Origin of the sequence: Streptomyces sp. NPDC097619 (assembly GCF_040302735.1) — a bacterium.
Taxonomy (GTDB): domain Bacteria; phylum Actinomycetota; class Actinomycetes; order Streptomycetales; family Streptomycetaceae; genus Streptomyces.
On sequence record NZ_JBEOSD010000011.1, the window covers coordinates 1 to 55862 of the forward strand.

General features: G+C 72.5%; 51 protein-coding genes and 2 pseudogenes (1 of these 53 running past the window's edge). 31 read left to right on the top strand and 22 right to left on the bottom strand.

The genetic code is table 11. The features are described from left to right. Positions 1 to 144: 144 nt before the first annotated feature. The 3 genes from ABTZ17_RS05055 to ilvA form a co-directional block, all read right to left on the bottom strand. Positions 145 to 1023, bottom strand: coding sequence for an ABC transporter permease (locus tag ABTZ17_RS05055; protein WP_502994597.1), 879 nt, complete (start codon positions 1021 to 1023; stop codon positions 145 to 147). Next, positions 1020 to 2027, bottom strand: coding sequence for an ATP-binding cassette domain-containing protein (locus ABTZ17_RS05060; protein WP_352194100.1), 1008 nt, complete (start codon positions 2025 to 2027; stop codon positions 1020 to 1022). Before ABTZ17_RS05060 ends, ABTZ17_RS05055 begins: the two co-directional genes overlap by 4 nt. A gap of 374 nt (positions 2028 to 2401) precedes the next feature. Beyond that, positions 2402 to 3655: a threonine ammonia-lyase gene (gene ilvA / locus ABTZ17_RS05065; RefSeq protein ID WP_352194101.1), complete on the bottom strand. Its 1254-nt coding sequence runs from the start codon at positions 3653 to 3655 to the stop codon at positions 2402 to 2404. A gap of 184 nt (positions 3656 to 3839) precedes the next feature. Between ilvA and ABTZ17_RS05070 the strand changes: the two genes are divergently transcribed. The 3 genes from ABTZ17_RS05070 to ABTZ17_RS05080 all read left to right on the top strand — a co-directional run bounded on the left by ABTZ17_RS05070 (position 3840) and on the right by ABTZ17_RS05080 (position 5341). Continuing rightward, complete coding sequence (locus ABTZ17_RS05070; protein ID WP_352194102.1) at positions 3840 to 4367, top strand: MarR family winged helix-turn-helix transcriptional regulator; 528 nt, start codon at positions 3840 to 3842, stop codon at positions 4365 to 4367. 270 nt (positions 4368 to 4637) lie between these two features. Beyond that, positions 4638 to 5099: a sigma factor-like helix-turn-helix DNA-binding protein gene (locus ABTZ17_RS05075; protein WP_502994598.1), complete on the top strand. Its 462-nt coding sequence runs from the start codon at positions 4638 to 4640 to the stop codon at positions 5097 to 5099. Next, a complete protein-coding gene (locus ABTZ17_RS05080) occupies positions 5096 to 5341 on the top strand; it encodes a hypothetical protein (protein WP_352194104.1) in 246 nt (81 codons plus the stop codon). The genes ABTZ17_RS05075 and ABTZ17_RS05080 overlap by 4 nt, the downstream gene beginning before the upstream one ends. Positions 5342 to 5392: 51 nt before the next feature. On the opposite strand, the gene ABTZ17_RS05085 is transcribed toward ABTZ17_RS05080, so the two are convergent. Beyond that, positions 5393 to 5797, bottom strand: coding sequence for a DUF4307 domain-containing protein (locus ABTZ17_RS05085; RefSeq protein WP_352194105.1), 405 nt, complete (start codon positions 5795 to 5797; stop codon positions 5393 to 5395). A gap of 123 nt (positions 5798 to 5920) precedes the next feature. Here ABTZ17_RS05085 and mca point away from each other — a divergent pair, with 123 nt between their 5' ends. Further along, positions 5921 to 6802: a mycothiol conjugate amidase Mca gene (gene mca, locus ABTZ17_RS05090; protein WP_352194106.1), complete on the top strand. Its 882-nt coding sequence runs from the start codon at positions 5921 to 5923 to the stop codon at positions 6800 to 6802. Beyond that, complete coding sequence (locus ABTZ17_RS05095) at positions 6795 to 7019, top strand: hypothetical protein (protein ID WP_352194107.1); 225 nt, start codon at positions 6795 to 6797, stop codon at positions 7017 to 7019. Before mca ends, ABTZ17_RS05095 begins: the two co-directional genes overlap by 8 nt. A gap of 258 nt (positions 7020 to 7277) precedes the next feature. On the opposite strand, the gene ABTZ17_RS05100 is transcribed toward ABTZ17_RS05095, so the two are convergent. From ABTZ17_RS05100 to ABTZ17_RS05115, 4 genes are all read right to left on the bottom strand, one after another. Next, entirely contained in the window at positions 7278 to 10685 is a 3408-nt protein-coding gene (locus ABTZ17_RS05100) for a tetratricopeptide repeat protein (protein WP_352194108.1), read from the bottom strand. A 149-nt stretch (positions 10686 to 10834) separates the two neighbouring features. Further along, positions 10835 to 11935 (bottom strand): hypothetical protein, encoded by a 1101-nt coding sequence (locus tag ABTZ17_RS05105; RefSeq protein WP_352194109.1) that lies wholly within the window; start codon positions 11933 to 11935, stop codon positions 10835 to 10837. After that, positions 11932 to 12519 carry a hypothetical protein gene (locus ABTZ17_RS05110; protein WP_352194110.1) on the bottom strand — a complete coding sequence of 196 codons (588 nt, stop codon included), beginning with the start codon at positions 12517 to 12519 and terminating at the stop codon, positions 11932 to 11934. Before ABTZ17_RS05110 ends, ABTZ17_RS05105 begins: the two co-directional genes overlap by 4 nt. 11 nt (positions 12520 to 12530) lie before the next feature. After that, positions 12531 to 13232, bottom strand: a complete 702-nt coding sequence (locus tag ABTZ17_RS05115; protein WP_352194111.1) for a hypothetical protein — start codon at positions 13230 to 13232, stop codon at positions 12531 to 12533. Positions 13233 to 14075: 843 nt separating this feature from the next. Between ABTZ17_RS05115 and ABTZ17_RS05120 the strand changes: the two genes are divergently transcribed. Further along, the gene (locus ABTZ17_RS05120) at positions 14076 to 14261 is read left to right on the top strand and encodes a hypothetical protein (RefSeq protein ID WP_352194112.1); all 186 of its coding nucleotides are present in this window, start codon (positions 14076 to 14078) and stop codon (positions 14259 to 14261) included. Positions 14262 to 14406: 145 nt separating this feature from the next. Beyond that, positions 14407 to 14565, top strand: a pseudogene (locus ABTZ17_RS05125) (DUF255 domain-containing protein); the annotation flags it as partial. A gap of 33 nt (positions 14566 to 14598) precedes the next feature. Here ABTZ17_RS05125 and ABTZ17_RS05130 read toward each other — a convergent pair. Both ABTZ17_RS05130 and ABTZ17_RS05135 read right to left on the bottom strand, forming a co-directional pair. Beyond that, positions 14599 to 15006: a type II toxin-antitoxin system VapC family toxin gene (locus ABTZ17_RS05130; RefSeq protein WP_352194113.1), complete on the bottom strand. Its 408-nt coding sequence runs from the start codon at positions 15004 to 15006 to the stop codon at positions 14599 to 14601. Then, positions 15003 to 15275 (bottom strand): hypothetical protein, encoded by a 273-nt coding sequence (locus tag ABTZ17_RS05135; protein WP_352194114.1) that lies wholly within the window; start codon positions 15273 to 15275, stop codon positions 15003 to 15005. Before ABTZ17_RS05135 ends, ABTZ17_RS05130 begins: the two co-directional genes overlap by 4 nt. 319 nt (positions 15276 to 15594) lie before the next feature. Between ABTZ17_RS05135 and ABTZ17_RS05140 the strand changes: the two genes are divergently transcribed. Both ABTZ17_RS05140 and ABTZ17_RS05145 read left to right on the top strand, forming a co-directional pair. Beyond that, positions 15595 to 17346 carry an AIPR family protein gene (locus ABTZ17_RS05140; RefSeq protein ID WP_352194115.1) on the top strand — a complete coding sequence of 584 codons (1752 nt, stop codon included), beginning with the start codon at positions 15595 to 15597 and terminating at the stop codon, positions 17344 to 17346. A gap of 216 nt (positions 17347 to 17562) precedes the next feature. Beyond that, entirely contained in the window at positions 17563 to 19635 is a 2073-nt protein-coding gene (locus ABTZ17_RS05145) for a thioredoxin domain-containing protein (protein WP_352194116.1), read from the top strand. Positions 19636 to 19773: 138 nt separating this feature from the next. Here ABTZ17_RS05145 and trhA read toward each other — a convergent pair whose 3' ends face one another. After that, positions 19774 to 20433 (bottom strand): PAQR family membrane homeostasis protein TrhA, encoded by a 660-nt coding sequence (gene trhA / locus ABTZ17_RS05150; RefSeq protein ID WP_352194117.1) that lies wholly within the window; start codon positions 20431 to 20433, stop codon positions 19774 to 19776. Positions 20434 to 20680: 247 nt separating this feature from the next. Here trhA and ABTZ17_RS05155 point away from each other — a divergent pair, with 247 nt between their 5' ends. After that, entirely contained in the window at positions 20681 to 22522 is a 1842-nt protein-coding gene (locus ABTZ17_RS05155) for a phosphoenolpyruvate carboxykinase (GTP) (RefSeq protein ID WP_352194118.1), read from the top strand. A gap of 137 nt (positions 22523 to 22659) precedes the next feature. Here ABTZ17_RS05155 and ABTZ17_RS05160 read toward each other — a convergent pair whose 3' ends face one another. From ABTZ17_RS05160 to ABTZ17_RS05170, 3 genes are read right to left on the bottom strand one after another with little or no spacing between them, the layout of a single operon-like run. Next, on the bottom strand, positions 22660 to 23352 hold the full coding sequence (locus ABTZ17_RS05160; protein WP_352194119.1) for a hypothetical protein: 693 nt from the start codon (positions 23350 to 23352) through the stop codon (positions 22660 to 22662). Then, the gene (locus ABTZ17_RS05165) at positions 23339 to 24961 is read right to left on the bottom strand and encodes a vWA domain-containing protein (protein ID WP_352194120.1); all 1623 of its coding nucleotides are present in this window, start codon (positions 24959 to 24961) and stop codon (positions 23339 to 23341) included. Before ABTZ17_RS05165 ends, ABTZ17_RS05160 begins: the two co-directional genes overlap by 14 nt. After that, on the bottom strand, positions 24958 to 26070 hold the full coding sequence (locus tag ABTZ17_RS05170; protein WP_352194121.1) for a substrate-binding domain-containing protein: 1113 nt from the start codon (positions 26068 to 26070) through the stop codon (positions 24958 to 24960). The genes ABTZ17_RS05165 and ABTZ17_RS05170 overlap by 4 nt, the downstream gene beginning before the upstream one ends. 122 nt (positions 26071 to 26192) lie before the next feature. Here ABTZ17_RS05170 and ABTZ17_RS05175 point away from each other — a divergent pair, with 122 nt between their 5' ends. After that, entirely contained in the window at positions 26193 to 26660 is a 468-nt protein-coding gene (locus ABTZ17_RS05175) for a hypothetical protein (RefSeq protein ID WP_352194122.1), read from the top strand. Positions 26661 to 26796: 136 nt separating this feature from the next. Here the strand turns inward: ABTZ17_RS05175 and ABTZ17_RS05180 are convergent, their stop codons facing one another. Further along, a complete protein-coding gene (locus ABTZ17_RS05180; RefSeq protein WP_352194123.1) occupies positions 26797 to 27174 on the bottom strand; it encodes an SCO4983 family protein in 378 nt (125 codons plus the stop codon). Between the two features lie 259 nt (positions 27175 to 27433). Then, entirely contained in the window at positions 27434 to 28645 is a 1212-nt protein-coding gene (locus tag ABTZ17_RS05185; protein WP_352194124.1) for a pyridoxal phosphate-dependent aminotransferase, read from the bottom strand. Between the two features lie 294 nt (positions 28646 to 28939). On the opposite strand from ABTZ17_RS05185, the gene ABTZ17_RS05190 reads away from it, so the two are divergent. Further along, positions 28940 to 29176 carry a type II toxin-antitoxin system VapB family antitoxin gene (locus tag ABTZ17_RS05190; RefSeq protein WP_352194125.1) on the top strand — a complete coding sequence of 79 codons (237 nt, stop codon included), beginning with the start codon at positions 28940 to 28942 and terminating at the stop codon, positions 29174 to 29176. Then, entirely contained in the window at positions 29173 to 29589 is a 417-nt protein-coding gene (locus tag ABTZ17_RS05195; RefSeq protein WP_352194126.1) for a PIN domain nuclease, read from the top strand. Before ABTZ17_RS05190 ends, ABTZ17_RS05195 begins: the two co-directional genes overlap by 4 nt. A 60-nt stretch (positions 29590 to 29649) precedes the next feature. Here the strand turns inward: ABTZ17_RS05195 and ABTZ17_RS05200 are convergent. After that, positions 29650 to 30095 (bottom strand): annotated as a pseudogene (locus tag ABTZ17_RS05200) (nitroreductase family deazaflavin-dependent oxidoreductase). A gap of 264 nt (positions 30096 to 30359) precedes the next feature. Here ABTZ17_RS05200 and ABTZ17_RS05205 point away from each other — a divergent pair. Together ABTZ17_RS05205 and ABTZ17_RS05210 are read left to right on the top strand one after the other, a co-directional pair. Beyond that, positions 30360 to 31292 carry a LysR family transcriptional regulator gene (locus ABTZ17_RS05205; RefSeq protein ID WP_352194127.1) on the top strand — a complete coding sequence of 311 codons (933 nt, stop codon included), beginning with the start codon at positions 30360 to 30362 and terminating at the stop codon, positions 31290 to 31292. A 165-nt stretch (positions 31293 to 31457) separates the two neighbouring features. Beyond that, positions 31458 to 32810, top strand: a complete 1353-nt coding sequence (locus ABTZ17_RS05210; protein WP_352194128.1) for a carbohydrate-binding protein — start codon at positions 31458 to 31460, stop codon at positions 32808 to 32810. Positions 32811 to 32991: 181 nt separating this feature from the next. On the opposite strand, the gene ABTZ17_RS05215 is transcribed toward ABTZ17_RS05210, so the two are convergent. Together ABTZ17_RS05215 and ABTZ17_RS05220 are read right to left on the bottom strand one after the other, a co-directional pair. Next, positions 32992 to 34002: a YdcF family protein gene (locus ABTZ17_RS05215; protein WP_352194129.1), complete on the bottom strand. Its 1011-nt coding sequence runs from the start codon at positions 34000 to 34002 to the stop codon at positions 32992 to 32994. Between the two features lie 84 nt (positions 34003 to 34086). Then, entirely contained in the window at positions 34087 to 35436 is a 1350-nt protein-coding gene (locus ABTZ17_RS05220) for an amino acid deaminase (RefSeq protein ID WP_352194130.1), read from the bottom strand. 121 nt (positions 35437 to 35557) lie between these two features. Here ABTZ17_RS05220 and ABTZ17_RS05225 point away from each other — a divergent pair, with 121 nt between their 5' ends. Then, a complete protein-coding gene (locus ABTZ17_RS05225) occupies positions 35558 to 36391 on the top strand; it encodes an IclR family transcriptional regulator (RefSeq protein WP_352194131.1) in 834 nt (277 codons plus the stop codon). Between the two features lie 106 nt (positions 36392 to 36497). On the opposite strand, the gene ABTZ17_RS05230 is transcribed toward ABTZ17_RS05225, so the two are convergent. Then, on the bottom strand, positions 36498 to 37844 hold the full coding sequence (locus tag ABTZ17_RS05230) for a M14 family metallopeptidase (protein ID WP_352194132.1): 1347 nt from the start codon (positions 37842 to 37844) through the stop codon (positions 36498 to 36500). A gap of 159 nt (positions 37845 to 38003) precedes the next feature. After that, on the bottom strand, positions 38004 to 39698 hold the full coding sequence (locus ABTZ17_RS05235; RefSeq protein ID WP_352194133.1) for a chitinase: 1695 nt from the start codon (positions 39696 to 39698) through the stop codon (positions 38004 to 38006). Positions 39699 to 40088: 390 nt separating this feature from the next. Between ABTZ17_RS05235 and ABTZ17_RS05240 the strand changes: the two genes are divergently transcribed. From ABTZ17_RS05240 to ABTZ17_RS05305, 14 genes are all read left to right on the top strand, one after another. Next, entirely contained in the window at positions 40089 to 40937 is an 849-nt protein-coding gene (locus tag ABTZ17_RS05240; protein WP_352194134.1) for a hypothetical protein, read from the top strand. An 82-nt stretch (positions 40938 to 41019) separates the two neighbouring features. Then, positions 41020 to 41712: a Flp pilus assembly protein CpaB gene (gene cpaB, locus ABTZ17_RS05245; protein ID WP_352194135.1), complete on the top strand. Its 693-nt coding sequence runs from the start codon at positions 41020 to 41022 to the stop codon at positions 41710 to 41712. A gap of 7 nt (positions 41713 to 41719) precedes the next feature. Further along, a complete protein-coding gene (locus ABTZ17_RS05250) occupies positions 41720 to 43030 on the top strand; it encodes a CpaE/TadZ family protein (protein ID WP_352194136.1) in 1311 nt (436 codons plus the stop codon). Next, the gene (locus tag ABTZ17_RS05255) at positions 43030 to 43572 is read left to right on the top strand and encodes a TadE/TadG family type IV pilus assembly protein (RefSeq protein ID WP_352194137.1); all 543 of its coding nucleotides are present in this window, start codon (positions 43030 to 43032) and stop codon (positions 43570 to 43572) included. The genes ABTZ17_RS05250 and ABTZ17_RS05255 overlap by 1 nt, the downstream gene beginning before the upstream one ends. Before the next feature lie 3 nt (positions 43573 to 43575). Beyond that, entirely contained in the window at positions 43576 to 44058 is a 483-nt protein-coding gene (locus tag ABTZ17_RS05260) for a TadE/TadG family type IV pilus assembly protein (RefSeq protein ID WP_352194138.1), read from the top strand. After that, positions 44055 to 45395: a TadA family conjugal transfer-associated ATPase gene (locus ABTZ17_RS05265; RefSeq protein ID WP_352194139.1), complete on the top strand. Its 1341-nt coding sequence runs from the start codon at positions 44055 to 44057 to the stop codon at positions 45393 to 45395. The genes ABTZ17_RS05260 and ABTZ17_RS05265 overlap by 4 nt, the downstream gene beginning before the upstream one ends. A gap of 163 nt (positions 45396 to 45558) precedes the next feature. Continuing rightward, positions 45559 to 46497, top strand: a complete 939-nt coding sequence (locus tag ABTZ17_RS05270) for a type II secretion system F family protein (protein ID WP_352194140.1) — start codon at positions 45559 to 45561, stop codon at positions 46495 to 46497. Positions 46498 to 46567: 70 nt separating this feature from the next. After that, positions 46568 to 47458 (top strand): DUF5936 domain-containing protein, encoded by an 891-nt coding sequence (locus ABTZ17_RS05275; RefSeq protein ID WP_352194141.1) that lies wholly within the window; start codon positions 46568 to 46570, stop codon positions 47456 to 47458. A 341-nt stretch (positions 47459 to 47799) separates the two neighbouring features. Then, entirely contained in the window at positions 47800 to 49146 is a 1347-nt protein-coding gene (locus ABTZ17_RS05280; protein WP_352194142.1) for a sensor histidine kinase, read from the top strand. Further along, positions 49143 to 49910 (top strand): response regulator, encoded by a 768-nt coding sequence (locus tag ABTZ17_RS05285; RefSeq protein WP_352194143.1) that lies wholly within the window; start codon positions 49143 to 49145, stop codon positions 49908 to 49910. Before ABTZ17_RS05280 ends, ABTZ17_RS05285 begins: the two co-directional genes overlap by 4 nt. Before the next feature lie 110 nt (positions 49911 to 50020). Next, positions 50021 to 50239, top strand: a complete 219-nt coding sequence (locus ABTZ17_RS05290) for a hypothetical protein (protein ID WP_352194144.1) — start codon at positions 50021 to 50023, stop codon at positions 50237 to 50239. A gap of 53 nt (positions 50240 to 50292) precedes the next feature. Next, entirely contained in the window at positions 50293 to 50871 is a 579-nt protein-coding gene (locus ABTZ17_RS05295) for a pilus assembly protein TadG-related protein (RefSeq protein WP_502994599.1), read from the top strand. A gap of 30 nt (positions 50872 to 50901) precedes the next feature. Then, positions 50902 to 51504, top strand: coding sequence for a hypothetical protein (locus tag ABTZ17_RS05300; protein ID WP_352194146.1), 603 nt, complete (start codon positions 50902 to 50904; stop codon positions 51502 to 51504). 4 nt (positions 51505 to 51508) lie between these two features. Then, positions 51509 to 52141 (top strand): OmpA family protein, encoded by a 633-nt coding sequence (locus ABTZ17_RS05305; protein WP_352194147.1) that lies wholly within the window; start codon positions 51509 to 51511, stop codon positions 52139 to 52141. Positions 52142 to 52302: 161 nt separating this feature from the next. Here the strand turns inward: ABTZ17_RS05305 and ABTZ17_RS05310 are convergent, their stop codons facing one another. After that, positions 52303 to 55176 carry a tetratricopeptide repeat protein gene (locus ABTZ17_RS05310; protein ID WP_352194148.1) on the bottom strand — a complete coding sequence of 958 codons (2874 nt, stop codon included), beginning with the start codon at positions 55174 to 55176 and terminating at the stop codon, positions 52303 to 52305. A gap of 283 nt (positions 55177 to 55459) precedes the next feature. On the opposite strand from ABTZ17_RS05310, the gene ABTZ17_RS05315 reads away from it, so the two are divergent. Continuing rightward, positions 55460 to 55862 carry the 5' portion of a hypothetical protein gene (locus ABTZ17_RS05315; RefSeq protein ID WP_352194149.1) on the top strand. The gene runs 44 nt beyond the window's last position, so the window shows 403 of its 447 coding nt (coding positions 1–403); it begins with the start codon at positions 55460 to 55462; its stop codon lies off the right edge, out of view.

Below are 55862 nucleotides of genomic sequence, written 5' to 3' on the forward strand. Positions count from 1 at the left end.
CCACAACCCCCCCAACCGGGCTCCCCCCCCGGCCCCCCCCCCGGGGGGGGGGCCCCCCCCGGGGGGGGCCCCCCCCCCCCTTCGTTCGCGTTCCGCTTCGGCTTCCGGTTTCCGACTGCCGGCCACCGGCCACCGGCTACGGCTTCAGACCGTGGCCGAGCGGTACTTGCGGACGGCCAGGGTGCGGAAGACCACGATGATCAGGACGGACCAGATCACCGAGGCCCACACCGGGTGCTGCATGGGCCAGGCGTCCGGGGTGGGGTAGCCCTCGGGGAGATTGCCGAACAGCTCGCGGGCCGCCTGCACGGTGGCGCTGAACGGGTTCCACTCGGCGATGTGCCGCAGGAACGTCGGCATGTTCTGCGAGGGCACGAAGGCGTTCGAGATGAAGGTCAGCGGGAAGAGCCAGATCAGCCCGCCCGAGGTGGCCGCCTCCGGGGTGCGCACGGACAGGCCGATCAGGGCGCCGATCCAGGAGAAGGCGTATCCGAGGAGCAGCAGCAGGGCGAAGCCGCCCAGGACCTTGAGGATGTTCTCGTGGGTCCGCCAGCCCACCAGCAGGGCGACCACGGCCAGCACGATCAGGGTGAGCGTCGTCTGCACCAGGTCGGCGAGGGTGCGGCCGGTGAGCACCGCCCCGCGCGCCATGGGGAGGGAGCGGAAGCGGTCGATCAGGCCCTTGTGCATGTCGTCCGCGATGCCGGCGCCGGCTCCGGCGGTGGCGAAGGTGACGGTCTGCGCGAAGATGCCCGCCATCAGGAACTCGCGGTAGGCGTCGGGGGAGGTGTTCCCGCCCACGCTGATCGAACCGCCGAAGACGTAGCTGAAGAGCACCACGAACATCACCGGCTGGATCACGCCGAAGATGATCATTTCCGGGATCCGGGACATCCGGATCAGGTTCCGCTTGGCGATCACCAGCGAGTCCTGGACGGACTGGACGATGCCGCCGCGGGGGGCCGGGGCGATGGTCCCGGCGCCCGGTCCGCCCGTTCCGGGGCTGAGTTCGGTACCGGTCACCGGTCGGTCTCCTTCCCGGCCGTGTCGGCCGCTCCGGCCGTCCCCTCGTCGGTGTCCTCGGCCTGTTCCGCCGCGTGGCCGGTGAGGGAGATGAACACGTCGTCCAGGGTGGGCCTGCGCAGCCCGATGTCGTCGATCTCGATGCCGCGGGCGTCGAGGTCCCGGATGACCTCGGCGAGGAGCTTGGCCCCGCCGGTGACCGGGACGGTCAGCTTGCGGGTGTGCTCCTCCACGGTGGGGGAGCCCTTGCCGTAGAGGCCGAGCACCTCGCGGGCGCCGGGGATCTGCCCGCGCTCGTGCACGACCACCTCCACGCGCTCGCCGCCGGTGCGGGCCTTCAGTTCGTCGGAGGTGCCGCGGGCGATCACCTTGCCGTGGTCCACCACGCAGATGTCGTGCGCGAGGTGGTCGGCCTCCTCCAGGTACTGGGTGGTCAGCAGCAGGGTGGTGCCGCCGGAGACCAGTTCCTGGATCACGTCCCACAGGGCCTGCCGGTTGCGGGGGTCGAGGCCGGTGGTCGGCTCGTCCATGAACATCACGGGGGGCCGCACCACGAGGGCGGCGGCCAGGTCGAGGCGGCGGCGCATGCCGCCGGAGTACGTCTTGGCCGTGCGGTCCGCGGCCTCGGCGAGGCCGAATCGTTCCAGCAGCTCGTCCGCGCGGGTCTTCGCGGCCTTGGCGCCCATCTGGTAGAGCCGGCCGACCATCTGGAGGTTCTCGCGGCCGGTGAGGTACTCGTCCACGGCCGCGAACTGCCCGGACAGACCGATGGAACGGCGGACCTCGTTGGGGTGCTTCAGTACGTCGATCCCGGCGACGAGAGCGCGGCCGCTGTCGGGCTGGAGCAGGGTGGTCAGGACGCGTACGGTCGTGGTCTTGCCCGCGCCGTTCGGGCCGAGCAGGCCGAGGACGGTTCCCTCGGGCACGTCGAGGTCCACGCCGTCCAGTGCACGTACGTCGCCGAAGGTCTTCACGAGGCCCTCGGCGTAGATGGCGCCTGGCATAGGGATTCTCCCAGTGGGAATCGGGTGTTTCCTAGGCAAATCGTATGGGTGTGCGCGGGGCTCCGCCCTTGGGGTGGGCGGGGGCGATGGGGCTGGGGCGGTCACCGTAACGCGTCATATCGCGTCGCGCGAGGGAATTACCCGGAATCCCCCCGGGAGTGGGCCTCGGCCTCAAGCGCCGGCCGGGCTTCAGGGCAAGCCGCTACCGCGGCCCTATGCGGGGGCGCCGCCCCCGCGCCTCAAACGCCGCCGGGGCTGGATCGGGCCTCCGTCGTGGTCCCCGCGCCTCGAACGCCGGCGGGGCTCGATCGTGGCCGCCGGTGCCCTGAGCGCCGGCGGGGCTGGATCGTGGTCGCCGTCGTGGCCGCCGTGCCCTAGGGGTTGCTCAGGGGGTAGCCGGCCCGGTGGAGGGCTCGGGCGACCTCCGTGCAGTGGTCGGGGCCCTTGGTCTCCAGGTGGAGCTCCACCTCGACCTCCGTCAGGCCCAGCCGCGGATCCGTCCGGACGTGCCCCACGTCCAGGACGTTGGCGTCGACCGTGGACAGCACGCCCAGCAGCCCGGCCAGGGCCCCCGGCCGGTCCGTGACCCGGACCCGGAGGGAGAGGTACCGGCCCGCCGCGGCCATCCCGTGCCGCAGGATCCGCTGGAGCAGCAGCGGGTCCACGTTGCCGCCGGACAGCACCGCCACCACCGGGCCGCGCCCGTACCGCTCCGGCTCGCTCAGCAGGGCCGCGACCGGGCTGCACCCGGCCGGTTCCACCACCAGCTTGGCCCGCTCCAGGCAGAGCAGCAGGGCACTGGAGAGGGCGTCCTCCGAGACCGTGACCACGTCGTCCAGCAGGTCGGCGATGATCGAGAAGGGCAGGTCCCCGGGCCGTCCCACTTTGATGCCGTCGGCCATCGTGCTCGGCGCCTCCACGGGGACGGGGTGGCCGGCCGCCAGCGAGGGCGGGTACGCGGCCGCGCCGGCGGCCTGCACGCCCACGATCCGCACGTCGGGGCGGACCGCCTTCACGGCCACCGCGATCCCCGCGGCCAGTCCGCCGCCGCCGATCCCGACCAGGATCGTCGAGACCTCCGGGCACTGCTCCAGGACCTCCAGGCCCACCGTGCCCTGCCCGGCGATGACGTCCGGGTGGTCGAAGGGGTGGATGAACACCGCCCCGGTCCGGTCCGCGTGCTCCTGGGCGGCGGCGAGGGTCTCGTCCACCACCTGCCCGGAGAGGATCACCTCGGCCCCGTACTCGCGGGTCGCCGCCACCTTCGGCAGCGGGGCCCCGACCGGCATGAACACGGTGGAGCGCACCCCGAGCAGCGAGGAGGCCAGGGCCACGCCCTGGGCGTGGTTCCCGGCGCTGGCCGCGACCACCCCGGCGGCCCGCTGCACGGGGGTCAGGCAGGCGATCCGCACGTACGCGCCGCGCAGCTTGAAGGAGCCGGTCCGCTGGAGGTTCTCGCACTTCAGGTGCACCGGGGCGCCGACGAGCGAGGACAGGTACCGGCTGCCCTCCATCGGGGTCACCCGGGAGACCCCGGACAGCATCTTCTGCGCTCCCCGCACATCGTCGAGGATCACCTGGGGGAGGGGCGCGGGCAGTCCGTAGCCGGAGGAACCGATGGTGCTCATGCGGCCAGTCTCGCAGCCGGCGCGGACCGCGGCCCGGGCCCGCCACCTGCCGGGACGCCCGCGGGCCCGCGGGGGCCGCCGGGATCGGCCGTACCGGATTGCGCAGCAGCGGTACGCGCCGCACCCGCTCCGCGTACTCTGTCCCCCATCCTGCTCGCCCCCGTGTCTGAAGAGAGCTCTCGTCATGCCCTCCACCCCGGCCCATCCCGACGTGCCGGCCGCTCCCGACGCCGGCCTCCTCGACGCCCTCCAGCACCAGGTGGCGGTCTTCGCGCGCCGCGCGGAGCAGACCCGGCTGGGCGGCGTCGGACAGGCCCGCAACTCCATGGACCGCGCCGCGTACCTGCTGCTCAACAGGCTCGACCTGGAAGGGCCGATGGGGGTCAAGGCACTGGCCGCGGGCATGGGCATCGACTCCTCCACCGTCACCCGGCAGGTGGCCCCGCTGGTGGACACCGGGCTGGTCAAGCGGACCTCGCACCCGGAGGACGGCCGCGCCGTGGTCCTCGCGCTGTCCCCCCGCGGACTGTCCCGGCTGGAGGAGGTACGGTCCTCCCGCCGCGAGCTGATGGCCCTGGTGACGGAGGACTGGACGGAGGAGGAACGGGACTCCTTCACGGCCCTGTTGACCCGCTTCAACCTCGCCCTCGCCGACCGCATGGCCGCCGCCCCCGGCCTGGAGCGCCAGGAGACCGGCACCGCCGCCTCCTGAACCCCGCCGCGCTGCGGGTGGGGTGCGCCGGGGCACGCGAGCCGGCCCCGGCGGCCCCGGCGACCCACGACCATCGGGGCCGTGGTGCCCCGGCGAACTCCACCGGGGACGCGGGCGGCCCGGCGAGGGTCGGGGTGGCATGCCGGCGGGTCCGGGGTCCGGCCCCGAGGTCCGGGCCCCGCCCCCAGGTCCTCGCCCGGCGCCCACTGCCCACCGCCCCGCGCCCCAGGGCCCGCCGACCCCTTGACCAACCCTCCCGCCTCCCGCCCAATGGAAGGCGTGGGTGCACGGGGGTCCGTACAACACGCTTCCGGGGACGGTGAGTTCGAGGCGTTCGTCGCCGGAGCCGCGGCCCGGCTGCTGCACGCCGCCACCCTGCTCACCGCCGAACCCACCGGCGCGAACCCGACCGCCCGCGCCCTGCTCCGCGAGGCCCTGGCCCGTACCTACGCCCGCTGGGACCGGCTCCGCGACGACGACCCGTACGCCCACGCCCGCCGCGAACTCTGCGCCGCCTACGCCCGCACCGCCTGGCGCCGGCACCACGCGGGCGAGGGCCCCCTCGGCGGTCTCCCGCCCCGACTCCGCCTGGTGCTCGTGCTGCGCCTGTATGAAGGGGTCGCCGAGGAGACGGTGGCCGCCCAGCTCGGCCTCTCCCCGGAACGGGTCCGCGCCCGCTACGCCCGCGCCCTCGCCGCACTCACCGCGCCCCGACCCCGGCGGGCCTCGTGAGCGCCCGCCACGAATCCGAGGTCAGGGCCCTCCTCGACGGCCCGCACCCACCCGTGCCCCCGGACCTGGCCGCACTCGCCGCCGGCCGCGGCCACCACCTGCTGCGCCGCCGCCGCGCGCTCCGGCGCACGGCCTGGTTCCTGCTGGCGGTGGCCGTCACAGCCTTCACGGTCTGGGCCGCCCTCACCGAACCGTGGGTCCTGCCCCCCTCCACCTACGCCCCGCCCTTCGAGGGCCCGTGACACGACCCGGCCCCAGTGGCCCGGGTGGACTCGGGAACTCGACCGGGGGTGTCAGTCGGACTGGCAGCCGATGAGTTCGACCGTGGTGGCGCGGGCCGTGGTCTTGAGGGTGATCAGTTCGTCGATGCGCTTGCTGGTCGCGTCGAAGCGGAAGTCGGCGCGGCCCACGTCGGCGTGGTCCACGTCCTGGGCGTTGACCGTGCAGACGCCCTTGGCGGCCGGGTCGGACTTGCGGACCTCCAGGTGCAGCCGCACCTCGCTGTCCGAGACCACCTGGAACTTGATCACTTCACCGCTCACCGTCTGGCCACCGACGTAGTCGTAGCCGAACCAGGCGACCAGCCCGAGCATGCCCGCGCCCAGCACCGAGCCGATGATCTTCAGGTTGCGGTCCGCGCGCTGGTCCGCGGAGCGGCCGTACCGGCCCTCGGGGAGGCTCTCGCGTACCGCGTTCATCGACCGGATCCTTTCGGCAGGGCTCTTCTGTCGTGCGGACCCGAGGGCCCGCGGAATTTTCCGTCCCCCGGTTCGGTCACTATAGAAGCCGTCCACCCCGCCCCATCACCGAGGGATCGAGTCTTGACTGAGCAGCTTCGACTGATGGCCGTCCACGCCCACCCCGACGACGAGTCGAGCAAGGGCGCAGCGACCATGGCCAAGTACGTGTCCGAGGGAGTGGACGTCCTGGTCGTCACCTGCACCGGTGGTGAGCGCGGCTCCGTCCTCAATCCCAAGCTCCAGGGCGACAAGTACATCGAGGAGAACATCCACGAGGTCCGCCGCAAGGAGATGGACGAGGCCCGCGAGATCCTCGGCGTCCGCCAGGAGTGGCTGGGCTACGTGGACTCCGGCCTGCCGGAGGGCGACCCGCTGCCCCCGCTCCCCGAGGGCTGTTTCGCCCTGGAGGACGTGGACGCGGCCGCCGGGCGCCTGGTGGCGCAGATCCGCTCCTTCCGCCCGCAGGTGATCACCACCTACGACGAGAACGGCGGCTACCCGCACCCCGACCACATCATGACCCACAAGATCACGATGGTGGCCTTCGAGGGCGCGGGCGACCCCGCCGCCTACCCGGAGGAGGAGTTCGGGCCGGTCTGGCAGCCGCTGAAGCTCTACTACAACCAGGGCTTCAACAAGCCGCGGACCCTCGCCCTGCACAACGGGCTGCTGGAGCGCGGCATGGAGTCCCCCTACGGCGAGTGGATCAAGCGCTGGGACGAGTTCGGGCGCAACGAGCGGACCCTGACCACCTACGTTCCGTGCGGCGAGTTCTTCGAGATCCGTGACAAGGCCCTCATCGCGCACGCCACGCAGATCGACCCCGACGGCGGCTGGTTCCGCGTGCCGCTGGACGTCCAGCGGGAGATCTGGCCCACCGAGGAGTACGAGCTCGTGAAGGCGCTCGTGCCGACCTCCCTCCCCGAGGACGACCTCTTCGCGGGCATCCGCGACAATGCCTGACATGAGCGCTTTCGAGCTGATCCCCCTGGCGGCCGACACCTTCGACAAGAACAAGGTGACGCCCGGCATCCTCGGCTTCATCGTCTTCGCCGTCCTCGCGGTCGGCGTGTGGGGCCTGATGAAGTCCATGAACCGGCACATGGGCAAGGTGAACTTCGAGGAGGCGCCCGAGCCGGGCGCCACCGAGAAGGGCGCCGAGGCCGCCAAGACGGCGTAGGCGGCGACCCGGGCCGCGGGGCCCCCGGAGCCGGTCTCCGTGGTCCCGCCGGTCTCCGCGGTCCTGCCGTGGCCCCGCCGCACACCGCGGTCCCGCCGCGATCCCGAGCCCGTCGTCCCCGTCCGGGGCGGCGGGCCCCTCGCGTTGTCCGTGCCAGTGCCAGTGCCAGTGCCAGTGCCAGTGACCGTCGTGCCGTCCGAGGCCGTCGTGCCGCCCCCGACGGCCTCGCCGCCCGTGCCCGGCGCCGTGTGACCCCGGTCAGGCCGGGACGCCCATCACCTCCCGCGAGTGCCGGTTCGGGGTCAGGCCCAACCGCCACGCCTGCCAGCCCGCGCCCGGGTCCACCCCGCGGTCCAGGGCCACCCGGTAGGCGTCGAGGGCGTCCGCGAGGGCCCCGTCCCGGGCCGGATGGGCCGCCGCGGCCAGCGCCGCCAGCTCCTCCCGGGCCCGGGCCGCACCCTCCCCGGACTCCCGGGCCGTGTACGGCAGCAGCGTGCAGCGCAGGAACCGGGCCCAGTCCCCGCCCCGCGCGTCCCCGTACGAGGCGAACAGCTCCGCCGCCTCCTCGCACAGCCCGAGGGCCTGCCCCAGCCGGGCGTTGCCCGCGTCGACCACCGCCAGCTCCAGGCAGGTCCACGCCTCCCCGTGCGCCAGCCCGATCCGCCGGAAGTCCGCCCGCGCGTCCGCGAGCAACTGCCGCGCGAACCCCGAATTGCGCAGCCCGCCGGTCTGGGCCGCCCGCAGGTCCCGGGTCAGCCGCCCCGAGTGATGCCGGGCGCAGGCCAGCCCGTACACGTCCCGCATCCGCGAGAACATCGTCCGGGCCCGCTCCAGCTCCCGGACCGCCCGGTCCGGGTCCCCGCCCTCCTCCAGCGCTTGGCCCAGGTAGTACAGGGTCCACGCCTCGCCGCGCGCGTCCTCCGCCTCCCGGTGCCGGGCCAGCGCCGTGACCAGCCCCTCCACGGCCGGCGCCGGATCCCCGGCCACCAGTCGGGTCCGGGCCAGCTCGGTCAGCGCCCAGGCCTCGGCGCGGCCGTCGCGGGTGCGCCCCGCCAGCTCCAGGGCCCGGCGCAGCTCCGTCTCGGCGCCCGCGGTGTCCCCGCGGCGCACGTACACCTGGCCCAGCTGGAAGTGCGCCCAGCCCTGGCCGTGCAGGGACTCGCTCTCCCGGTGCCCGGCCAGCGCCGCCGCGAGCAGCTCGGCGGCCTCCGCGAGGCGGGCCCGGTCCCGCTCCACGGCCGCCAGGGCGTGTCGGGTCCAGGCCAGGTCGGCCGCCAGCTCCGGGACGGACTGCAGCTCCGCCGCCTCCCGGAGCTTGGCCGCGGCCTCCGCGAGCTGCCCCTGGTGGTGCAGCGTGATGCCCAGGGAACACAGCGCCCGCGCCGTCCCCGCCCCGTGTTGCGCCTCCCGGTACGAGTCCACCACCGAGGTCAGTGTGGAGCGGGCCGTGTCCAGGTCGCCGAGCTGCCGGGCCGCGATGCCGGTGCGCCACTGCACCGAGCGGGTCAGGAGCCCCTGGTCCACGGCCCGGGCGAGCTCGTTGATCTCGCCGAGCCGGTACAGGTCCCCGCGCAGCAGGCAGTGGTCGCAGAGCGCGCCGAGCAGGTCCAGGACGGCCCGCTGGTCCACGCCCTGCGCGTGCCGCAGCGTGGCCGTGATGAAGCTGGACTCCTCGTCCAGCCAGCGCAGGGCCGCGTCCAGCGAGGGGAATCCGTGGTCCCCGAAGTGGTCCGCGCGCGTGGAGGTCTTCCCGTCGACCATCCTGATCACCGCGTCCGCGAGCCGCGCGTACGTCCGGATCAGCCGCTCCTGCGCCGCCGTGATCGCCGCCACGTCCTCTTCGGCCCGCAGCTTCACGGCGGCGAAGGCGCGCACCGAGTCGTGCAGCCGGTACCGCTGCCCGCGCACGTGGTCCACCAGCCCGGCCCGGGCCAGCTCCCCGAGCAGGCGCAGCGCCTCCGCGTCCCCGTCCTCGGACAGGGCGGCCGCCGCGGCGCCGCCCACCGAGACCCGGCCCGCCAGCGACAGCCGGCGCAGCAGCCGTCGCCCGGCCTCCGACTGGTGCGCGTACGACAGCTCCAGCACCCGCTCCGTCACGGCGGCCGGGACCGCGCCCGGGCTCCCCTCCGCTCCCGCGATCCCTCGTGGTCCCGCGCTTTCCCGCGGGTCCGGTCCCGTGCTTCCCGCTGTGCCCGGAGCCGTGACCAGATGCCCCTCGAAGTCACGGGCGGTGTGCGTGCCCAGCAGCGGGCCCGTCAGCCGCAGGGCCAGTGGCAGGCCGCCGGTGAAGCGGACCACCGCGGCGAGGGCCCGCCCGTCGTAGACGCCGCCGTCCCGGTCGTCCGCCAGGCCGTCGGCCCGGTCGCCGTACCGGCCCCCGGTGCTGTCCGTCGCGCCGCCGTGTGCACCGCCCGCGCCCCCGTGCGCACCCGCGCCCCCGCCGGCGGGGACCGCCGCCCGGAGGACCGCCTCCGCCTCGGCCTCCGGCAGGGGGGTCACCGGCAGCTGGTGCACCCAGGCCGCCATGTCCGCGGGCAGCGTCAGCGGCTCGCGCGCGGTCACCAGCACCAGGCTGTCCGAGCGTTCCGGCACCAACAGCCGCACCTGCTCGGCGTCCACGGCGTCGTCCAGGACCACCGTGACCGGCAGCCCGCGCAGGTGCTGGAGGTACAGCTCCGACAGTCGCCGCACCTGCTGTTGCGGCGAGGTCCGCTCCCGGAACAACAACTGCTCGCGCGGGGCGCCCAGGCGGTTCAGCAGGTGCAGCAGCGCCTCCCGGGTCGGCAGCGGGGCGTCCCCGCTCAGCGAACCGCCCCGCAGGTCCACCACGCAGGCGCCCCGGTACTGGTCCCGCAGCCCGTGCGCCGCCCGCACCGCCAGCGAGGTCCGGCCCGAACCGGGCTCGCCGTGCAGCACCACGACCACCGGGCGGGTCTCCGTACTGGCCCGGGCCGCCTGCACCCACTGCGCGATCCGGTTCAGCTCCGTGCGCCGCCCCGCGAACGGGCCCGCCGGCTCCGGGAGCCGGCCGAAGGACTGCTCCAGGGCGCTGCGCCGCAGTGCGGCCGCGCTGCGGTCCGTACCGCGCAGCCGGGGCGCCGCCTTCGCGGACTCCGCCGGCCCGGACCGGCGCTCCGGCCGGGCCGAGGCCACCGCCCGCTGCTCGTCGAGGAACGGCCGGATCCCGCGGACCTCCACGGCCGACAGCCACTGCAGGCGCAGTTGCTCGCTGCCGCCGGGGCGGCCCAGCTCGCCGGCCCGGCGGTGGGCGGCGGGCCAGTGCGTGGCGGTCACCTTCAGCACGGTGGCGGCGGCCCCGGCGGCGGCCACCACGGCCCCCGCGGCCAGCGCGGACCCGGTGTCCAGGCCGAAGGCCAGGTCCGTTCCGGTGGCGGCGACCGCCGCGACCGCGGTGACCAGCGCGGCGGTGGCGGTGTTCCCGCGCCGGAAGGCCTCGCCCAGCGACTGCTCGGAGGCCGCGGCCTCGTCCAGCGCCCGCGTCCACGCCTCGTACTCCGTCTGCCCGCCCGCCGCGATGGCGTCCAGTGCCGTCCGCGCCCGGGCCAGCAACTGCCCCTGCTCCACGCGCCCCCCGGAGCGGCGCACCTCCTCCTCCACGGCCCGCACCACGAGCCGGTCCACCTCACCCCGATGTACGTCGCGCATCCCTGGGCCCCCTCCTCGGCGCCGGGTCCGACCGGCCCCCGGTGTCACCGGGATACCCGCCCGCGCGCGCGGATCATGCGCCGCGGGACAGGAGTTGAGGGAGTTCAGAGCTTTCGGCACCGCGGGCTTCCGGGTCGGAGCGGCGGCGCTCAGGCGTTCAGGAGCCTCCGGAACTCCTGCGCGAGGTTCTGCTGCGCCCGCGTGCCGGAGGACAGCCCGTGGAGCAGTTCTTCCAGGACCACCTGTGCCGTCGCGGGGTCCAGGGTGCGGAGGACGCGAAGGACCTGCGAGGCGAAGGCGAGGCGGCCCGAGAGCTCCGTGCCCGGGGCGTCAGGGTCGAGCGCCAGCGAGGCGCTCGAAGCGAGGACGTGCCGGAGCGCTTCCCCGGCGTTGGCGTGGAGCCCCAGTTGTCGGTACATGACCATCAGCCGGATCCACTCCAGGAGGACCTGGGGGTGACCGCCGTGCCAGGCCCCGGCGGCCTTCCCCACGAGGCGCTGCTGCTCGTTCAGGGCTTCCTGGTGGAAGCCCTGCCGCCAGAGCGCCATCGTCCTCGCGGACGCGGCGAGCACGTCCTGCGGACGGGAACGGGGCGCGACCGCACCGGTGAGCAGGAGAAGGACGGCCCCGACCGTCACCAGGTACAGTCCCGCCCCGGCGTCGAGACGGAGCGGAACGCCGTCGGTCCGCGGGACCGTGCCGAGCTCCACGAGGTCGACCACCGCCCAGCCGGTGGCCAGGGCCCCCGCGGCCAGCAGGGTCGGTTGCTGCGCGGTCCGGTACCGTCCGAACAGGTAGAGCGCCCCCGGCACCAGGGCGATCAGTCCGATGAGCAGGGTGACGTATCCGTCGCCGCCCGCCGTGCCCAGCCGGGAGCCGAGGGCGAGCCCGCCGCGTGCCGTCTCGTGGTAGCCGTAGACGACGGCGCCGGCGTCCGGGCCCACCACCCAGGGCAGCAGCGAGCCGACGCTGAGCAGCGCGACGGCCAGCAGGGCCGCCGCTCCCGTCAGCCGGGAGCGGCTGGGACGGGCGGCCCGGTCCAGGAGGCGTCGTCCCGGGCCGGGCGGGGCCGCGGGCCCGAGGTCCGGGCGCACCGCCGGTGGCGCGCCGGGCTCCTCGGCCGGCTCCGGCGCGGCAGCGGACCGGAACTCCGGCCCGTCCTCGGTGCTCGCGCGCGGGCGAGGGGGCAGTGGGGCGGCGGTGGGGGGCGGGGCGGGGGTGCGTGGTGGCGTGGGCTCGGGTTCCGTCATGATCCGGTCCTCAGCACCAGGGTGTCGGAGGCGTCCACCACGATCCAGATCAGGACCGGGACGCTGAGCACGGCCAGTGCCCTGAAGAGCCGGTGGGTCCGGTGGAGTCCCACCCGCCGGAAGCGGCCCCCCGCGAGGGCGAGTCCACCGGTGAGCAGGGTCAGGAGGGTCACGCTGCCGAGCAAGGCACGTGCCGTGCTGTCGCCCCGGGCGGGGACCAGCGCGGTCGTGAGGGCGTCCCGGGTGGCCGTGCCCCCGCCGCGGACGGCGGCGAGGACCGTGACGGTGAGCGCGGCCAGGGAGACGAGGACCACCAGGGCCAGGAGGACGTACTCCTTGGCCCGGGGACCGGCGTCGGCGTCGGTGCCGGTGTCGTCCGGTGTGGCGGGACCGTCCGGTGCGGTGGGTTCGTCCGGGACCGGACGTTCCCGCCCGGCCGGGTCGCCGGACCGCACGGTGCGGTCGCGCCCTGGTTCCTCACCGAAGCGTCGGGGGCGGGCCGGGCCCGGGGTGCCGACCGGTCCGGCGGTCGGCTCCGGGCCGGTCGGCGGCTCCGAGCCGGTGGAGGACGGGGGTCCGCCCATCGGTGTTCTCCTCACGTGGGGTGGATGCCGAGGGTCCGCAGGAACTTCCGGGCGGCCGCGCGGCGTCGCCAGGCGCAGATCGCGGAGGTCGCGGCGGCGATCGCGGCCGGGGCGAGGAAGGCCGAGGCGGTCAGGTAGGTGGCGAAACCGGTCGTTCCGTCGCCGATGACGAGTTCCTCGGCCTCCGGCTCGGGGCCGAAGGCCAGCGGGCCGTGGCCGGGACGGGCGCCCTCGCCGCGGTGCACGGTGATCCGGTAGGTGCCGGCGCCCATGAGGCCGACGGCGATGGGCGTTCCGATCGTCTGCCGGCCGTCCAGCCGCACCTGGTAGGGGGTGTGGGAGCCAGGGCCGCCGAACAGTCCGATCGGCCCCTTCCGCAGTGCCTTCGCCCCCACGGTGGTCCCGAACTCCGTCGCCGGCGGGGGTGGTCCGGTCGCGGGGGTCTCCTCCCAGAGGGCGTACCAGCCCTCGGTGGGGACGGTCACCTCGATGGTGGTCGTGCTCCCGCTGCGCTGGTAGTCGACCGGCGAACTGTCGCGCCAGGACTGGTCGAAGTGGAACGTGAGCATGATCATCAGGGCCGCGCAGCAGGCGGCGATCCCGGCGACGGTGTGACCGGCCCTGGTCGGGCCGAGCTCGAGGAACGCCTTCTCGCCCGCTTGCCGCGCGTAGGCCCACCCCTTGCGGGCGCCGCGCCGCCGCGTGTCCGACACGAGCGCGGCCAGTGGGGACGGTTCGGGAGGGGGCGGGGGTGGCGCGGCGGCGGGGAAGGGCGGCGCGGGGGACGCGGGCGGCGGGTCCGGCTCCCCCGGTGGGGGGCTCACCACGTGACGGTCCCGGACACCGCGGGCCGCACGCCCCGGCGGGAGAGTTCGTTCCCACCGGGCTCGACCACGATGCGACCGGGCACGTGGTGAGGGCTGTTCGTCACGCCATCCGCCCCGTCGTCCGGCGTGGTGAGGCGCGCCGGCACGTGAGCGCCGTCGATGGTGCTCGCGGCGTCGTCGGGGGGTAAGGGCACGTTGTCTCCTCTGCGCCGCGGGAGGTGCCTCAGGGGACTTGCCTCCGTCATGTGGCGTCACCGTAGGGCGGGCGGCGGGGGCCCGTCCCGGGGAGGACGGATCGGTTATGGAAACTTCACTCAACGTGAGAGGCGTGTTGCGGAGGGGGCTGTGGTGACCCGGTTCGTGTCCCGCTCTCGCCCCCCCCGGCGCGGCGTCCTCGCGGAGCTAGGCGCAACCGACCCCGTCGTTCTGACGGATCATCCGACTGACTGTGACTCAGGTCACATGAGCGGAGGCGTGGTTGCGGGAACATCCTTCCCTTGCGGGCCGTTGGTGCCAGTGGTTCCCGCTGGTGCACCGATGGGGACCGGTCTTCCTGGTTGGTCTGAGGCACCGGTACAGGTTCGTATGCGGGCGATGACACAGGCAGCCAAGCCGCACGGGGCGCGATCACCGGCAGCGCTCGGATGGATCGACCTGTCGTCAACGGCAGGGTGGTCGGGCTGGGCTGCCTCCGTGGCATCGGTCTGACCCCCTGTGGGGAGGAACCCGGTGCAGTTCAAGGTCATGACCGTCATCATCGTCGTGCTCATCGCGCTCGTCGTCGCGCTGACCGCCGTCCTGTGCAGCCTGATCGGGGGCAGCTCGCGCCCCGCCGCGGTGAAGACGGGCGGCGTCGCCTTCGTCTCCGTGGCGGGACTCGGCATGGCGATCACCACCTACCTGAGTCCGGCCTGACCCCTGGCCGTGCGGGACGCCTCGGCGTCGTCCCGCACGGCAGGGTCCGGCACGCGGCTTCCGTGTTCGTCGCCTCGGGTCACCCCCGCCTTCCCGGGTCGTGCCGGGGCCGTGGTGGGGCGGGGACACGGCATAGATTGGCCGCATGCCGAATCGCCTTGCTGATGAGACCTCGCCGTACCTGCTCCAGCACGCCGAGAACCCGGTCGACTGGTGGCCCTGGTCGCCGGAGGCGTTCGCGGAGGCCCGGGAGCGGGGGGTGCCGGTGCTGTTGAGCGTCGGGTACAGCTCCTGCCACCGCTGTAAGTGAACTCACAGACCCAATAGTCGACGGTGCTTACACGTCTCTGATGATCACGCGCTTCCCGCAGAGCTTCGACCAGTCGTCACGGTCTGAGGTCAGAACGATCACGGGAGCCGGGACGCGGAGCGCGAGCGCGGCGACGAGGGCATCGATCGCGTACTTGTGTCCGTGCAGTCCACCGGCGTCCTGAAGCAGCTCCACGGCAGTCAGGGAGTCCTCCTGGCTGACCGGCTCCACTCGAAGTCGGGAGAGCACCCACTTCAACCGTGCCAGTTCGGTCTTCCCGTGTACGGCTTCAACAATGGTCAGCGCGGACACGAGGACGGGAACCCCGGCCTGCCGGGATGCCTCGATGCGAGCCGCCATACCGCGGTCGTTGCGCAGGAGCAGAGAGAGCGCCTCGGAGTCGAGCACAAGCGAGCGGGCCGCCTGCTCCTTCACGCGGCGCCTCGCTCGACGTCCTCGGCATTCACGTCCCCGAACAGCTCACGGCGAGCGGCTTCGATCTCCTGCTCCGTGAGCGCGCCGTGCTCCTCTTCGTGGGACGCGACGATCTCGGCGAGGCCGTCCATGGCGAGCTGATGCCTGACGGCTTCGGTGATGTAGTTGGACAGGCCGCGGCGGCCGGTTCGAGAGCGGAGTTCACTGACCAGCTCGGTGGGCATGGACACGGAGATGTTCTCAGTGGTTCCGGCGCGGGTCGGCTTCATGTCCGAAGTGTACGACAAGGTCTATTACATTGAGAGGATCATGGACACTCACGGACTCCGATGGGCGCACCTACACCCTCTGCCTGGACGAGCTGCCCCGGCCTGAGGTCGACGCCCGATGGCGGGGAGGCGCTCTCTCCGTTGCCTGGGACGGACGAGCCGGCGAGCGTAGTGTGCCGCTGGCCCAGTTGCGCGGAGAGCGCACGGCCGAGCAGCCGGACCGTCCTCGCCGAAGCCGAGCAGGAGAATGATCAAGTGGGTGGTGGTATTGCCAGTAAGTGAGGCCCGAAGTATGGCAGTTGGAGGGTAGCCTGGCGAGGTGACAGACAGCCTCGAAGTTGCGCTTGAGAAGCGAGTTGACCTCGACCAGTACGACTCCAACAAGCGACTGCTGTTCGCGTTGCAGTTGGCGTTCGATATCGAGGACATCGGTGCGGTAGCCGCCACCGCGCTGACTGATTCGTCAAACGACAAGGCGTGTGACCTTCTGTATATTGACCGCGATGCTGGGCGTGTCGTCTTGGCCCAGGGGTACGAGTCCCAGAACGCGGCCAAGTTGCAAGCGCCCTCCAGCAAGGCAGCGAGCCTTCATCAGGCAGTGAACTGGCTGTTCAGTAAAAACGAGCCGCTGGGTGTGCCTGACGTTCTGCTGGGAGCGTGGAGGGAACTGCACGATGCACTGGCGGACGATTCTGTCGGCGACGTCGAGATTTGGTACGTCCATAACCTTCCAGAATCTCAGCAGATTGCCCAGGAAATCAATGTCGCTGCAGGGGCTGCATTTGATCTCTTGCGCCAAGGGTATCCTGGCGGCGATATTAATGTCTCCAGTATCGAACTTGGTCGCGAGACTCTGACGCTTCGATACGAGAACTCGCAGACCCCGATTCTAGTGTCGGATACTCTTCAAATTTCTATTCCTGGCGCTTTCGAGGAGCGCGGCGCGAAATGGACGGCGCTGTGCACGAGCGTGCCGGTCCGCTGGCTCCACGGTCGATACCAGGAGTATGGGGCCAAGCTCTTCTCGGCGAATGTTCGTGACTATCTTGGTAGTCGTCGGTCGCAGAGTAATATCAATAACGGAATTCAGGACACGGCGCGCAACGAGCCGACGAATCTTTGGGCCTACAATAACGGCATCACCGCGTTGGTTCACGATTTTCAAGTCGCTGACAGTGAAACCTTGGTGATCACCGGTCTGGGTATCGTCAACGGCGCCCAGACGACCGGCGCAATCGGATCTATTCCGGCTAATGAGATCGGCGAGGAGAGTCACGTGCTCGCCCGATTTATCCGTTGTGACGACCCGGAGACCGTCAAGAGCATTGTCCGCTTCAATAACCGGCAGAACCCCACTCAGGCTTCGGACTTCCGTAGCAACGATGGCATCCAGCGGCGTCTGGTCGAAGATTTCATCAAACTGGGTGTCGTCGGATATAACGGCGGCCGTCGGGGTGGAGCAGAGGATGTAATTCGACGGCCGGGGGAAAATCAGCTGTCCGCCGAGACCGCTGCTCAGGCGCTTTCGGCCTTTCGTGGAGCGGCCGATGTCGCCTACCATCAGAAGAGTAAGATCTGGGAGCAAGACGACATCTACAGTCGGGTCTTTCCGGAACGCGTGACGGCGAAGCATATTCTCTTCGTGTCCAGCTTGATGCGCGCTGTTGAGCTGGAGAAGACGAAGCTTGGCCGTATTGACCCCGAGGATAGGCTCCAGGATCAGGCCGATTTGCTCGACTGGCTGAGCCTTCGCGGATCGATTGTGCTGGCCGTCGAGGCGATTGGCAGTGTTATTGAGATCCTCGTGAGCGCTGCCGTAACCGACTCCTATACCCTCATGTTCAAGAGGAACCTTGCCATGCCCAAGGCTTCTGAGACGTGGCAGCCAGTGGTTGAGTCGCTGCTGGCTTTCGCTCCGGACCAACTGCGCGACCCTTTGGTCACATCTAGTCCCCTCCGGAACCGAAGTGTCGTCGATAAGGCGGTGAGTAACTTCCGAGCCCAGGTGAATGCGGCGCGTAGGCACAACAGGGAAACGTTTGAAGAATTCGCCAAGCATGTCACGCACTAATCGCTCGTACTAGGAGTCCGATGATTATCCGTGCCCGCGCTGAGGGGGTAGCGGTCCCAGCTATTCGGTGTGGGCGGCTCACTAATTTAAATACTCGGACGGTAGTCAGTGGTCCTTCGTGCCCAGGGGTGCAGAGGTCGAGAACTGGATAGTTGCTACTCGGCGTGTTGGCCGGCCGCTCCGCGCGGTAGGTCTGGTGGCTGGAATACTGCGAGCATGCCGAATCGCCTTGCTGATGAGACCTCGCCGTACCTGCTCCAGCACGCCGAGAACCCGGTCGACTGGTGGCCCTGGTCGCCGGAGGCGTTCGCGGAGGCCCGGGAGCGGGGGGTGCCGGTGCTGTTGAGCGTCGGGTACAGCTCCTGCCACTGGTGCCACGTCATGGCGCACGAGTCCTTCGAGGACGACGGGGTCGCCGCGTACCTCAACGAGCACTTCGTCAGCGTGAAGGTGGACCGCGAGGAGCGGCCCGACGTGGACGCCGTCTACATGGAGGCGGTGCAGGCCGCGACCGGGCAGGGTGGTTGGCCGATGACGGTGTTCCTGACCGCCGAGGGCGAACCCTTCTACTTCGGGACCTACTTCCCGCCCGAACCCCGGCACGGGATGCCGTCCTTCCTTCAGGTGCTCGAAGGGGTGCGGACCGCGTGGGAGGGGCGCCGGGACGAGGTGGCCGAGGTCGCCGGGCGGATCGTGCGGGACCTGTCCGAGCGGCAGTTGGACTACGGGCGGGCCGAGGTGCCCGGGCCGGAGGAGCTGGGCAAGGCCCTGCTCGCGCTCACCCGCGACTACGACCCGACCCGCGGCGGGTTCGGCGGGGCGCCCAAGTTCCCGCCGTCGATGGTGCTGGAGTTCCTGCTGCGCCACCACGCCCGGACCGGCTCCGAGGGCGCCCTCCAGATGGCCGCCGACACCTGCGAGGCGATGGCCCGCGGCGGGATCTACGACCAGCTCGGCGGCGGCTTCGCCCGCTACTCGGTGGACCGCGAGTGGGTCGTGCCGCACTTCGAGAAGATGCTGTACGACAACGCCCTGCTCTGCCGGGTGTACGCGCACCTGTGGCGCAGCACCGGGTCGGCCCTGGCCCGCCGGGTGGCGCTGGAGACCGCCGACTTCATGGTGCGGGAACTGCGCACCGCGGAGGGCGGGTTCGCCTCCGCGCTCGACGCGGACAGCGAGGATCCGGACACCGGGAAGCACGAGGAGGGCGCGTACTACGCCTGGACCCCGGGGCAGCTGCGGGAGGTCCTCGGCGAGGCCGACGGGGAGCTGGCCGCGGAGTACTTCGGGGTCACCGAGGAAGGCACCTTCGAGCACGGCCGGTCGGTGCTCCAGCTCCCGCAGGACGGGCCGGCGGCGGAGGCCGGGCGGATCGCGGACATCCGGGAGCGGCTGCTGCGGGCGCGCGCGGAGCGGCCCGCGCCGGGCCGCGACGACAAGGTGGTGGCGGCCTGGAACGGTCTGGCCATCGCCGCGCTCGCCGAGTGCGGGGCCTACTTCGACCGGCCCGACCTGGTGGAGCGGGCCACGGAGGCCGCCGACCTGCTGGTGCGGGTGCACTTCGACGCCTCCTCCGGGCGGGCCCGGCTGGCCCGCACCAGCCGGGACGGGCGGGCCGGGGCCAACGCGGGCGTGCTGGAGGACTACGGGGACGTGGCCGAGGGCTTCCTCGCGCTGGCGGCGGTCACCGGCGAGGGCGTGTGGCTGGAGTTCGCCGGCTTCCTGACCGACCTGGTCCTGGACCGGTTCACGGCCGAGGACGGCACCCTCTACGACACCGCGCACGACGCGGAGCAGCTGATCCGGCGCCCGCAGGACCCCACCGACAACGCCGCCCCTTCCGGGTGGACGGCGGCGGCCGGCGCCCTGCTCTCGTACGCGGCGCACACCGGTTCCGAGGCGCACCGGACGGCGGCGGAGCGGGCCCTGGGCGTGGTGCAGGCGCTCGGCCCGCGGGTGCCGCGCTTCATCGGCTGGGGGCTGGCGGTGGCGGAGGCGCTGGTGGACGGGCCGCGGGAGGTGGCGGTGGTCGGCGACCCGGTGGAGCCGGCCACGGCGGCCCTGCACCGGACGGCACTGCTGGGCACGGCCCCGGGGGCCGTGGTCGCGGTCGGCACCGGCACGGACCCGGAGGGCGAGCAGACGGCCGAGGCGGAGTTCCCGCTGCTGGACGGGCGGGGTCCGGTGGACGGCCGGCCCGCCGCCTACGTGTGCCGCCACTTCGTGTGCGCCCGCCCGACCACCGACCCGGCCGAGCTCGCCGCCGACCTGGCCCCGGCCCGTCCCTGACACGGGGGTACCGACCCCGATACGGGCCCTCACCACGCCGAAGGGGCCCCGGCCGTCGTCACGGCCGGGGCCCCTTCGCGTGCGCCGCGGCGGTCGTCCCCGAGCTGCCCCGGTCCCGCCCCGCCCCCGCCGGGGGTGCTACGCGTGCTTGTACGCCGCCAGCGAGATCCCGACGTAGTGGGCCACGAAGGCGGCCAGGGTCAGCGAGTGGAAGACCTCGTGGAAGCCGAAGAAGCGGGGGGAGGGGTTCGGGCGCTTCATGCCGTAGATGACGCCGCCCGCGCTGTAGAGCAGGCCGCCGACGATCACCAGGACCAGGACCGCGATCCCGCCGGTGCGCATGAAATCGGGCAGGAAGAAGACCGCCGCCCAGCCCATCGCGATGTAGCAGGGGGTGTACAGCCAGCGCGGGGCGCCGACCCAGAAGACCCGGAAGGCGATGCCGGCGGCGGCCGCGATCCACACCGCCCACAGCAGGGTCCGCCCGGTGGAGGGCGGGAGCAGCAGCACCGTGAGCGGGGTGTAGGTGCCCGCGATGATCAGGAAGATGTTGGCGTGGTCGAGCCGGCGCAGCACGGCCTCGCCCCGCGGGCCCCAGGTGCCCCGGTGGTAGAGGGCGCTGACTCCGAAGAGGAGGCAGGCGGTGAGCACGTAGACCCCGCAGGCCACCCGCGCGCTCGTGGAGTCGGTGAAGGTCATCAGGACGAGTCCGGCGATGAGCACCGCGGGGAACATTCCCGCGTGCAGCCAGCCGCGCAGCAGCGGCTTGAGGGGGACGGCGGCGGCATCGGAAGTCATGCCGCCATGCTACCTACGGTGCCGTAGGTTCCCCGCCGGTATCAACGCGACTCCTCCGTCCTGAACGTGTGCTTTACGGAAGATTGACGGAAGTGGCGATGCTCACGTGAGAGGCCCCCTGGACATATGCGCACATCCACCGGATGATCAGATGAGTGCGGTCGGCACCGGATGAGCGTTGCGCGAAGCGTCCGGGTCGCAGCCCCCACGGGGCAACACCAAACAAACCCCTCAACAAGGAGCAATCGTGGCGCGCGACAACGCGGCTCCCACCACCGGCACTGACCTTCCCACCCAGCACGCGGGCCTCATCGCGTGGGTGGACGAGATCGCCGCCCTGACCCAGCCCGACCGCGTCGTGTGGTGCGACGGGTCCGAGGCCGAGTACGAGCTCCTGTGCGGTGAGCTCGTCGCCAAGGGCACGTTCAAGAAGCTCGACGACGCGAAGCGCCCCAACTCCTACTACGCCGCCTCCGACCCCTCCGACGTCGCGCGCGTCGAGGACCGGACCTTCATCTGCTCCGAGAAGGAGGAGGACGCCGGCCCGACCAACCACTGGAAGGCCCCGGCGGAGATGAAGGAGATGTTCGCCGGCGAGCAGGGCATCTTCCGCGGCTCCATGAAGGGCCGCACCCTGTACGTGGTCCCCTTCTGCATGGGCCCCCTCGGCTCCGAACTCTCCGCGATCGGCGTCGAGATCACCGACTCCGCGTACGTGGCCGTGGCGATGCGCACCATGACCCGCATGGGACAGGCGGTCCTGGACGAGCTCGGCACCGACGGCTTCTTCGTGAAGGCCGTCCACACCCTCGGCGCCCCCCTGGAAGAGGGCCAGGAGGACGTGCCGTGGCCCTGCAACACCACCAAGTACATCTCGCACTTCCCCGAGACCCGCGAGATCTGGTCCTACGGCTCGGGCTACGGCGGCAACGCCCTGCTCGGCAAGAAGTGCTACGCCCTGCGCATCGCCTCCGTCATGGCCCGTGACGAGGGCTGGCTCGCCGAGCACATGCTCATCCTCAAGCTGACCCCGCCGGCCGGCGAGGGCGAGACCAAGTACGTGGCCGCCGCCTTCCCGTCCGCCTGCGGCAAGACCAACCTGGCCATGCTGGAGCCCACCATCCCCGGCTGGACCGTGGAGACCATCGGCGACGACATCGCTTGGATGCGCTTCGGCACCGACGGCCGCCTCTACGCGATCAACCCCGAGGCCGGCTTCTTCGGCGTCGCCCCCGGCACCGGCGAGCACACCAACGCCAACGCCATGAAGACGATGTACGCCAACACCGTCTTCACCAACGTCGCGCTCACCCCGGACGGCTCCGACGTCTGGTGGGAGGGCATGACCGAGGAGGCGCCCGCCGAGCTCGTCGACTGGCGCGGCAACGCCTGGACCCCCGAGTCCGGCACCCCCGCCGCCCACCCCAACGCCCGCTTCGCGGTGCCGGCCGCCCAGTGCCCGACGATCGCCCCCGAGTGGGAGGACCCCAAGGGCGTCCCGATCTCCGCGATCCTGTTCGGCGGCCGCCGCGCCTCCGCCGTCCCGCTGGTCACCGAGTCCTTCGACTGGAACCACGGCGTCTTCATCGGCTCGAACATCGCCTCCGAGAAGACCGCCGCCGCCGAGGGCAAGGTCGGCGAACTGCGCCGCGACCCCTTCGCCATGCTGCCGTTCTGCGGCTACAACATGGGCGACTACATGGGCCACTGGGTCAAGGTCGGCGCCGCCGCCGACCCGGCCAAGCTCCCGAAGATCTACTACGTGAACTGGTTCCGCAAGAACGACGCGGGCAAGTTCGTGTGGCCCGGCTTCGGCGAGAACAGCCGCGTCCTGAAGTGGATCGTCGGCCGCCTCGACGGCACCGCCGAGGGCGTCGAGACCCCGATCGGCGTGCTGCCCACCAAGGCCGCCCTCGACCTGGACGGCCTGGAGATCTCCGAGGCCGACCTCGACTTCCTCCTCACCGTCGACAAGGACGTGTGGCGCGAGGAGGCCGCCCTGGTCCCCGAGCACCTCAACACCTACGGCGACCACACGCCGAAGGAGCTGTGGGACCAGTACCACGCGCTCGTGGAGCGCCTCGGCTGAGTCGAGCAGCACCGCCCCGCACCGGGGCCGCCCCGATCCGGGGCACATGAACGTGGGAGCCCCCGACCAAGCGGCGTCCCACCGCTGTGGGAGCCCCCGACCAAGCGGCGCCCACCGCAGAGCACCGGCCCGCCGGGTCAGGAGCCTTCCGGCTCCTCCCGGCGGGCCGCGTGCGTTCCCCGACGACGGACCTCCCCGGCCCGCAGCCCGGCCGTCAGCCGCTCCGCCGCGTCGTACAGCTCCGTCAACCGCCGCTCCAACACCCGCTCCGGGCTCTCGAAGCCCGGGCCCTCGAAGCCCGGCCCCTCGGCATCCGGCCCGTCGACGCCCGCCCGCGACCGGTCCGGATCCCCGCCGCCGAAACGGTCCCGGTCCCGACCCTGGTCCCGGTCGTACGCCGCCAGGCACTCCGGCACCTCCTGCCGAATGCCCCGCGCCAGCTCCCGCCGCGCCTCCGGGTCCGCCGCCAGCGCCCGCGCCGCCCACCCCGGCGCCAACAGGTCCTCGTACCGGCCCAGCAGCTCCGCCAGCCGACCGGCCGAGGCCGCCGACAGCTCCGCCTCCGCCGGATACTCCCGCAGCCGCCCGAACTCCGCCCGGAACCGGGCCAGTTCCCCCGAGGGACCGGCACCCGCCGGACCGGGCCCGCCGGCCGCGCCCAGCAGCGCCCCGGCCCCGTACAGGCCCGCCACCACCAGCGGCCAGTACGCCCCCGCCACCCCCGTGAAGGTCAGCACCAGCCCGAGCAGCCCGCCGCCGCAGCCCGCGAGGTTCGCCCGGGACTCCAGGTACCGCAGCAGTGGGCCGGCGTCCCGGTCACTGGTAGCCACGGATCTCCTCGAAGGCCCCGTCCAGGGAGCCCCCGCCCGAGGTCGCGTCGAACAACCGGCCCCCGGTCAGCTCCGTGATCCCCGACAGCTCCTTCCTGTCGGAGTCCCCGAACAGCACCGCGAACACCGGGGTCTCCCGCCGCTCCCGCGGCAGCTCCGCGTAGAACCGCCGGAAGTGGGCGGCGTCCGCGCCCTGGGTGTTCTCCCCGTCCGTCATCAGCACGATCGAGGTGAAGGTGTCGCCCGAGCCCTTCCCCAGGTGCTCGTACGCGGCCTCCAGACTGGAGTAGACGGCGGTGTTCCCCTCGGGGGTCAGCTCGGCGATGTCCCGCCGGATGGCCTCCAGGGCTCCGTCGGCCGCACCCGGCCGCACCACGTGGGTGTCCACCCGCTTCACCTTCGAACCGAAGGGCAGCAGGGTCACCTCCTCGCGGTCCCGGAAGCGGCGGCCCGGCGCGGAGTCCCCGGTGCCCGTCAGGTCGGTGAGGGCCGCCCGCAGCCGGCCGATCCGGTCCTCCCGCTCCATGGAGCCCGAGGTGTCCAGCACGTACACGGTCCGGGAGGGGCGGCGCAGCACGTTCTCGTAGGAGGACAGCAGCCCGTCGGCCACGGCGAGGGTGCCGGGGAAGGGGAGTTCGCGCCGCTTCCCGGCCTTCAGCACCGGCGCGGGCGTCACCCCGGGGGTCACGGGCCGGCGCAGGGTCCTGGTGGTGATCCGCCGTTGGGCGTCGGGGGTGCGCAGCCAGGAGGTGAGCCGCCGTCCGGCCTCCTTCGCGCCGGCGGGGGCGGCGGAGAGGAGGGTGAGCGGGTAGTCGGCGGTGAGCACGCCGTCCCGGGGCAGGATCACGGTCAGGTCCGTCCCGGCGTCCCGGTTCAGCGAGTGCAGCACCGACTCGTAGTTGACCAGGGCGTCGACGGTGCCGCGCCGCCGGTACGCCTCGGCCAGCCAGCCCGAGGAGCCGGAGGTCAGCTTCTGCCCGGTGAAGAACTCCTTCAGCCGGGGCACGGCCCGGTCCACGTCCGCTCCGGTCAGGGCCGCCTGGGCGCCCGAGAGCGCGGAGGCCACCGAGACCAGGGCGGTGAAGCCCGAGTTGGAGCGGACCGGGTCGGTCATCCCGTAGGTGAGGCGTTCGGCGGCCACCGCCCGGTGCACCTCGGACCAGGTGACCTTCTCGGGGTCCCAGCTCAGCCGCTCCAGGGCGGCCGGCCGGATGCCGAGGGCCACCGGGGAGGTCATGACCGGGGTCTGGGAGGCCAGCCGCCGCTTCGCCCGCGGGTCCAGCCGCAGGTAGTCGTTGGAGGAGAGCCAGACCGCGTCGTACCGGCCGTCGACCCGGCCGTTCGCCACGCTCTCGACGGCGTCCAGGGTGCCGGTCCAGGTGAGGACGGTCTCCACCCCGGTGGCCTTCCGCGCCTCGGCCAGCACGGGGGCCATGTCGGACAGTTCGCTGGAGGCCAGGATCCGCAGGGTGCCGTCCCGGTACGGGGTGGGGCCGCCGCCGCCTCCGGAGGTACCGCCCTCGGGGTCCCCGCCGGTGCACCCGGCGAGCAGGGCGACGGCCGTGACCGCGGCGGCGGCCAGGGCGGTCAGCCGCCTCGCGCGCTTCATGAGGGGTCTCCTTCGGGGACGCCGGACTCCGTGGCGCGCTGCGCGAGCTCGGTGAGGACCGGGACGGTGGGCGCGGAGACCTGGCGGATGCCGGACAGCCGCTGGTTGAGGAATCCGGTGTGCCGGGCGGTGGCGGCGACGAACTCGGCCACGGCCCCCTGGGGCCGGAAGCCGTGCCGCACGGCGAGGGCGCGCAGCCGTTCGTCGGTGGTGAGGGCCTCGCCGAGGCCCACCGCCTCGGCGTCGAGCGGGACGAGGGTGTGGTCGCTGTTGACGGTGGTGTCCGGGTACAGCACGACCAGGTCGCCCGGGTCCTGGTCCTGCATCAACAGGGCCGCCACCTGCGACTCGTACACCAGGATCAGGGGGTCGCCGGCCCCGCTGACGAAGTCCCGGAAGGGCTCGTCGGTGCTGGGGGGCAGGGCTCCCTGGACCCGGAAGAGCTTGTTCATCAGCGGGGCCGTGGCACCGATCGCGGCCTCGTCGCCGACGATCCGACCGCCGTTGGCCACGTACGAGGCGGCGGCCAGCCAGAGGGCGCCGGAGTTGGAGCTGGTCGGGTCGGTGGTCTTCACGAACAGGGTGCCGGTCAGCTCGGCGTACTCGGCGGACCCCCTGAGCTGCTGCCAGGTGCGGTCCCGGCGGGCGGCGTCCAGGTACCGGCCCATGAGCAGGGTGCCGCGGCGGCCGCCCTGGGCCATCCGCACGAGTCCGTTCTCGGCGAGGACCCCCGCGGCGTTCCGTCGGGTCAGCACGACCAGCGGCGAGTAGAAGGGGCGGGCCGAGCGCGCCGCCTTCAGGCGGGAGCCGGCCAACAGCCCCTTGGCCGGTTCTCCGCTGCTGGGGAAGGCGAAGTCGTACTCCTCCAGGGGGAGTCCGTCCATCGCCCAGGACCCGGAGGTCTCCGTTTCGACGGTGTAGCCGCGGGACTTCAGGGCCTTCACCACCTCGGGGTCGTCGAAGAACTCCGCCTTCTCCGAACCGATCACTCCGCGGACGGTCTTCGTTGCCGTTCCGCTCTGGCCCTGTCCTCCGCGCCCCGCGATGACGGCCACTGCCACGCCGCCGATCAGCAGGATCGCCAGGGCGATTCCCAGGATGCGTCTCACGGGGGCAGCGTGCTCGCGGAAACCCACATTCCACGGCGGGCCGGGTGAACGGCGGATGACGAACGCGTCCCCGTTCCGGGGCCGCGCGGTGTCGGCGGCGGACCGTGGGGAAGGATCCGGCCATGGCGTACGGCAGACCCGGTGCGCGTCCGGGTGAATGGCGGGGCTGGCAGGTGGCCCTGGTGCTGGTGGCGGCGCTGCTCGTGTTCGCCCCGTTCATGCTCTATTCGTGGGCGGCCATCGGGCCGCGGCAGCAGCCGACCGACGCGGTGCCGGCGGTGCCGCCCTCCCGCGACGTGTCCCTGGCCGCCTGCCGGGTGGATCCGGCGGACGGGCGGGTGACCGCGCGGGTCACCGTGACCGTCGCGGCGGCCCGGCCGGGCGCGTACCGGATCACGGTGGACTTCCGGCGGGCCGAGCAGGAGCCGGGGGCGGGCGCGAAGGCGACCGCGGTGGTGGACACGGCCGGGGTCCGGGCGGGGGCGGTGCTCGCCGGGGAGGCGGTGGGTCCGCGCTGGCCGCGCGGGGTGGCGCCGTTCTGCGGGGTGTACGAGGTGGTGCGGACGGCGGTGGGCCCGCCCGGGCGCTGAGCCGGGGTCGGGGTGCCCCGCGGCGGGGCGCGGCGGGGCGTGCCCGGGCGCGGTGGGTCCGGCGCCGGTCGTCGTGGACGCGGGTGCCGGGGGGTGGCTCCCGGTCCGGGGCCTCCGCGGTCCCGGACCGGGGCCGTCAGGAGGCCGCGGTCAGGGTGAGCGCGGCGGTGTGCGCGTCCATCCGCGAGGCGGCGAGGATCGCGGCGGCGGTGTCGGCGCGGGAGGCGGCCACGAGGAGGGCGCGGGCGGCGGTCTCGTGGGCGCGGAGGTGCAGCTCGGCCGGGTCGGCGCCGGTGTGTCCGGCGTGCCGGACGGGCGGGGCGCCGCGGAGCCGGGCCACCTGGCGGGCGATCTCCTCGGCGGGCTCGTCGAGGCCGAGCTCGTCGGTCAGGGCGAGCAGGGCGGACAGGTGTCCGGCCAGCTGGATGTCGAGCTCCTCGCCGCGGCTGCGGTGGGGGAGGGGCGTGCGGCCGGACCTGCGGGCGACCGGCTGGGAGCGGTTCGGCTCGTACATGGGGGGGCCTCCTGGAGCGGTGCAGGGAACCGATCCTACCTTGGATCGAATCTAAAGTAGACCCGAGTCCAGGAAACTGGCCGGACTGTGCCGCGGCGAGCGCTTCAGGGTGGTGGCGGGAGCGGTTCCGAGCCCCGGAATCCGGGGCCTCGGTCCCGGATCCCGGGTCCGGGAAGGCCGGAGGGGCCCGCCGCGTCTCGCCGACGCTTCGAGCCCCTCCGATCCGGTCCGGTCCGGTCCGATCCGGTCCCTCGACCGGCTACGGCTGGCCGTACCCGTCCAGGAACTTGCCGATCCGGGTGACGGCGTCGGCGAGGTCCTTGGTGTTGGGCAGGGTCACGATCCGGAAGTGGTCCGGCTCGGGCCAGTTGAAGCCGGTGCCGTGCACCACCATGATCTTCTCGGCCCGCAGCAGGTCCAGGACCATCTGCCGGTCGTCCTTGATCTTGTAGACGGCGGGGTCCAGCTTCGGGAAGAGGTACAGGGCGCCCTTGGGCTTCACGCAGGTGATGCCGGGGATCTGCGTCAGCAGCTCGTAGGCCGTGTCGCGCTGCTCGCGCAGCCGGCCCTGGGGCAGCACCAGGTCCTCGATGGACTGCCGGCCGCCGAGGGCGGTGGCCACGGCGTGCTGGGCGGGCATGTTGGCGCAGAGCCGCATGTTCGCCAGGATCGTCAGGCCCTCGATGTACGAGGTGGCGTGCTTCTTGGGGCCGCAGACCGCCATCCAGCCGGAGCGGTAGCCCGCCACCCGGTAGTTCTTCGACAGCCCGTTGAAGGTGAGGCAGAGCAGGTCGGGGGCGATGGCGGCGGTGTTGGTGTGGGTGGTGCCGTCGTAGAGGATCCGGTCGTAGATCTCGTCGGAGCAGACGACCAGGTCGTGGCGGCGGGCGATGTCGGTGAGCCCGCGCAGCATCTCGTCGTCGTAGACGGCGCCGGTGGGGTTGTTCGGGTTGATGATCACCAGCGCGCGGGTGCGGTCGGTGATCTTCCGCTCGATGTCGGCGAGGTCGGGCATCCAGTCGGACTGCTCGTCGCAGCGGTAGTGCACGGCGGTGCCGCCGGCGAGGCTGACCGAAGCGGTCCACAGCGGGTAGTCCGGGGCCGGGACCAGCACCTCGTCACCGTCGTCCAGCAGGGCCTGCATGGACATCTGGATCAGCTCGGAGACGCCGTTGCCGAGGTACACGTCCTCGACGTCCAGGTCGATGCCCTTGGTCTGGTAGTGCTGCATGACCGCGCGACGTGCGGAGAGCAGCCCCTTCGCGTCCCCGTAGCCGTGGGCGTGGCCCAGGTTGCGGAGCATGTCCTCAAGGATCTCGGGCGGGCACTCGAAACCGAAGGCCGCGGGGTTGCCCGTGTTCAACTTGAGGATGCGATGACCTGCTGCTTCGAGCCGCATGGCCTCTTCGAGGACCGGGCCGCGGATTTCGTAGCAGACATTGGCGAGCTTCGTTGACTGGATCACCTGCATGACGGGAGCTTACGGGCCGCCGCCACCGGGTGCCCCGCCTTTTGGGCCGTACGGCGCCTCCCACCGCCCCGCCGATTTGTCCGATTCGCGGGATCCCAAGCCGGCACCGCCCCGCCCCCTTGGAAACCGCACCCGCCCCGCCCCCGAACCCACGGATTCCGCACCACCCCCACCCCCACGGACCCGAGGTGTTGCCCTCGTCACGTCACCGGTCCCGGCAGGTGGAACGTGGCCCGGCGAACGCCACCATTTTCGCTACCCTGGTGGTGTCGTTTACCGGAAGGCGGTCCCCGCATGGCCAGAACCATGATCGATCTGGACGACGAGATGGTGGAGCGCGCCAAGGAGATCTACGGAACGAAGACCAAGGCCGCGGCCGTGCGCGCCGCGGTCGAGGACGCCGTCCGCAGGCACCTGCGGCAGCAGTTCGTGGACGCGGTCAAGAGCGGCGAGATCAGCTTCGACGAGCTGATCGAGCGCACGGCGACGGAGGCCCCCCAGGACAGCCCCGCGGGTCGGGCGGTGGCGTGACCGCCCCGTTCCTCGTCGACAAGTCCGCCCTCGCCCGGTGGGGGCGCCCCGCCGTGGCCGCGGTGCTGGACCCCCTGCACGAGCGGGGGCTGCTCGCGATCTGCCCCGCCGTCGAGTACGAGCTCGTGTACAGCCTCAGGGGCAAGCACGAGGCCGCGACCGTCTCCCGCTGGCTGCGCGGCTTCGACTACCTCCCGTGCGAGTACGAGGACTCCGAACGGGCCCTGGAGGTCCAGCGCGAAGCAGTCGAGGTGGGCTTCCACCGCGCCCTGTCCTGGCCGGACCTCCTCATCGCCGCGACCGCCGAACGCCACGCCTCCGTGGTCCTGCACCACGACGGCGACTTCGACATGATCGCCTCACTCACCGGGCAGCCGGTCCGATGGGTGGTGCCCGCCGGAAGCGCCGACTGAGCGCGACCCGGGTCGGGGCGGCCGCCCGCGCACCCCCGTGGGGCGGGCGGCGCGGGCGGGTCAGTTCGGGGTGATCGCGACGACGGGGATGTCGCGGTCCGTCTTGCGGGCGTAGTCGTCGTAGGCGGGCCAGATGGCCGTCATCAACGGCCAGAACCGGGCCTTCTCCGCCGCGTCCACCGTGCGCGCCACGGCCTGGGTCACCTTGGTGCCCACCTGCACGCGCACCTCGGGGTGCGCGAGGAGGTTGCGGTACCAGAAGGGGTGGTCGGGGGCGCCGCCCGCGGAGGCCACGATCAGGTAGTTCCCGGCGCCGTCCTCGCCGTAGATCAGGGGGTGCGCACCGGGGTCCCGGAGACGTGCCCGACCGTGGTCAGGAGCAGGCAGGGCACTCCGTTCCAGAGGTGCCCCTCGGTGCCGCCGGACTCCACGTACTGCCGCACGTGGTCCAGCTGCCAGCTGCCCGGCCGGGGGTCCCGGGGGTTTTCCCAGTCGATGAAGGCCATGGTGGTTCTCCTCGCCGCGTCCGCTTGCCAGGTGTTGTTTAGCTGTCAACGAGGCCGGGGTCCAGAGGGCACCCGGCTCCGGGCGCGCGATCCGGCCACCCTCACGGACCCACCGGCAGACGTGATCCGGCCACCCTCACCCACCCGCCGGCCGACGCGATCCGGCCACCCCGCGCGTCCGCGCGGGGACTCCGGACCGGCCCTCGCGCGTCCGCGCGTGCACGGGCATAGCGCTCGGGCAGTGGTCTGAACCAAGCTCTTTGCATGGAATTGGAATTGAGGCACCTCAAGACGGTCCGGGCCATCGCCGAAGCCGGTTCCCTCACCAAGGCCGCGAGCACCCTCGGGCTGGCCCAACCCGCCCTCAGCGCCCAGCTCAAGCGCATCGAACGGGCCCTGGGTGGGCTGCTGTTCGAGCGGAGCCGGGACGGGGTACGGGCCACCGCCCTCGGCGAACTGGTCCTCGACCGGGCCAGGGTCCTGCTGCCCGCCGTGTCCGAACTCCAGGAGGAGGCCGTCCGGTTGGCCGCCGCCGGGCCCCAGCCCGGCTACCGGCTCGGCGGCACCCACGGCCCCCTGCTCGGCGGCCTCGTGGACCGGCTGGCCGCCGCGGAACCGGGCGCCCCGGTCACCACCGCCACCTCCTGGTCCGAGCGGGAGATCGCCGACTCCGTGAGCGCCGGGCGCCTGGACTTCGCGCTCGTGGGGGTGTGCGGGGAGAGCCGCCCCCCGGTCACCGCGGGCGCCCTGGCCTGGGCCGAGGTGGCCCGCGACCCGGTGTACGTGATGCTCGCCGAGGACCACCCGCTGGCGCCCAGGGACGAGATCGAACTGGCCGAACTCGCCGCCGAGGCGTGGACGGACGTGCCCGGGGACGGCTGCTTCGGGGACTGCTTCGCGGCGGCCTGCGTCCGCGCCGGGTTCACGCCCGCCTGCGTCTACGAGACCGACACCGCCTCCTGCGTGCACCTGGTGCAGGTGGGCCGGGCCGTCGGCCTCTGCCGGGCCACCTTCCCCGCCACCCCCGGCCTGGTCACCCGCCCCCTGACCGGCACGCCGCTCGTCTGGCGACACCTCCTCGGCTGGCACCCGGCCTCCCCGGCGGCCCACCGGGCCCCCGTCGTCACCGAACACGCCCGCGCCGCGCACGCGGCCGCCCTGCACCGCAGCGCCGGCCGCACCGAACGCCTCGTCTGAGCGACCCGAACACCTGGTCCGCGCATCCCGGACACCTGGTCCGAGCAGCCCTCCCGGCCCGTCATAACGTCGGCGCAGGGGGTGAAACGGAGGGTGGGCGGCGGGTGGGGGGCGTCCTAGCGTGACGGGCATCCCCATCCCCCTCCCCCTTCGAGGAGATCCCCCATGCTCCGACGTCACGCCCGCGCGGCGTGTACCGCCGCGGCCGCCGCCGGCCTGCTGGTGGCCGGGCTGCACGGCGGTCAGGCCGCGGGTGCCGCCGACGCGCCCGTGAAGTCCGCCGCCGTCGCCCTCGGCGCGGCCGCCGCCCCCGCCGAGCTGGTCAGCGCCCTCCAGCGGGACCTCGGACTCACCCGCACGCAGGCCGTGACGCGGCTGGGCAACGAGGCCGAGGCCGGGGCCACCGCCGCCCGCCTGCGCGACCGCCTCCAGGGCGCCTTCGCCGGCGCCTGGCTCGACGGGGCCGAATCCGGCACCCTCACCGTCGCCACCACCCGCGCCTCCGACGCCGCCGCCATCCGCGCGACCGGCGCCCGGGCCCGCGTGGTCACCCGCGGCCTCGCCGAACTGGACCGGGCCAAGGCCGCCCTGGACCGGGTCGCGGGCGCCGCCACCCCGGTGCGCTACGTCGACGTGCGGACCAACACCCTCGTGGTCGAGGAGGTCCGCGCCGGAGCGGGCGCCGCCGCCGTCGCGAAGGCCGGACTCCCCGCCGGCAGCGTACGGATCGAGCGCACCGCGCAGGCCCCGAAGCCCCTCTACGACCTGCGGGGCGGCGACGCGTACTACATGAACGGCTCCGGTCGCTGCTCCGTCGGCTTCCCGATCACCCGCGGCACCACCCAGGGCTTCGCCACCGCCGGCCACTGCGGCCGGGCCGGGACCAGCACCAGCGGCTTCAACCAGGTGGCCCAGGGCAGCTTCCAGGCCTCGGTGTTCCCCGGCAACGACATGGCCTGGGTGGCCACCAACACCAACTGGACCGCCACCCCCTACGTGAAGGGCTCCGGCGGGGCCAACGTCCAGGTCACCGGCTCGGTCCTGCAGGCCGTCGGCGCCTCCGTGTGCCGCTCCGGCTCCACCACCGGCTGGCACTGCGGCACCATCCAGCAGCACAACACCAGCGTCACCTACCCCGAGGGCACCATCTCCGGGGTGACCCGTACGACCGTCTGCGCCGAGCCCGGCGACTCCGGCGGCTCCTACATATCCGGCAGCCAGGCCCAGGGCGTCACCTCCGGCGGCTCCGGCAACTGCTCCAGCGGCGGGACCACCTTCTTCCAGCCCCTCAACCCGATCCTCCAGAACTACGGGCTGACCCTGAAGACCACCACCGACCCGGGCCCCGGCCCCGGCCCGGGCGACCCGGAGCCGGGCGGCACCTGGAAGGCGGGCACCGTCTACAAGGCCGGTGACAACGTCTCCTACGGCGGTTCGAACTACCGCTGCCTCCAGGGCCACCAGGCCCAGACCGGTTGGGAGCCCCCGATCGTCCCCGCCCTCTGGCAGCGCCTCTGACCGGCTCCGCCCCGCCGCCGCCCGTGACGTGACGGCAGGGGTGTGACCGACAGCCGGAGTGCCGCGGTTGCCAGGGGGGTGGCCGCGGCGCTCCGGTCCCTGACCGGGCCGTGCCCGGGACGGGCCGGGGGCGGGTGCCCCGGTGCCGCCCCGGGCACGGCCCGTCCGGCGTCCGGTGCCGCTACCAGCGGACCAGGGTCAGCAGCAGGCCCAGCGCGGCGAGGACCCCGCAGATCGACAGGTTGACGGCCCGGTGCTCCCAGAACACCGCCACGAACTCCCGGATCGTGGCGCTGGGGAGGAAGTACCGGGCCGTCGGCGAGCCCAGCACCTGCCCGTTGACCCCGGCCCGCCGGGCGGTCATCGCGGCCCGGAAGGCGTGGAAGTCGTTGGTGACCACCACGCACATCGCGTCGGAGCGCTCCTCCAGCATCAGGGCCCGACTGAAGGTGAGGTTCTCGGTGGTGGTGCGGGACAGCTCCTCCCGCCGCAGGTGCTCCTCCGGAACCCCGCGCTCCCGCAGCCAGTCCGCCATCGCCCGGGCCTCCGGCAGCTTCTCGTCCGGCCCCTGCCCACCCGAGGTGAGCAGCAGCGGGGGCTCGGCGCCCCGGGCCGACTGCGCCAGGTAGATCTGCCGGCCCTTCTCCAGCCGCGAGGCCAGCAGGGGAGGCACCCGCTCCCCGCCGATCAGTCCGGAGCCCAGCATCACCACGTAGTCCACGTCCCCGCGGACCTTGATCCGGCCGTACAGGTAGGCGTAGGCGAGGAAGCAGAGGAAGAGGAAGGAGACGTACACCGCCAGCAGGATCACCGTCAGGAAGATCCCGTCGAGGAGCGGGGTCCCGGAGTCGCGGACGTACAGCAGCATCCCGATGACGACGAAGACGGCGAGTCCCGCCAGCAGCGAGAGCAGGTTGGCCGGACTGCGGCCCTCCTTGCGGATCATCGTGATGCCGTTGGCCACCAGGAACACGCCGAGCGCCACGGTGCCGAAGGCGGGCACGAGCAGGACCAGCGCGAAGACGACCAGGGGCAGCGGCTCCGGCAGGTGGCGCACCTGCGAGAGCACCGCCGCCGCCGCGGTGATGAAGGTCAGGCCCAGCAGCACGGCGTTGAGGAACCGCCGCCGGTCCTCCCGGACGCTGACGCAGAACAAGGCGAAGAACATGACGGCCGGGACGAAGGCGAGCATGCGGATCATCGTAGGCGGCCGGCCGGCCGCCGCGGCCGGAGGCGGGGAGGACGCGGCGACCGGGCCCGACGGGCCTCGGGACGGTCAGAAGAAGGTGCGCACGTAGTCCGTGACGGTGCCGTCGGCGGTGACCACCGGGATCAGGGGCCACTTCTCGAAGATGGTGCAGGGGTGCGACATGCCGAGCGCCACCCAGTCCCCGACGGCCACGGCCTCCTCGGTGTCGGTCTCCAGCCAGGCGTGCTGGTCGGACAGCTTGACCACGCGGACGCCGTCGGCGGGCCGTTCGGAGCCGTCCAGGGCGTCGCGGACCAGCTCGGCCTCGGGCAGACCCAGGTCGTAGGCGATGTCCCGCTTCCCCGCGTTGAGGAACGCCTGCCCGGGCGAGGGCCGGGAGACCACCTGTGCCCACAGTCGGAAGGCGGGCCGCAGTCCGCCCTCCTCCGGATGCCGGTTGAAGGGCGTGAGTCGGGTGTACCAGCCGTGGTCGTGGGAGACGTAGGCCCCGGACCGCAGCAGGCGCAGGACGGGCCGGGACAGCTCCGGCAGTGCGGCGAAGACCTCGGCCACGGTGTCGAACCAGGCGCTGCCGCCCGCGCTGACCACGATCTCGTCGAGGTCGGCGGGGAACCGGCCGGCGGCGTCGAACTCGGCCGCGAGACCGGTGAGACGGCGCAGCCAGGCCCGGACCCGTTCCTCGTCGGCCTCGGGCACCTCGGCCTCGTAGCCGGCCACGCCGACCAGCCGCAGGGTGGAGGTGGCGGCGACGGCCTCGGCCACGGCCCGGCACTCCTCCTCGGTACGGGCCCCGGTGCGGGCGCCCTCGCCGCCGCCGAGCTCCACGACCACGTCCACCGGCCGGAACCCGCCGCCCGCGCCGGAGCCGTGCACGCCGGGGCCGTCCCCTCCGGAGCCGTCCGCGGCCTCCCGGGCGGCCTCCGTCAGGGCCCGGTCCATCAGGGCCACCCCGCGCACGGAGTCCACGTAACAGACGAAGCGGAACGCGGGGTCGGCGGCGAGTTCGGCGGCGAGCCAGCGCAGGGCGGCGGGGTCGACGAGCTCGTTGGCGAGGAAGACCCGCTCGATGCCGAAGGCCCGGTAGACCCGCGCCTGGTGCGGTACGGCGGCGGTGATGCCCCAGGCGCCGTGCTCCAGCTGCCGCGCGAAGAGCTGGGGTGCCATGCAGGTCTTGCCGTGCGGGGCGAAGGCGAGGCCGTGCCGGGTGCTGTACTCCTGGAGGGCGGTGAGGTTGTGCTCCAGAGCCTCGGCGTCCAGGGTCAGCACGGGGGTGGTGAAGCCGCCCGTGAAGAGGTCCCGGGCCTGCGCGGCCAGCTTCCCCACGGTCAGGCCGGCGGCCTCGGCGTCCGGGGGCAGCCCCTTGAAGCGGTGGTCGACGGGCTCGTCGGCGAGTGCGCGGACGGGATCGCTGGCCATGGCATCCTCCGTGGTCGGGCTGTTGCGGAGCGCACAACGGTCGTTGCGCCCTGGTTCCACGGCTGTCTAACATCCCCGCAGACACCGGGTCAAAGGGCACAGAGGGCAGAGGGGCGCAGTCGTGAGCCAGAGCGTGGACCGGGCGCTGCGGATCCTGCCGCTGCTGGCCCGGGGGCCGGCGGACCTGGGCCGGGTCGCGGCCGAGCTGGACGTGCACAAGAGCACGGCGCTGCGGCTGCTGCGGACCCTGCACGAGCACGGACTGGTGTACCGGCAGGCGGACCAGCGGTACCGGCTGGGGGCGCGGTTGTTCACCTTGGCCGGAGAGGCCGTGGAGAGCCTGGACGTGCGGGAGATCGCGCACCCGCACCTGCTGCGCCTGAACGAGGAGACCGGGCACACCGTCCACCTGGCCGTCCATCAGGACGCGGAGGTGCTGTACATCGACAAGGTGGACAGTCGCTATCCGGTGCGGATGTACTCGCGGATCGGGCGGCCGGTGGCGATCACGGTGGCGGCGGTGGCGAAGCTGCTGCTGGCGGACCTGCCGGAGGCGGAGCGGCGGGCGTTGGCGGAGCGGCTGGAGTACCCGCGGTACACGGAGCGGTCCACGGCCGGCCCGGAGGAGTTCCTGCGCGAGCTGGCGCTGGTCCGGGAGCAGGGCTGGGCGGCGGACCTGGGCGGGCACGAGGAGACCATCAACTGCGTGGCGGCGCCGGTGCGGGGTCCCGACGGGCGGGTGGTGGCGGCGATGTCCCTGTCGGCCCCGGGGGCGTTGGTGGGGGAGGCGGAGCTGCTGGAGCTGCTGCCGCTGGTCCGCCGTACCGCGCGGGCCGTGGGCCGGGACTACTCGGGCGTGGACGAGCCCGCCGGAGACGAGCCGGACGGGGACGGGGCGGCCGGGGATGGGCCGGGCGCGGACGAACGGGGCGGCGCGGGCCCGGAGCGCCCCTGAGCGACCCCGCGAGGCCGAGCGCTCCCTCGGAGCCCGGGAAGGGCCCGCACGGGCCCGGACGCGCGGCAGGGGCGGCCCCCCTTCCGGAGGCCGCCCCCGTCTCCGCTCAGGAGCAGTACTGCGCTTCCTTGCCGATGGAGCGGTACATGCAGTCCGCGTTCTCCAGGAGCTGGAGCACCGCGTCGCGGTTGCGGCTGGTCTCGCGCTCGATCACCTCGTCGGGCGGGTAGAAGCCGCCGCCGCCCGAGGAGGCCGGGTACATCTCGAAGGTGTAGCCGAAGATCTTCTGGGTGCCCCACAGCCAGTCGTCGATGGTGCCGTCGGTGATGTAGAGGTCACTGGACTGCTCGGGGGTGTAGCCGTTGCTGCGGGCCATCTTCTGGCCCACGGCCTTGAAGGCGCCCAGGTCGTCGGCGGTCAGGCCGGGGGCGGTGTCGTTGTAGGTCCAGCCGTACGGCCAGAGGACCAGCTCGCTGTAGGTGTGGAAGTCGATGGCGGCGCGGATCTGCTGCTTGCCGCCGACGACCCGGCTGCGCACGAAGTCGGAGACCACCTTGACCTCGGGGGCCGACTCGGCGGCGGCGCCGCGGTAGGTCTCGGAGCTCTTGCTGCTGCTGGAGCCGCCGCAGCAGCCCCACTTGTAGTTCCAGTTGCGGTTCTCGTCGGTGCCGACGTAGCTGGAACCGGAGTTGGGCTGCCGGTTCTTGCGCCAGGACCGGTAGGAGCCGGAGGCGATGTCGTACTCGCCGCCGTCGGGGTTGAGGTCCGGGATGATCCAGATCTCGCGGTTGTTCACCATGTTGGTGATGCGGGTGTCGCTGCCGTATCCCGCGCCGAACTCGCGCAGCAGGTAGAGCGCCATCTCGACGGTGAGGTGCTCGCGGGCGTGCTGGTGGTGGGTGAAGAGGACCTCGGGCTCGGCCTCGTCGGTGCCCACGTTGTCGCTGATCTTGATGGCGACCAGGTCGCGGCCCTGGTAGGACTTGCCGATCACCCGCTTGCTCATGATGTTCGGGTAGGCGGCGAGCCGCTGGTCGATCTCCGCGCTCATCTCGGCGTAGTTGTGGTAGCGCGAGTCGGCGGAGGGGAAGTCCATGGGGGCCGCGGCGACCCCGGGCAGGGAGCGGTTCGGCGGTCCGGCGAGGGCGGTGAGCTTGTACCCCGTGGCCCGGAGCTTCTTCGCCTGCATGGTGTCGGCGCTGACGACGACGGTGTGGTCGTCGACCTCGTCGATGGAGACCCCGTAGGCCAGCAGGGCGGTGCGGTCGGCGACGGTGGAGGGTCCGTGGACCCGGTACTGCGCGATCGCCTCGTCCTGGGTGGCGGTGGAGGGGGTGGCGGGGGCCGAGGCGGTGGCGCTCGTGCCGAGGGCCGGGGCGCCGAGCGAGAGGGCCAGTACGGCCGCCATGACGGCGGTCGTCCGTCCTCGCCGGCTGCGGATGCGTAGCCGCATGCGATCTCCTGGGTGTGGAGGTGTGGGGGTGGCTCCGTGCGGACGCCGCACAGCGTGCGCCTATGGCATGTCCCGGTCAAGAGTCCGGAACCGGCCAGAGTGGCGCCCGCGGACCGGCCCTCCGGCCGGCCCGCGGGCGCCATCCCCCACTGCTACCGCCTACGGCAGGTTGTGCACGTGCGGACCCACCGCGTTCGACCAGGCGTTTCCGGCGGTCGCGTCCCAGTTGGTGGACCAGGTCATCGCGCCGCGCAGGCTCGGGTAGGTCTTGGACGGCTTGAAGGAGCCGCAGCCGGTGCCGCGGGTCAGGCAGTCCAGGGCGTTGTTCACGATGGACGGGGCCACGTAGCCGCTGCCCGCGCCGCGGGTGGAGGCGGGCACCCCGATGCCGACCTGCGAGGGGTCGAGGCCGTTCTCCAGCTGGATGCAGGCCAGGGCGGTGAGGAAGTCCACCGAGCCCTGCGAGTAGACCTTGCCGTCGCAGCCGAGCATGGCCCCGCTGTTGTAGTACTGCATGTTGACGACGGTCAGGATGTCCTTGATGTTCAGCGCCGTCTTGAAGTAGCCGTTCGACGGGGACTGCATGTCGATGGTCTGCGGGGCCATGGTGATGACGAGCGAGGGGCCCGCCTTCGCCGACAGGGCGCGCAGCGCCTGGGTCATGTAGGTGGCGTTGAGGCCGTTCTCCAGGTCGATGTCGATCCCGTTGAAGCCGTACTCCTGCATCAGCGCGTACGCCGAGTTCGCGAGGTTGGTCGCGGAGGCGGAGTCGTTGACGGTGATGGTGCCCTTCTCGCCGCCGATGGAGAGGATGACCGACTTGCCGGCGGCCTTCTTCGCGGCGATGTCCGCCTTGAACTGCGGCACCGTGTAGCCGTTGAGCCCGGCGCTGTCGAGGTTGAAGGTGATGGCGCCCGGGGTGGAGGTGGCGTCGGCGAAGGAGACCGCGATGATGTCGTACTGCGCCGGGACGTCGGAGAGCTTCTGGACGGCGGCGCCGTTGTTGAAGTTCTGCCAGTAGCCGGTCACGGCGTGCCGCGGGACCCCGGGGTTCGGGTTGCCGCCGCCGGGCAGGGTGGTGGCGGTGACGGGCGGGGCGGACTTGACGCTCTCGCCGGCCGCGTTGAAGGCGCTCACCTGGAACGAGTACGAGGTGGCGGCGGTCAGGCCGGTCCGCGTGAGGCTGGTCCCGGTGAGCTCCGCCACCCGGACGCCGTCCTGGTAGACCCGGTAGCCCGCGGCGCCGGAGACGGCGCTCCAGGAGAGGTTCAGCGAGGAGGAGGTGGCTCCGCCCGCGGTGAGTCCGGCCGGGGCGCCGGGGATCACGGGGCCGGGGTCGGTGCCCCCGCCGCCGTCGGGGCCGAAGACGCTGAACTCGTCCACGTGGTAGGCGGGCTGGCCGTACCAGCCGTGCGTGAAGACGGTCACCTGGGTGGTGTTCGCGCCGGTGGTGAAGGTCGTGGACAGCTTCTGCCAGCCGCCGCCGGAGCCCGGGGTCCAGGTCGAGACGTCCTGGGTGCCGGTGCCGCTCGCGCCCAGGTAGACGTAGCTGCCCTGCACCCAGGTGCTCAGGGTGTAGGTCGAGGACGGCTTGACCGTCACGACCTGCGAGCACTTGGCGTTGTCCGAGCCTGCCGGGGTGGCTTTGAGCGAGGCGGCCCCGGCGTACACCGGAGAGCTCGCCGTGGCGCCGCTGCCGGCGGAACAGGACCAGTTGGACAGGCCGTTCTCGAAGCCGCCGTTGCGCGCGACGTTGACGTCGGCGGCTTGGGCGGTGCCCGCGGCCAAGCCGGTCAGCCCGGTGGCCACGAGCAGCCCGGCGGCTGCGAAGGAGACGGAGCGTATGCGGTTCACGAAGGCTCCAGCGGGGGGAAGGGGAGGGGATGGGGCGGAGCGTGCGGCGGTACGGAAGCGGCGCGGGGAGAGAGGTGGGGCCGGTGGGGGATCCGTGAGCAACGAGCAGCGCCCCTCCGTAAGTTGGTCCAGACCAATGCTCCTGTCAAGGGTCCTGGCCGGTATCGGATACGGCCGAAGGTCCTGTGCCGGGAGTGACCGGATTTGGTGATGAATTGGCAGTGGTGAATCAGCCGGCGACCGAAATTCGGTGTCCGGGGAAAACAACAAGGCCCTGCCCGGACCCTTAAGGCGTGGATAAGGTGCTGGGGCAGGAGGCCAGAGCAGTGATCGTTTGCGGTCGCGCAGCATCGGCGCGGCCGCGGGGACCGGGGTGAACGGGGGATTCACATGCCGACCGCCATTGCCGTGACCAGCGCGGACCTGGTGCTGCCCGCACCGGACCGGCACACGCCGACGGCCACCGCGCTGGAGTCCCCGGACCGCGCCGGACTGGATGCCTCCGTGGCCGAACTGTCCGCTCTCGTCGAGCGGTTCGGCTACGTCATAGCCGTCCTCCCCTCCTCGCTTCCGGCCGTTTTCGCCCGCCGCCTGCACGCCGTCCGCGCGATCCTCGAAACTGACCGGATCGCGCTCCTTGACATCGATCTGCCCCCGCTGGGCATCGCCCTGCTGGTCCGGCAGCTCCGCCAGCTCTCCGTCTGCGACTTCAGCCCCGGGGTGCTCGCCTCGGCCGCCCGGCTGCTCTCGCACTACATCTACTCCGGCGCCCTGCTCGGCTCCGTGGCCCGCCTGGACCGCATACCCGTCGGCCTCAAGAGCCACGCCAAGTCCTGGGTGCCCGGCTCCCAGTTCGCCGTCCTCGCCAACCCCCGCCCCAGCCTGGTGAAGCTCCCCGGCGGCTCCAAGGCGGCCCCCGAGCTGCCCGCCGGCCCCGAGTTCGGCACCCAGCTCACCTTCGCCCGCGGGCAGCTCGCCTCCGACTGGGTCGCCACCGACCTGGCCCCCGCCTGGCGGGTCCAGGGCGTCCTCGAGTGCCCCCTGCCCGCCTCCTCCGCCCCCTGGTGGGGCACCCCGCGGCTGGTGGAGTTCGCCGCGGCCATCCCCGACATCTCCGTCCTCTACCAGTTGGTCGCCTCCGTGCGGCGCGAGGAGTGCCGCTGGTGCGGACTCGAACTGATAGGCGACCGCTGCGGGTTCTGCTCCGCCCCGCTCGCCGCCCCCCTGTCGGGCCCCTGACCCCGACCCGCCGCCGGACCGCCGCCCGGCGGCAGCCCGGCACCCGAACGATCCGAACCATCCCGACGAGGAAGTCCGGTCCATGAACTCACGTCAGCGGCGCGGTGTGCTCCTGCTCCTCCTGTCCGTGCTGTGCGCGCTCGGGGCCTTCGCCGGGGTCCTCTCGGTGATCTCCGACGTCAATTCCAAGGTCGGACCGGAAGTCACCGTGTACCGGGTCAAGCAGGACATCGCCCCCTTCAGCGAGCTGGTCCCCGAGGACTTCAGGAAGACCTCCATGCCCGAGCGCTGGCTCTCCGACACCGCCGTCACCGACCTCGCCGAGCTGCGCGGCAAGACCGTACTGACCACCCTGAAGGCGGGCTCGCTGCTCCAGAGCGACGTCCTCGCCGACCTGCCGCGGGTCAAGGCCGGCGAGCAGGAGATCGCCATCATGGTCGACAACTCCACCGGCGTCGCCGGGAAGATCCGGCCCGGCGACCTGGTCAACGTCATCGGCACCTTCAAGGGAGCCACCGCCGCGACCTCCCAGGCCGTCACCGTCGTCACCAACGCCCGGGTGCTCTCCGTCGGCACCCTGACCGCCTCCAAGGGCGGCCGCCGCGGCGACGAGCAGACCGTCCCGATCACCTTCGCCCTCGGCAACAAGGACAGCCAGCGCGTCTCGTACGCCGTCTCCTTCGCCGAACACGTCCGCCTGGCCCTCGTCGCCCCCGGCAGCCGGTCCACGGTGGCCCCGGACGACCGCCGCTACACCCTCGACGGGGACAAGTGAGGCACGGATGACCACCCGAATCCTCCCCGCGGTCGGCGACCCGGACGCCGCCCGCTCCATCACCGCCCTGCTCAGCCAGCTCCCGGCCGCCGAACCGGGCCCGCCGGTCCCGGACTCCACCTCCCTCCTGGACACCCTGGCCCGACTGGCCTCGGAATCCCTCGACGAACTCCCCGAGGTGGTCCTGGTCCACGAGCGGATCGGCCCGGTCCCCGCCCTCGAACTGATCCGAGAGGTCGCCCTCCGCTTCCCCGCGGTGGGCGTGATCCTGGTCTCCCAGGACGCCGGACCGGCCCTGTTCGCCGCCGCCATGGACTCCGGGGCCCGCGGCCTCGTGGCCCTGCCCCTGTCCTACGAGGAACTGGCCCAGCGGGTCCAGGCCGCCGCCCAGTGGTCCACCGGCGTCCGCCGCCACCTCGGCGGCGGCCCCGACGCCTTCTCCGGTCCCGGCGGCACCGTCGTCACCGTCTCCGGGGCCAAGGGCGGGGTCGGCACCACCGTCACCGCCGTCCACCTCGCCTTGGCCGCCGCCGCCTCCGGCCGCCGCACCGCCCTCCTCGACCTCGACCTCCAGGCCGGGGACGTCGCCTCCTACCTCGACGTCCAGTTCCGCCGCTCCGTGGCCGACCTCGCCGGGATCCAGGACATCTCCCCCCGGGTCCTCCAGGACGCCGTCTACGACCACAAGGCGGGCCCCGCCCTGCTGCTGGCCCCCGCCGAGGGCGAACGCGGCGAGGAGATCGACGACCGGGCCGCCCGCCAGATCGTCAGCGCCCTCCGCAACCGCTACGAGCTCGTCGTCGTCGACTGCGGCACCCAGATGAGCGGGGCCAACGCCGTCGCCGTGGAAATGGCCGACACCGCCCTGCTCGTCACCACCCCCGACGTGATCGCCGTCCGCGCCGCCAAGCGCATGGTCCGGCTCTGGGAACGCCTCCAGGTCCGCAAGGCCGAGGAGACCGTCCTCCTCGTCAACCGCTGGACCCGCGGCACCGAGATCCAACCCGCCCTCGTCGAGAAGATCACCAAGGCCCGGGTGGCCCGCACCCCCGTCCCCGCCGCCTTCAAGGAGCTCCAGCCGGTCGTGGACGCCGGACGGCTCCAGGACCTCGACAACAAGTCCACCGTCAAACAGGCCCTGTGGACCCTCGCCGGGGAACTCGGCCTGCTCAAGGGCACCGAGGAACGCACCACCAAGGAAGCCTCCGCCGCCGGCGCCCCCGCCGCCCTGCCCCGGGGCCGTTCCGGCCGCGGCAGGCCGGCCCTGCCCGGCGGCGACCGGGGCTCCATCGGACTGTGGAAGCGGAGGGCCGACTGATGCACACGGCGACGGCGGGGCGGATCCGCGCCCGCGGACCGGCACTCCCGCGCACCCGCCCCCGCGACCCGGGCCCGCACCGCCACCGGGACCCGGACGCGCCGCGCCACCGGGACCCGGACGCGCCGCGGATCCGGCTCCGGGGCCTCGGTACCGCGCGCCCCCGCCTCCGCCCGCACCGCCCGGCGGTGCCGCGCCCCCGCGACGACCGGGGCTCCACCACCTTCGAGTTCCTCGGCATGTTCCCGTACATCCTGACCATGCTCGCGGTGCTCTGGCAGTGCGCCATCGTCGGCTACGCCTACCACCTCGCCGGGAACGCCGCCGACGAGGCCGCCCGCGCGGGCGCCGTGGGCGAGAGCTGCGCCGCTGCGGCCTCCGAACACGTCGGCGGAGCCTGGGGCATCAGAACGGAATGCAGTGCGGGCACCCTCTACACCGCCGAGGTCCGCCTCGACATGCCCGTCTTCGCCCCCGGCCTCTTCGACCTCGACATCCCCGTCTACGGCAAGGCCGCCGCCGTCAACGAGCGGGAGGACTGAACCGTGCCCCGACTGCTCCCGCGCGCCGCCGCCCCCGCCGTCTGCGCCGCCGCCTCCCGCCCGCAGGGCCTGCGGGCCCGGCTCCGCGCCGCCCGCGCCGCCCGGACCCCGCGCCCGTACCGCCCGGGCCGGGCCCTCCGCTCCGACCGCGGCCAGGTCGCCCTCGAATTCCTGGGCTGGCTGCCCCTGCTGCTGCTCGTCGCCCTCATCTGCATCCAGGTCGGGCTCATCGGCTACGCCGCCCAACAGGCCGGCACCGCCGCCCGCACCGCCGCCCGGATGGACTCCCTGCACGGCGAGGGCGGAGCCGCCGCCGGCCGTGCCGCCGTCAGCGGCTGGTTGAACCCCAGCCTCTCCGGAGGCCCCGCCGGCGACCGCGTCACCTACACGGCCACCGTCCGCGTCCCCAGCCTGCTGCCCGGCCTCCTCGACATCGACGACGCCACCCGCACCGCGACCATGCCCTACGACGGAGGCCGCCCGTGAGCCTGCGCTCCCGCGTCCACCACCCCGACCAGCCCGACGGCCCCGGCCGCGAGGACGGCCACCTGGTCGCCTCCTACCGGACCAAACTGCTGGAGGAGATCGACCTCGCCGAGATGTCGGCCCTCGCCCCCACCGAGCGACGGGCCCGCCTGGAACGCGTCCTCGGCCACATCATCAGCCGCGAGGGACCCGTCCTCTCCACCGCCGAACGCGGCCGACTCATCCGCCGCGTCGTCGACGAAGCCCTCGGCCTGGGCGTCCTCGAACCCCTCCTCGAAGACGCCTCCATCTCCGAGATCATGGTCAACGGACCCGACCACATCTACGTGGAACGAGCCGGCCGCGTCGAGCAGCTCCCGCTCCGGTTCGCCTCTCACGAGCAACTCATGCAGACCATCGAACGCATCGTCTCCACCGTCAACCGCCGCGTGGACGAGGCCAATCCGATGGTCGACGCCCGACTGCCCAGCGGCGAGCGCGTCAACGTCATCATCCCTCCGCTCTCCCTCACCGGCGCCACCCTCACCATCCGCCGCTTCCCCCGCGCCTTCACCCTCCACGAGATGATCGGCCTCGGCTCCCTCGACGAGCAGATGCTGCTCCTGCTCTCCGGACTCGTGCAGGCCAAGCTCAACGTGATCGTGTCCGGGGCCACCGGCACCGGCAAGACCACCCTCCTCAACGCCCTGTCCGGACTCATCCCCGGCCACGAGCGGATCATCACCATCGAGGACTCCGCGGAGCTCCAGCTCCAACAGGCCCACGTCATCCGCCTGGAGTCCCGACCGCCCAACGTCGAGGGCAAGGGCCGCATCACCATCCGCGACCTGGTCCGCAACTCCCTCCGGATGCGCCCCGACCGCATCATCGTCGGTGAGGTCCGCGGCGGCGAGACCCTCGACATGCTCCAGGCCATGTCCACCGGCCACGACGGCTCCCTCGCCACCGTCCACGCCAATAGCGCCGAGGACGCCCTGATGCGCCTCCAGACCCTGGCCTCCATGTCCGAGGTCGAGGTCCCCTTCGAGGCCCTCCAGGACCAGATCAACAGCGCCGTGCACGTGGTGGTGCAGCTGACCCGCTTCGCCGACGGCTCCCGCCGCATCACCGAGATCGCCGTGCTCGACTCCCACGGCCGGGAACCCTTCCGCATCATCACCGTCTGCCGGTACGCCGCCCAGCCCATGGCCGCCGACGGCCGGGTCTACGGCCGCTTCGAGTACTACCCGCTGCCCCGCCGCATCGCCGAACGGCTCTACATGCACAACCAGCCCGTCCCCCAGGCGTTCGGCATCGCCGCCTCCCCGGAACAACTGGCCACCCGCATGATCCGCTGACCCGCCGCCCCCTGGGGGGCGGGTACCGAGCCCGAGGACGGAACCCGGGGGACGCGCAGCCTCCCGAACCCGCCCCGTCACCGCCGCCCACACCCGCCGCCCGCACCCGCCGCCCCGCACCCGCACCGCCGCCGGACCGCCCGACAGGAAGCCGACCACCGCCATGAACAACCTGGTCCTCCTCACCCTCGGAGCCACGCTCCTCGGGTGCCTCTGCGTGGTCCTCGGCGCGCACGCCTACGGCAAGGGCCGCGCCGAACGCGCCGCCCTCCTCGACCGCCTCTCCGCCGGCCCCGACCTGCCCGGCACCGCCCGCAGACGCCGCTTCCGCGGCGTGGACCGGCGACTCCGCCGCACCCGCCTCGGCCGCCGCGTCGAACGCAAGCTGGGCGCCACCGGCCTCGACCTGACCCCCGGCGAGTACGTCGTCTACGTCCTCGCCGCTCTCACCGGCCTGTGGATCCTCACCGCCTCCCTGCTCGCCTCCTTCTTCGGCCCCGTCGCCGCCCTCATCGGCCTCTGGGCCGCCAACGCCTTCCTCAACTGGCAGCGCGCCAAGCGCACCGAGAAGTTCATCAACCAGCTCCCCGAGCTGTCCCGGATCCTCGCCAACGCCACCCAGGCCGGCCTGGCCCTGCGCACCGCCATCGGCCTGGCCGCCGAGGAGCTGGAGGCCCCCGCCGGCGAGGAACTGGCCCGGGTCTCCCACAGCCTCGCCGTGGGCCGCTCCATCGAGGACGCCCTCACCGAGCTGACCGACCGGCTGCCCTCCCGCGAACTGGTCGTCCTGGTCTCCACCCTCGTCCTCTCCAACCGCGCGGGCGGCGCGATCGTCGGCTCCCTCCGCAACCTCACCGTCACCCTGGAACAGCGCAAGGAGACCCGGCGCGAGGTGAAGACCCAGCTCTCCCAGGTCACCGTCACCGCCTACGCCATCCCCGTCATCGGGGTCGGCTCCCTGCTCCTGGTGGACGGGGTCCTGCCCGGCGCCCTCGACCGCATGACGGGCGCCTTCATCGGCCAGACCGCCGTGATCGTCGCCATCGGGCTCTACACGCTCGGCTTCGCCCTGATCCGCCGCCTCTCGAAGATCGACGTATGAGCGCCCCCGCGCCCCCGCCGACCCGCGCCCGCACGGGCACCCCGGACCACGGAACGGAGACGGACCGCACATGACCGCCCTGCTGCTCGCCCTGGCCCTGGGACTGTGCGTCTTCGGCGCCTTCCACGGGGTCCGCATGTACCGGGCCGAAGCGAAGCTCCCCGACGACCTCGCCCTCGCCCTGGAGATCGGTGCCACCCGCACCACCGCCGTGGGCTCCCTCGTGGACCGGCTCGGCATCCGCTGGGCCCCCACCGTGCTCCGCCTCATGGGCCCCAAGCGCGTGGACCGCAAACGCAAGCAGATCGACATGGCGGGCAATCCGCACGGTCTCACCCTCGACCGGTACGCCGCGCGCCGCGCCGTCTACGGCTTCCTCGGCACCCTCGGCGCCCTGTCCATGCTGATGCGCGGACAGCTCGTCCTGGCCCTGCTCATGGTGGCCTTCGGCCTCTTCTGGATCGAGGTGGGCCTCTGGTCCGCGATCCGCGTCCGCCGTGACCACATCGAACGCACCCTCCCCGACTTCCTGGACGTCCTGGCCGTGGTCGTCAGCGCCGGACTCGGCTTCCGGCAGGCCCTGGAGCGCGTCGCGGACAAGTACGAGGGCCCCTGGGCCGACGAGATCAGGATCACCCTCCGCCAGATGGACATGGGCGTGAGCCGCCGCCTCGCCTTCGACGAGCTCCGCCGCCGCAACGGCTCCGAGCAGGTGGCCCAGTTCGTCACCGCCCTCCAGCAGGGCGAGGAGCTGGGCTCCCCGATCGTCGACACCCTCATCCAGATCGCCGAGGACATGCGCCGCACCGACGCCCAGAACGCCCGCCGCCGGGCCGCCCGCGCCGTCCCCAAGGCCACCTTCGCGGTCACCACCTTCATGCTGCCCGGCACCCTCATCCTGCTCGTGTGCGGCTTCGTCTACGGAACGAACGTGGACTTCGGCTCCCTGATGGCCGGATGAGCGCCGTGACGGCCGACCCCGTGGGAACGGGCGGGACGGGAAGCGGGGGGAACCGGGACAGCCAGTGGTTCCGGGGGAACCGGGGGTTCCGGGGGAGGCGGGGACGCCGGGGCCCAGGAGGGTGGCGCGGACGGTCCGTCCCCCGGGCGACGCAGGGCACCACGGGGAACGGTGACGCGACCCCCGGCCAGGCCGCCGGCACGAGCCGGACCACGAGCACGCCCCCGGGCGTGACCCCGACGCCGGGCGAGACCGCGACCCCGAGCACGACCGCGACGCCGAGCCCGATCGACGCGACGGGATCGGTGCCCGGGCCGGGGACGGGGCCGGAGGCGGTATCCGTGCCCGTGCCGGAGGTGGCGGTTCCCGGACCGGCACTCCAGCTCAACGCCCTCCAGGCCCTGTGCCGGCAGGTCTTCGGCTTCCGACTCGCCATGATCGCCCTGGGCACCCCCATCGCGCTCGGCCGCACCGCCCCCGGCGCCGCCGGCTGGCTGGTGGGCGGGGCCGTCCTGCTGACCTTCATGGGCTCGTACGTCCTCTTCCGCGACTGGGAACGCTTCGGCCCCTACCTGCTCAGGCACCCCTGGGTGCTGGCCGTGGACATGGCCGCGGGCACCCTGCTCCTCGTCACCGCCACCCCCGGCTCCCCGCTCGGGCTGGTCTGCGTCTGCACCCCGCTGCTCGCCGGGCTCGTCCACGGCTGGCGCGGCTCCGGCGGCTACGCCGCCGTCCAGGCCCTCATCGTGCTCGGCGCCCACGCCGTCACCGCCGAGCCGGGCGCCCCCGCCGACGGCGTCCTCCTCCTCGCCGGCCTGTGCCTGATCGCCGGGGCCGCCGGGGTGAGCCTGCGCACCCTCCTCTTCCGCTTCGGCGCGGCCGGACAGGCCCTCACCGAGGCCCGCGCCCGACTGGCCGTCACCGAGGCCGTGGCCGCCGAACGGGCCCGCCTGGCCCGCGAGATGCACGACTCCGTGGCCAAGACCCTGCACGGCCTGGCCCTCGCCGCCGACGGCCTCGCCGCCACCGCCCGCGCGGGCACGGACGCGGACGCGGGGCCCGTGGGGGGTGCCGGCGCCGTTCCCGGACCGCGGCGCCCGGAGGGCGGGGAGCTGGTCGCCCGCGCCGAGACGGTGGCCCGGGCCGCCCGCCGCGCCGCCACCGAATCCCGCGCCCTCCTCGCCGACCTGCGCCGCGCCGGCGACCTCGACGGCACGGACGGCGTCCCCCTCGACGCGGAACTACGGCTACGCGTGGCCGAGTTCACCCGCGCCACCGGAATCCCCGCCGAGTTCCGCCCCCTTGGTACGGACCCCCTGCCGCCCGTCCCGCACGCCGTGGCCCGCCCCCTGCTGGGCGTGGCCGCCGAGGCCCTGGAGAACGCCGGCCGGCACTCCGGAGCCCGGCGGGTACGGGTGGAGGCCGGGCTCGTGGACGGCTTCCTGCGGATCGGCGTCCTCGACGACGGCCGCGGACTGCCCACCGGCACCACCCTCGAAGAACTGCGCGAGGCCGGTCACTTCGGCCTGCTCGGCATGGTCGAGCGGGCCGCCGCGACCGGCGCCCGGCTGCGGATCGGCCGCGGCCGCACCGACTCCGGCACCGAGGTCCGCCTGGACCTCCCGGCCGCGGCCCTCAGGCCGCTGCCGCCCCCCGCCGCCCCGCCATCGAGAGGAGGCGCCCCATGACGGACAGGCCGCCGCTGCGGGTGCTGATCGCCGACGACAACCCGGTCGTCCGGGCGGGCCTGCGGGCCCTCCTGGAAGGCCGCCCGGGCCTCGCCGTGGCCGCCGAGGCCGCGGACGGCCGCGAAGCGGTCCGGCTCGCGGGCCTGCACCGACCGGACGTGGTCCTCCTGGACGTGCGCATGCCCGGCACGGACGGCCTCACCGCCCTGCCCCACCTGGTCCGGCTGGCACCCGTACTGATGCTGACCTACAGCCGCGAGGACGCGACCGTGCGGGAAGCCCTGCGGCTCGGCGCGGGCGGCTACCTGGTGCACGGGGAGTTCGCCGTACCGGAGCTCATCGCGGCCATCCGCGACGTCCGCGAGGGCCGGGCCCACCTGACCCCCTCGGCCGCCACCGCCCTCCTCCACGAACTCCGCGACGGCCCGTCGGCCCGGACCGCCGCGCCGCCCGGACGGCCGCTCGTCCCGCTCCCCGGAATTCCCCCCCAAACCCCTTCGCAAGAGCAACCGGGTATGGCACTCTCTCCTCAGCGCATGCGCAACCACATGGGTTTCGGGCTGAGTTCGCGGGAGGTGGAGGTCATGGATCTGATCGCATCCGGGATGAGCAACCAGCAGATCGCGGACGCCTGCTTCATCAGCCAGAAGACCGTCAAGAACCACATCAACCGCATCTTCGCCAAGCTCCAGACCGCCAGCCGCAGCGAGGCCATAGCCCTCTGGCTCGGCACCTCCATCCGAGGGGCGGTCCTCCATGGCTGACCCCCGCCCCCGTTGGGCCCCCGGTTGGGCCCAGGGGCCCTGGGTGCCCCGCCGGAACCGGTCCTACCGTGCTCCGGTCGACAGCGACACCAGAGGTGAAGGGGTTTCCCATGCTCAAGGCGACCGTGCGCGTGAACAGCTGGGCGAACACGACCGTCTCGGCCCTCCGACGCCGCTACGCGTCCACGGACCGCGGCCAGACGGCATTCGAATACCTGGGCATCATCCTGGTGGTGGTGGCGATCGTGGGCGCGATCGTCGCATCCGGAATTGGCGGTGCGATCTCGTCGCGCATCAGCGGGCTGGTGAACACCATCACCGCCGGTTGATCTCTGGGCTCGTCCGAAGTGATCGTGGGCAGGCTTTCCCCATCTACATGTGGATGGTGGCGAGCCTGCTCTTTGTTGCGCTCGCCTTCTTCGCCGTCGGACAGGCCGGAGCGATCCGTAACACGGCCCAGGGAGCCGCGGACGCTGCCGCCCTCGCAGGGGCCCAGGCCGTGCGCGACACCGAGCCCTGGGAGAGTCTCCCGGATCTCACTTGGGAAGACTGGGAGGACATCCTTGAGGGCAAGGGCTTCCTGCTCACGCGCGCCTGTGACGCGGCCGACGCGTTCGCTGGGAGCAACGGCGCAGCGGTGACGGAATGCGATCCCTCGGTACGCGACGTATGGGTCCGTGTGCAGGGAAGCCGGTCGATCGACAATCCGGTCGTGTCCAACCGTTCTCGTGCGACGGCCGAGGCCACAGCGGAGATCACCCCCCGCTGTCGTTTGGGGCCCAAGCCGGAGGTGCCATCGGATCCTGGCGGTGAGGAGCCTGAAGACCCGGTCGAGGAGCCGCTTCCGTTGCCCCCTCTTGAGATTCGGTGTGACGGGGAGGACCTACGCCTTGATCCGCTCAATCCGGGCGTCTGGAAGGACCTGGCGCGCACCCTGTTCACCGTTCAGCTGGTCGACTGAGAAACGCATTCGAGACAAGGAACGCACAAGATGAGCATTCGGTCCACATCCAAGGTCCGTCAGGGGGCGGCGGTCGCTGCCATGGCGGCAGCTCTGGTCCTTGTCACGACCGGATGCGGGAAGGGTGAGGAAGGGGGCGCGGACAAGCCGCAGGGGGTGTCGCGCTCTTCGGCCTCTGAAGGAAAGCAGCCGACCCAGCAACCTTCTGCGGATGACGGGAAGGAGCCGGTGGAGCAAACGATCGCTGAGATCAAGGGCACCGGTGAGGTGGTCCTGAAGATCACGAAGGCGGTACGCGAGTCCGGCGGATTCGTCACCATCAGCGGGACGATCATCAACAACGGCACCACTCCCCAGAATCCGGCCACTTGGACCGGAAGCGAGCCGCAGCTGCTCGCTGCGAACGGGAACTCTGTAGCCGGAGCGACGTTGATCGACAAGGTCGGCAAGAAGCGCTACTACGTGTTGCGCGACACCGATGGCAGATGCCTGTGCACGGCGGGCATCCCCGGAATCGTGCCGGGCAAGCCGATCTCGGTTTTCATGCAGTTCCCCGCCCCGCCCGAAGGGACCCAAGAGGTCGACTTCACGCTGCCGACCTTCTCCACCGCCACCATCAAGATCTCCGGGTGACCCCATGACCGAGACGCCCCCACGCCTGGTCGTCATCACCGTCGCCGCCGTGTTCCTCGTCACCGGTGCCCACGTGCTCGGCGCCACGGCCGCGCGGGCCGACGAGACGCCCGGGGTGCCGCCGGGTACGGAGCCGACGGCTTCCGCTCCCGTCGCCATCGACTCGAACTCGCCCGGCCTCAAGCTCCCGCAGGGCGCCACCCTGGCCGCGCCCAAGGTGCTCGACATCGCGCAGGTCGTCGAGGACCTCGGCGGTGAGGAGCGGCGGCAGGACACCAACGAGACCGTGATGCTGGCCCTCCAGGCGGAGGTGCTGTTCCCGAAGAACAGCGCCACGCTCAACGCCCAGGCCAACGCCCGCATCCGCGCCATCGCCGCCGAGATCAACAACGCCCGTGCGACCCGGGTCCGGGTCTTCGGCTTCACCGACAACCTCGGTACGTACGAGCACGGCAAGGTGCTGTCGAAGCAGCGCGCGGACGCCGTGCAGCGGGAGCTGTCGAAGACCCTGGCCGCAGGGATCACCTTCGACATCCGGGGCTACAGCGAGGACTACCCGATCGCCGACAACGCGACCGAGGACGGCCGCCGCAAGAACCGCCGCGTGGAGATCTCCTTCCCCCGCGGCAGCGACTAGGGGCCTTCCGTCGCCCGTTGGCGAGCCCGCGATCGCGTTCCATCGCCTGAAAGCCTCGTGGGTGGGTGGAGCGCCGACGGGCAGTTTGTCGCTGTCGGGTCCCCAGCGCCGCCGCGCTCGTGTCGCGCCGGTGGCGCTGGTGGGTCCCGCCGTTCTGACCGCTATTGGGCGGTTCCGTCGCCCCTGGGCTTCCCGGCCAGCCCTTCCGCAGCCATCCGGAAGTAGTGCTGGGCCTCCTCTTCTCTGCCGGTCCTTCGGAGGAGCAGGGCGAGGTTGCTCGGGGCGAACGTGGTGTCACCGGCGTCGATCGCGAGGCGGAGGTGCTTCTCGGCTTCTTCGTGTCGACCTCTTTCGATCAGAAGACCGGCCAGGTTCGTGAGGGGCTCTTTGAGCCCGCTCTTGGCCGCGATGCGGTAGTAGGTCTCCGCCTGCGCCTTCCGGCCCTTCGTACGCAGCACGTTGCCGAGCACGTACGCGGCCTCCGGGTCGCCCGAGTCGGCGGCGCGTCGCCAGAGGTCGACGGCGTCTTCGAAGCGTCCGGTGGCCTCCATCAGACCTCCGAGTCGCGTCACCGCTCGGAGATGACCGAGGTCTGCGGTGCGTCGCAGCAGGGCCTCCGCTTCCTCTCTCCTGCCGCTTGCCATGAGATGACTGGCGAGGTTGAGCGGGATGTCCGGATCGCTCGGATCGATGTGACGGACCCAATGCGCTTCCGCTTCCTCGGGGCGGCCGGTCTCCAAGAGGAGGACACCGAGGTTGTTCGCCGCTTCGATGTGTCCCGCTTCGGACGCGTCGCGGTAGTAGCGTTCGGCCTCGTCGTGCCGACCGGCCCGGAACAGCAGATTGGCGAGGTTGTAGGCGGCGGAGGTGTGTCCGGCGTGGGCCGCTCGGCGCAGGTAGGTTTCCGCCTCGTCGGTGCGGCCCAAGGTCGTTAGTTCGTTGCCGAGGCTGTACGCCGCCTCCCTGTGTCCGGCATCCGCGGCCTGTCGGAAGTATGGCTCGGCTTCCGCGAGGTGACCCGAACTGCGCAAGAGGCAGGCGAGGTTGTATGAGGCGGGCGTGTGGCTGGTATCTGCGGCTTGCCTGTAGTAGGCCATGGCCTCATCGTTCCGGCCCGATCGGCACAACAGTGCACCGAGAATGTTCGCGGCATCGGCGTGGTGGGCATCGGCGGCTCGGCGCAGGTAGATCTCCGCCTCCTCGGGCCGTCCTTCCGCCTTGAGCATCGTGCCCAGAGTGAACGCGCTCTCAAGGGATCCGCCGTCGGCGGCCTGACGCCAGTAGACGCGTGCTTCGTCCAGGCGCCCGGTTCTGTGCGCGTGGCTCGCCAAGGCGTGGGCGGCGTCGATGTGGCCGGCGCCGGCGGCCTGGCGCCAGAAGGCTTCGCCTTCCTCCTCCTGCTCGTCGTTCATCAAGAGCGTGCCGAGGTGGAAGGCAGAGTCACTCACTCCTGCTGCGGCGGCCATGCGCCAGTAGTGCCGTGCTTCGTCACCGTGACCCTCGAAGTGGAGGATGCCGCCGAGGTTGTGGGCCGCGCCGGGATGACCGGCGTCGGCAGCGCGCCGCCACAGCGCTTGGGCCTCTTCCGGCCTTCTCTCCTCCAGGAGCAGAACGCCCAGCAGGTTGGCGGCGTCGCTGTGGGCCTCCTCGGCCAGTGGCGCGAGGGCCTCTTTCGCGACCTGCGGCACCCCACGGAAGAACGCGCTGTATCCGACCCTGAAGCGTTCCTCGTTCGTGCTGCATTCCAGGGCGGCTTGCCACACGTCCGGTGCGATGCGCGTCCGCGTGTGATCGACCAGATAGTCGAACACGTTCCAGGAGGTCGGGTCCATGGTGGGGAGCAGCATGCTGGTCGCCCCGTAACGGACCTGCGTGGCCCAACGCCAGGCTTCCTCCACCGGCTCGGGACGGATCAGTGGATCGGCTACGGCCAGCCGCTCCCTGTGCAGTCTGCGGAGCACCTTGTCGGGACAGGCGTTCCTACCGGCCCGGCGGAGGTCGACGGCCAAGGAGACGAGGAGGGCTCCACTCGGGTGGCCGCCGCCGTGTGCGGCTGCCTCCCACTCGTCGAGGAGTGCCGGGCCGGCGGCGAGATACTCGGCGATTCCGTGTGGTCCGTGGTGACGGAGGGCGTCCACGATGCGCGGGTCGTCGCTGGCCTGTGCTCGCTCCAGCTCTTCCTCGCTCCAGAGGCGGTGGAGGCGCAGGAAGTCGAGCTGACGCAGGATCTGGGCCCCGGTGGCGACTGTCCGGTGGGTGGAGATGTGGTCCTCGCGGCCGCCCGGCATGAGCAGTGGCGAACGGAAGGCTTCGTACTGCTGGGTTCGGATGGTGGCGAGTACGGGGACGCGCGCGTGGGTGAGGTGCCCCAGCAGCGTCGGCGTCAGGCCGTCGGGGCCGAGGTACGCGTCCAGATCGTCCAGCCACAGGACGCACTCGGTGCTGCGGCACGCGGACTCGACGGTCGGTAAGAGCACCGCTCCCTTCGCGGGCGCGAGGACACGGTAGTGGGGCAGAGCGGCGCGCAACGCCTGGTACAGCGCGCGCGTCTTTCCGGCGGTGGATTCGCCCACGACGAGAACGAGCCCGCCGTGCTCGGCCGCCGCCGTCACGCGGCGCCGCAGTTCCACGTCGACGTCACGCTGCACGTAGGGAGGCACCGCTTCGCCGCGGGCGTTCGGTCGAGCTCGGTGCGCTCCTGCGGCCAAGGCATCCCACTCCGCTGCCTTGGGCCAGGTCTCGCGGAGCCGCTGCTCCGGTCCGGTGTACGGATCGCTCCGCGGTTCGTCGCCCGCGGGCCGAGGCGCAGGCAGCTCCGGCTTCGCCGGCGCCGTGCGAGCCGCGGGGCGAGGCGGGTGCTGGGCTTGGAACAGGAGGAGTGCCACCTCGGCCTGCCGACGCTCACGCAGGGACTCGGCCACGGTGGCGCGGACGAGTGCCTCGACGAAGTCCGCGCGAGGAACGGAGCCGCCCAGGTAGACGGAAAGTTGGCTTCTGCCGACCCGCATCTCCGCGGCCAGATCCCGCAGGGTCATGCCCGATCTCGTGACCAGGGTCCGCAGGGCCTTGGCGAGGTCGTGGGCCTGCGGCGAGTCAGCCCGGATCTCAGTGCGCCAGCGACCACCACTACTTCTGGGCACCGGTCGCCTCCGATCGTGTCCGGTTCCACCCGCCGCTGTCCCGGACAGCGGCGGCCCTGTCCGGAATGTAGCTGCGTTGTCCGGTCCCAGGGGCCCGGACAGATGAATCCGCCCCCATCGTCATCCTCACCCGCTGCCGACTCCGTGGACAGCGGGACGAGTTGAAGGGTCTGACCCCATGGAACGATTCCTCGTCACTGCCGCTGCCACACCGTCCTCGTGGCATTCCCTGCTTTCAGAGGCCCGACTCTTCCTGGTCGACCTCGGGAACGTGGTGTCGGTCGGGGCAAGTGAGTCCGGCTCGGAGGAACACGGGATCATCGGATTCGCGACGAACATCGGCCGTGCGTCCCTGCCGGAGTTCTTGGGCGGTCTCGCTGTCCTTCTTGTACTCGCCGCTGTCGGAGCCCTGGTCAAGAACAGGCGCGGCGCCTTGCGCCGATACACCCTCTTGAACAGCGTGGACTCGGCCGGGAGCCCGCTGATTCACGTGACGACACGTCGCGCCGGCACCGTCATCCGGCGGGAGGCGGGCGGAGCAGGGGCGGAGCGGTTCGAACTCACGGACGTGCTCTTGCCCG

Bases quoted from the DNA above. Each gene is read 5' to 3' on its own strand.
- ABTZ17_RS05300 (WP_352194146.1), top strand. From the start codon at position 50,902: ATGAGCATTCGGTCCACATCCAAGGTCCGTCAGGGGGCGGCGGTCGCT.
- ABTZ17_RS05175 (WP_352194122.1), top strand. From the start codon at position 26,193: ATGGCGTACGGCAGACCCGGTGCGCGTCCGGGTGAATGGCGGGGCTGG.
- ABTZ17_RS05110 (WP_352194110.1), bottom strand. From the start codon at position 12,519: ATGGGCGGACCCCCGTCCTCCACCGGCTCGGAGCCGCCGACCGGCCCG.
- ABTZ17_RS05215 (WP_352194129.1), bottom strand. From the start codon at position 34,002: ATGCTCGCCTTCGTCCCGGCCGTCATGTTCTTCGCCTTGTTCTGCGTC.
- trhA (WP_352194117.1), bottom strand. From the start codon at position 20,433: ATGACTTCCGATGCCGCCGCCGTCCCCCTCAAGCCGCTGCTGCGCGGC.
- ABTZ17_RS05180 (WP_352194123.1), bottom strand. From the start codon at position 27,174: ATGTACGAGCCGAACCGCTCCCAGCCGGTCGCCCGCAGGTCCGGCCGC.
- ABTZ17_RS05295 (WP_502994599.1), top strand. From the start codon at position 50,293: ATGGTGGCGAGCCTGCTCTTTGTTGCGCTCGCCTTCTTCGCCGTCGGA.
- ABTZ17_RS05145 (WP_352194116.1), top strand. From the start codon at position 17,563: ATGCCGAATCGCCTTGCTGATGAGACCTCGCCGTACCTGCTCCAGCAC.
- ABTZ17_RS05305 (WP_352194147.1), top strand. From the start codon at position 51,509: ATGACCGAGACGCCCCCACGCCTGGTCGTCATCACCGTCGCCGCCGTG.
- ABTZ17_RS05085 (WP_352194105.1), bottom strand. From the start codon at position 5,797: ATGAACGCGGTACGCGAGAGCCTCCCCGAGGGCCGGTACGGCCGCTCC.
- ABTZ17_RS05255 (WP_352194137.1), top strand. From the start codon at position 43,030: ATGCACACGGCGACGGCGGGGCGGATCCGCGCCCGCGGACCGGCACTC.
- ABTZ17_RS05310 (WP_352194148.1), bottom strand. From the start codon at position 55,176: ATGACCCTGCGGGATCTGGCCGCGGAGATGCGGGTCGGCAGAAGCCAA.
- ABTZ17_RS05100 (WP_352194108.1), bottom strand. From the start codon at position 10,685: ATGCGCGACGTACATCGGGGTGAGGTGGACCGGCTCGTGGTGCGGGCC.
- ABTZ17_RS05220 (WP_352194130.1), bottom strand. From the start codon at position 35,436: ATGGCCAGCGATCCCGTCCGCGCACTCGCCGACGAGCCCGTCGACCAC.
- ilvA (WP_352194101.1), bottom strand. From the start codon at position 3,655: ATGAGCACCATCGGTTCCTCCGGCTACGGACTGCCCGCGCCCCTCCCC.
- ABTZ17_RS05240 (WP_352194134.1), top strand. From the start codon at position 40,089: ATGCCGACCGCCATTGCCGTGACCAGCGCGGACCTGGTGCTGCCCGCA.
- ABTZ17_RS05165 (WP_352194120.1), bottom strand. From the start codon at position 24,961: ATGAAGCGCGCGAGGCGGCTGACCGCCCTGGCCGCCGCCGCGGTCACG.
- ABTZ17_RS05060 (WP_352194100.1), bottom strand. From the start codon at position 2,027: ATGCCAGGCGCCATCTACGCCGAGGGCCTCGTGAAGACCTTCGGCGAC.
- cpaB (WP_352194135.1), top strand. From the start codon at position 41,020: ATGAACTCACGTCAGCGGCGCGGTGTGCTCCTGCTCCTCCTGTCCGTG.
- ABTZ17_RS05135 (WP_352194114.1), bottom strand. From the start codon at position 15,275: ATGAAGCCGACCCGCGCCGGAACCACTGAGAACATCTCCGTGTCCATG.
- ABTZ17_RS05105 (WP_352194109.1), bottom strand. From the start codon at position 11,935: ATGACGGAACCCGAGCCCACGCCACCACGCACCCCCGCCCCGCCCCCC.
- ABTZ17_RS05185 (WP_352194124.1), bottom strand. From the start codon at position 28,645: ATGCAGGTGATCCAGTCAACGAAGCTCGCCAATGTCTGCTACGAAATC.
- ABTZ17_RS05275 (WP_352194141.1), top strand. From the start codon at position 46,568: ATGACCGCCCTGCTGCTCGCCCTGGCCCTGGGACTGTGCGTCTTCGGC.
- ABTZ17_RS05250 (WP_352194136.1), top strand. From the start codon at position 41,720: ATGACCACCCGAATCCTCCCCGCGGTCGGCGACCCGGACGCCGCCCGC.
- ABTZ17_RS05095 (WP_352194107.1), top strand. From the start codon at position 6,795: ATGCCTGACATGAGCGCTTTCGAGCTGATCCCCCTGGCGGCCGACACC.
- ABTZ17_RS05210 (WP_352194128.1), top strand. From the start codon at position 31,458: ATGCTCCGACGTCACGCCCGCGCGGCGTGTACCGCCGCGGCCGCCGCC.
- ABTZ17_RS05070 (WP_352194102.1), top strand. From the start codon at position 3,840: ATGCCCTCCACCCCGGCCCATCCCGACGTGCCGGCCGCTCCCGACGCC.
- ABTZ17_RS05230 (WP_352194132.1), bottom strand. From the start codon at position 37,844: ATGCGGCTACGCATCCGCAGCCGGCGAGGACGGACGACCGCCGTCATG.
- ABTZ17_RS05190 (WP_352194125.1), top strand. From the start codon at position 28,940: ATGGCCAGAACCATGATCGATCTGGACGACGAGATGGTGGAGCGCGCC.
- ABTZ17_RS05290 (WP_352194144.1), top strand. From the start codon at position 50,021: ATGCTCAAGGCGACCGTGCGCGTGAACAGCTGGGCGAACACGACCGTC.
- ABTZ17_RS05285 (WP_352194143.1), top strand. From the start codon at position 49,143: ATGACGGACAGGCCGCCGCTGCGGGTGCTGATCGCCGACGACAACCCG.
- ABTZ17_RS05270 (WP_352194140.1), top strand. From the start codon at position 45,559: ATGAACAACCTGGTCCTCCTCACCCTCGGAGCCACGCTCCTCGGGTGC.
- ABTZ17_RS05205 (WP_352194127.1), top strand. From the start codon at position 30,360: ATGGAATTGGAATTGAGGCACCTCAAGACGGTCCGGGCCATCGCCGAA.
- ABTZ17_RS05075 (WP_502994598.1), top strand. From the start codon at position 4,638: ATGGAAGGCGTGGGTGCACGGGGGTCCGTACAACACGCTTCCGGGGAC.